The sequence below is a fragment of the Vibrio sp. 10N.261.55.A10 genome, from assembly GCF_041470825.1.
GTDB classification, from domain to species: Bacteria; Pseudomonadota; Gammaproteobacteria; order Enterobacterales; family Vibrionaceae; genus Vibrio; species Vibrio crassostreae_C.
Genome location: NZ_JBFRNC010000050.1, coordinates 115,343 through 173,013, shown reverse-complemented (window position 1 = coordinate 173,013; position 57,671 = coordinate 115,343). Strand labels below are relative to the sequence as shown.

Annotated in this window: 43 protein-coding genes, 1 pseudogene and 1 other annotated feature (2 of these 45 running past the window's edge); of the genes and pseudogenes, 19 read left to right on the top strand and 25 right to left on the bottom strand. The window is 45.5% G+C overall.

Annotation, left to right across the window (positions count from 1 at the left end):
* Positions 1–23, bottom strand: partial view of an RNA pyrophosphohydrolase gene (gene rppH, locus AB4274_RS16085; RefSeq protein WP_017059335.1) — the 5' portion only. Its footprint begins 496 nt before the window's first position; only the first 23 of its 519 coding nucleotides appear in the window; the start codon lies at positions 21–23; its stop codon lies off the left edge, out of view.
* 616 nt (positions 24–639) lie between these two features.
* Between rppH and mutH the strand changes: the two genes are divergently transcribed.
* Entirely contained in the window at positions 640–1,305 is a 666-nt protein-coding gene (gene mutH / locus AB4274_RS16080) for a DNA mismatch repair endonuclease MutH (RefSeq protein WP_032546406.1), read from the top strand.
* An 88-nt stretch (positions 1,306–1,393) separates the two neighbouring features.
* On the opposite strand, the gene AB4274_RS16075 is transcribed toward mutH, so the two are convergent.
* The 8 genes from AB4274_RS16075 to xerD all read right to left on the bottom strand — a co-directional run bounded on the left by AB4274_RS16075 (position 1,394) and on the right by xerD (position 10,825).
* Complete coding sequence (locus AB4274_RS16075; RefSeq protein ID WP_004735016.1) at positions 1,394–1,705, bottom strand: DUF6482 family protein; 312 nt, start codon at positions 1,703–1,705, stop codon at positions 1,394–1,396.
* A gap of 192 nt (positions 1,706–1,897) precedes the next feature.
* The gene (locus AB4274_RS16070) at positions 1,898–2,149 is read right to left on the bottom strand and encodes a hypothetical protein (protein ID WP_004735015.1); all 252 of its coding nucleotides are present in this window, start codon (positions 2,147–2,149) and stop codon (positions 1,898–1,900) included.
* 567 nt (positions 2,150–2,716) lie between these two features.
* Complete coding sequence (gene vpsR, locus AB4274_RS16065; RefSeq protein WP_017062873.1) at positions 2,717–4,051, bottom strand: cyclic-di-GMP-binding transcriptional regulator VpsR; 1,335 nt, start codon at positions 4,049–4,051, stop codon at positions 2,717–2,719.
* Between the two features lie 271 nt (positions 4,052–4,322).
* Positions 4,323–5,855 carry a lysine--tRNA ligase gene (gene lysS / locus AB4274_RS16060; RefSeq protein ID WP_017059330.1) on the bottom strand — a complete coding sequence of 511 codons (1,533 nt, stop codon included), beginning with the start codon at positions 5,853–5,855 and terminating at the stop codon, positions 4,323–4,325.
* A gap of 98 nt (positions 5,856–5,953) precedes the next feature.
* A protein-coding gene (gene prfB, locus AB4274_RS16055; protein WP_100208942.1) for a peptide chain release factor 2 occupies positions 5,954–7,052 on the bottom strand; the annotation gives its coding sequence in 2 pieces (ribosomal slippage) (positions 5,954–6,976 and positions 6,978–7,052; 1,098 coding nt in all).
* Between the two features lie 235 nt (positions 7,053–7,287).
* On the bottom strand, positions 7,288–9,024 hold the full coding sequence (gene recJ, locus AB4274_RS16050; RefSeq protein ID WP_017059329.1) for a single-stranded-DNA-specific exonuclease RecJ: 1,737 nt from the start codon (positions 9,022–9,024) through the stop codon (positions 7,288–7,290).
* 80 nt (positions 9,025–9,104) lie between these two features.
* Positions 9,105–9,884 (bottom strand): thioredoxin fold domain-containing protein, encoded by a 780-nt coding sequence (locus AB4274_RS16045; protein ID WP_017062874.1) that lies wholly within the window; start codon positions 9,882–9,884, stop codon positions 9,105–9,107.
* Between the two features lie 26 nt (positions 9,885–9,910).
* On the bottom strand, positions 9,911–10,825 hold the full coding sequence (gene xerD, locus AB4274_RS16040) for a site-specific tyrosine recombinase XerD (protein ID WP_017059327.1): 915 nt from the start codon (positions 10,823–10,825) through the stop codon (positions 9,911–9,913).
* 150 nt (positions 10,826–10,975) lie between these two features.
* Between xerD and fldB the strand changes: the two genes are divergently transcribed.
* Positions 10,976–11,497, top strand: coding sequence for a flavodoxin FldB (fldB, locus tag AB4274_RS16035; RefSeq protein WP_048606779.1), 522 nt, complete (start codon positions 10,976–10,978; stop codon positions 11,495–11,497).
* 146 nt (positions 11,498–11,643) lie between these two features.
* Here fldB and brnQ read toward each other — a convergent pair whose 3' ends face one another.
* The gene (brnQ, locus tag AB4274_RS16030) at positions 11,644–12,957 is read right to left on the bottom strand and encodes a branched-chain amino acid transport system II carrier protein (RefSeq protein ID WP_017059325.1); all 1,314 of its coding nucleotides are present in this window, start codon (positions 12,955–12,957) and stop codon (positions 11,644–11,646) included.
* A gap of 314 nt (positions 12,958–13,271) precedes the next feature.
* On the opposite strand from brnQ, the gene AB4274_RS16025 reads away from it, so the two are divergent.
* Positions 13,272–14,000 carry a tRNA1(Val) (adenine(37)-N6)-methyltransferase gene (locus tag AB4274_RS16025; protein ID WP_017062876.1) on the top strand — a complete coding sequence of 243 codons (729 nt, stop codon included), beginning with the start codon at positions 13,272–13,274 and terminating at the stop codon, positions 13,998–14,000.
* Between the two features lie 107 nt (positions 14,001–14,107).
* A complete protein-coding gene (gene srmB / locus AB4274_RS16020) occupies positions 14,108–15,373 on the top strand; it encodes an ATP-dependent RNA helicase SrmB (protein WP_017059323.1) in 1,266 nt (421 codons plus the stop codon).
* Positions 15,374–15,506: 133 nt separating this feature from the next.
* On the opposite strand, the gene yaaA is transcribed toward srmB, so the two are convergent.
* Both yaaA and AB4274_RS16010 read right to left on the bottom strand, forming a co-directional pair.
* A complete protein-coding gene (gene yaaA / locus AB4274_RS16015) occupies positions 15,507–16,283 on the bottom strand; it encodes a peroxide stress protein YaaA (protein WP_017059322.1) in 777 nt (258 codons plus the stop codon).
* A gap of 208 nt (positions 16,284–16,491) precedes the next feature.
* Complete coding sequence (locus tag AB4274_RS16010; RefSeq protein ID WP_032545312.1) at positions 16,492–17,919, bottom strand: sodium:alanine symporter family protein; 1,428 nt, start codon at positions 17,917–17,919, stop codon at positions 16,492–16,494.
* A gap of 709 nt (positions 17,920–18,628) precedes the next feature.
* Between AB4274_RS16010 and AB4274_RS16005 the strand changes: the two genes are divergently transcribed.
* Positions 18,629–18,817 carry a DUF3545 family protein gene (locus tag AB4274_RS16005; RefSeq protein WP_372112592.1) on the top strand — a complete coding sequence of 63 codons (189 nt, stop codon included), beginning with the start codon at positions 18,629–18,631 and terminating at the stop codon, positions 18,815–18,817.
* A gap of 151 nt (positions 18,818–18,968) precedes the next feature.
* On the opposite strand, the gene AB4274_RS16000 is transcribed toward AB4274_RS16005, so the two are convergent.
* The 3 genes from AB4274_RS16000 to nfo all read right to left on the bottom strand — a co-directional run bounded on the left by AB4274_RS16000 (position 18,969) and on the right by nfo (position 21,593).
* Positions 18,969–19,520 carry a hemerythrin domain-containing protein gene (locus tag AB4274_RS16000; RefSeq protein ID WP_017070073.1) on the bottom strand — a complete coding sequence of 184 codons (552 nt, stop codon included), beginning with the start codon at positions 19,518–19,520 and terminating at the stop codon, positions 18,969–18,971.
* 86 nt (positions 19,521–19,606) lie between these two features.
* A complete protein-coding gene (gene ung / locus AB4274_RS15995; RefSeq protein WP_017059317.1) occupies positions 19,607–20,287 on the bottom strand; it encodes a uracil-DNA glycosylase in 681 nt (226 codons plus the stop codon).
* Between the two features lie 397 nt (positions 20,288–20,684).
* Entirely contained in the window at positions 20,685–21,593 is a 909-nt protein-coding gene (gene nfo, locus AB4274_RS15990) for a deoxyribonuclease IV (RefSeq protein WP_017062881.1), read from the bottom strand.
* Between the two features lie 326 nt (positions 21,594–21,919).
* Between nfo and grcA the strand changes: the two genes are divergently transcribed.
* Complete coding sequence (gene grcA / locus AB4274_RS15985; protein ID WP_017059315.1) at positions 21,920–22,297, top strand: autonomous glycyl radical cofactor GrcA; 378 nt, start codon at positions 21,920–21,922, stop codon at positions 22,295–22,297.
* Between the two features lie 77 nt (positions 22,298–22,374).
* On the opposite strand, the gene thrC is transcribed toward grcA, so the two are convergent.
* From thrC to thrA, 3 genes are read right to left on the bottom strand one after another with little or no spacing between them, the layout of a single operon-like run.
* A complete protein-coding gene (gene thrC, locus AB4274_RS15980; RefSeq protein ID WP_017059314.1) occupies positions 22,375–23,658 on the bottom strand; it encodes a threonine synthase in 1,284 nt (427 codons plus the stop codon).
* Complete coding sequence (thrB, locus tag AB4274_RS15975) at positions 23,655–24,611, bottom strand: homoserine kinase (RefSeq protein WP_032545653.1); 957 nt, start codon at positions 24,609–24,611, stop codon at positions 23,655–23,657. The genes thrC and thrB overlap by 4 nt, the downstream gene beginning before the upstream one ends.
* 17 nt (positions 24,612–24,628) lie before the next feature.
* The gene (thrA, locus tag AB4274_RS15970; protein WP_017059312.1) at positions 24,629–27,088 is read right to left on the bottom strand and encodes a bifunctional aspartate kinase/homoserine dehydrogenase I; all 2,460 of its coding nucleotides are present in this window, start codon (positions 27,086–27,088) and stop codon (positions 24,629–24,631) included.
* Positions 27,089–27,117: 29 nt separating this feature from the next.
* Positions 27,118–27,236: a sequence feature (Thr leader region), on the bottom strand.
* Between the two features lie 317 nt (positions 27,237–27,553).
* On the opposite strand from thrA, the gene AB4274_RS15965 reads away from it, so the two are divergent.
* Positions 27,554–28,012 (top strand): ribonuclease regulator, encoded by a 459-nt coding sequence (locus AB4274_RS15965; protein ID WP_372112590.1) that lies wholly within the window; start codon positions 27,554–27,556, stop codon positions 28,010–28,012.
* Positions 28,013–28,124: 112 nt separating this feature from the next.
* On the opposite strand, the gene AB4274_RS15960 is transcribed toward AB4274_RS15965, so the two are convergent.
* On the bottom strand, positions 28,125–28,610 hold the full coding sequence (locus AB4274_RS15960) for a putative 4-hydroxy-4-methyl-2-oxoglutarate aldolase (RefSeq protein ID WP_017059310.1): 486 nt from the start codon (positions 28,608–28,610) through the stop codon (positions 28,125–28,127).
* Between the two features lie 47 nt (positions 28,611–28,657).
* On the opposite strand from AB4274_RS15960, the pseudogene AB4274_RS15955 reads away from it, so the two are divergent.
* Together AB4274_RS15955 and arcA are read left to right on the top strand one after the other, a co-directional pair.
* Positions 28,658–28,759: pseudogene (locus AB4274_RS15955) on the top strand (ribonuclease activity regulator protein RraA); the annotation flags it as partial.
* Positions 28,760–29,188: 429 nt separating this feature from the next.
* Complete coding sequence (arcA, locus tag AB4274_RS15950; protein WP_004741534.1) at positions 29,189–29,905, top strand: two-component system response regulator ArcA; 717 nt, start codon at positions 29,189–29,191, stop codon at positions 29,903–29,905.
* A gap of 136 nt (positions 29,906–30,041) precedes the next feature.
* Here the strand turns inward: arcA and AB4274_RS15945 are convergent, their stop codons facing one another.
* From AB4274_RS15945 to AB4274_RS15930, 4 genes are all read right to left on the bottom strand, one after another.
* Positions 30,042–30,485 (bottom strand): hypothetical protein, encoded by a 444-nt coding sequence (locus tag AB4274_RS15945; RefSeq protein WP_017062884.1) that lies wholly within the window; start codon positions 30,483–30,485, stop codon positions 30,042–30,044.
* Positions 30,486–30,492: 7 nt separating this feature from the next.
* Positions 30,493–32,862: an aerobic respiration two-component sensor histidine kinase ArcB gene (gene arcB / locus AB4274_RS15940; RefSeq protein WP_017072313.1), complete on the bottom strand. Its 2,370-nt coding sequence runs from the start codon at positions 32,860–32,862 to the stop codon at positions 30,493–30,495.
* 174 nt (positions 32,863–33,036) lie between these two features.
* Positions 33,037–34,788, bottom strand: coding sequence for a diguanylate cyclase domain-containing protein (locus AB4274_RS15935; RefSeq protein ID WP_017059307.1), 1,752 nt, complete (start codon positions 34,786–34,788; stop codon positions 33,037–33,039).
* A gap of 91 nt (positions 34,789–34,879) precedes the next feature.
* Complete coding sequence (locus AB4274_RS15930; RefSeq protein WP_017059306.1) at positions 34,880–35,833, bottom strand: TIGR01212 family radical SAM protein; 954 nt, start codon at positions 35,831–35,833, stop codon at positions 34,880–34,882.
* A gap of 529 nt (positions 35,834–36,362) precedes the next feature.
* On the opposite strand from AB4274_RS15930, the gene gltB (AB4274_RS15925) reads away from it, so the two are divergent.
* The 10 genes from gltB (AB4274_RS15925) to AB4274_RS15880 all read left to right on the top strand — a co-directional run bounded on the left by gltB (AB4274_RS15925) (position 36,363) and on the right by AB4274_RS15880 (position 53,708).
* On the top strand, positions 36,363–40,910 hold the full coding sequence (gene gltB, locus AB4274_RS15925) for a glutamate synthase large subunit (RefSeq protein ID WP_372083386.1): 4,548 nt from the start codon (positions 36,363–36,365) through the stop codon (positions 40,908–40,910).
* Entirely contained in the window at positions 40,910–42,379 is a 1,470-nt protein-coding gene (locus AB4274_RS15920) for a glutamate synthase subunit beta (RefSeq protein ID WP_017070082.1), read from the top strand. The genes gltB (AB4274_RS15925) and AB4274_RS15920 overlap by 1 nt, the downstream gene beginning before the upstream one ends.
* Positions 42,380–42,807: 428 nt before the next feature.
* Positions 42,808–47,271: a glutamate synthase large subunit gene (gltB, locus tag AB4274_RS15915; protein WP_372112588.1), complete on the top strand. Its 4,464-nt coding sequence runs from the start codon at positions 42,808–42,810 to the stop codon at positions 47,269–47,271.
* Between the two features lie 16 nt (positions 47,272–47,287).
* Positions 47,288–48,700 (top strand): FAD-dependent oxidoreductase, encoded by a 1,413-nt coding sequence (locus AB4274_RS15910; protein WP_171732962.1) that lies wholly within the window; start codon positions 47,288–47,290, stop codon positions 48,698–48,700.
* A gap of 179 nt (positions 48,701–48,879) precedes the next feature.
* Positions 48,880–49,308: a DUF1499 domain-containing protein gene (locus AB4274_RS15905; RefSeq protein ID WP_017070085.1), complete on the top strand. Its 429-nt coding sequence runs from the start codon at positions 48,880–48,882 to the stop codon at positions 49,306–49,308.
* A gap of 127 nt (positions 49,309–49,435) precedes the next feature.
* Positions 49,436–50,131, top strand: a complete 696-nt coding sequence (mtnN, locus tag AB4274_RS15900) for a 5'-methylthioadenosine/S-adenosylhomocysteine nucleosidase (protein ID WP_012603226.1) — start codon at positions 49,436–49,438, stop codon at positions 50,129–50,131.
* A 10-nt stretch (positions 50,132–50,141) separates the two neighbouring features.
* Positions 50,142–51,095: a cobalamin biosynthesis family protein gene (locus AB4274_RS15895; RefSeq protein WP_372102406.1), complete on the top strand. Its 954-nt coding sequence runs from the start codon at positions 50,142–50,144 to the stop codon at positions 51,093–51,095.
* A gap of 1 nt (position 51,096) precedes the next feature.
* Positions 51,097–51,966, top strand: a complete 870-nt coding sequence (btuF, locus tag AB4274_RS15890) for a vitamin B12 ABC transporter substrate-binding protein BtuF (RefSeq protein WP_372102404.1) — start codon at positions 51,097–51,099, stop codon at positions 51,964–51,966.
* Between the two features lie 74 nt (positions 51,967–52,040).
* Positions 52,041–52,658 carry a TRIC cation channel family protein gene (locus AB4274_RS15885; RefSeq protein WP_050649519.1) on the top strand — a complete coding sequence of 206 codons (618 nt, stop codon included), beginning with the start codon at positions 52,041–52,043 and terminating at the stop codon, positions 52,656–52,658.
* 204 nt (positions 52,659–52,862) lie between these two features.
* Positions 52,863–53,708: a LysR family transcriptional regulator gene (locus AB4274_RS15880; protein ID WP_102394343.1), complete on the top strand. Its 846-nt coding sequence runs from the start codon at positions 52,863–52,865 to the stop codon at positions 53,706–53,708.
* On the opposite strand, the gene AB4274_RS15875 is transcribed toward AB4274_RS15880, so the two are convergent.
* Positions 53,659–54,438: a TSUP family transporter gene (locus tag AB4274_RS15875; RefSeq protein ID WP_012603222.1), complete on the bottom strand. Its 780-nt coding sequence runs from the start codon at positions 54,436–54,438 to the stop codon at positions 53,659–53,661. The two genes, AB4274_RS15880 and AB4274_RS15875, sit on opposite strands and share 50 nt — an antisense overlap.
* A 195-nt stretch (positions 54,439–54,633) precedes the next feature.
* A protein-coding gene (carB, locus tag AB4274_RS15870; RefSeq protein ID WP_017059294.1) for a carbamoyl-phosphate synthase large subunit crosses the window boundary here: on the bottom strand, positions 54,634–57,671 show its 3' portion. It continues 193 nt past the right edge of the window; the window shows 3,038 of its 3,231 coding nt (coding positions 194–3,231); its start codon lies off the right edge, out of view — the gene reads right to left on this strand; the stop codon is at positions 54,634–54,636.

Sequence of the window (57,671 nt, the reverse complement as noted above, 5' to 3'; positions counted from 1 at the left end):
CGGTAACCATCGCCATCTATCACTGGCCAACCTCTATCTAAATTTTTAATTACTCTGATTTTTCCACATATCCCCAATCGGAGCAAACTTAGTGACGTGATAAGCGCTATATTTATGAATAATAACTAGGAATATGGATAAGTTTTGCTCAAATTCTAGTTACCCACACAATAGTGAGACATAGACCACATTTATTCACCTTTTCTGTGAATAACTATGTGAAGAATTACCCGCAATCGTTTTTTTTAATCCATAGATTCATCAACACCAAAAACAACAAATCAGTCAAAATAATTTTATTATTATATAAATCAGTAAATTAAAACAACATTCTAGTTTTAAAAAACATTAGAAATGTAAAAGATCTTTCAGAAACCTGACGTGGTTAAAGATCAACCACTCCGATGTTTATCCACACTACTAAGTGAAAGATTCATTTTGAACCCCATTTGGCAAGCATTTTATCCACCATAAACCCCTGTTTATTTATCCACTAAATTAATATTTCAATTAATTACCTTTATGTCCTGTGGATAACCCTGAGTTTGATCCCTTTTCTCGCAAGGAGATCATTTCTTAACCAGTCGTCATATGGTGATAACTTCTGATAAAATCATTTTTTTGATCATGCCTTTTATTATGAAACCAGAACCACAAACACAACAAGAGCTGTTAGAGCGCGCGTATGCCATCGCCGGAATGACCTTTAAAGAGCTCGCTGACGAAGCTGAGATGGTGATGCCAAACGACCTTAAGCGTGATAAAGGCTGGGTTGGGCAGCTATTGGAATGGCACTTGGGTGCACCTGCAGGCAGTAAGCCAGAACAAGATTTTGCCAAGCTCGGTATCGAGCTAAAAAGCATTCCGATTAGCTACTCTGGCAAGCCACTCGAAACCACCTTTGTGTGTGTTGCTCCTTTGATGGGTGTGCAAGGCATAACTTGGGAAACCAGCCACGTTCGAAACAAGCTGTCTAAGGTGTTGTGGATCCCTGTCGAGGGAGAAAGAGAGATCCCGCTAGCAGAGAGGCATGTAGGATCCCCATTATTATGGACACCTAGCCAAGCTGAAGACGAACTCTTGAAGCGAGATTGGGAAGAACTGATGGAGTTGATCGTTTTAGGCAATGTTGAACAGATAACAGCAAGACACGGTGAAGCACTGCATTTACGTCCGAAGGCTGCTAACAGTCGTGTGTTAACGGAAGCTTACGGTGCAAGCGGAAAACCTATCAAAACTAAACCACGTGGTTTCTATCTGCGAACTCAATTCACCCATAAATTACTGACAACACATTACGCATAGATCGTTTAATCGAGCCTCGATAGCCAAAACTATCAGTGCGTTAAAAAACAGTCTGGAATTAGAATCAATATCTCGCTACCAACGCCTCTTAATGAGGTTTGAGCGCCAGTTCAATATCACAGTAGCTTTGGCTTGGCTCATTACCAAACTCATCATAGGCGTTGTGTAAGCGAAGATACGCCTTTTCAAAGCCGAGCCGGAGTAACTCCTCTTTCACTTGATCCAAGGATCCAAAGTGAAGCGGCTCGCCGTCTTGCTTTACCGGTTCTAGCTTGTGTTTATATTCCACTGCTAATAGATATTCCGAGATATCGGAACAGCCAATAACGTATACCTTTGGTGTTTGATACGAGTCTTTGTGCTCTCCATGTAACCACATGTCTAATTGATGCTTTTGCATAACCGTCCTCCCCTGCTCTTTAAAGAGTAGTAGAACTCTTTTCCTTTACTAGGTAACGACTTAAAAAAGCAAAAAAGAGAAGCAAGAGCTTCTCTTTTTTGGCCAGTTCTAATTCAAAAGTTTGCACTTTCGACGCCATAACTATCACTGTGATTTATCCTAGGGGTTGAAAGGTGCTATCAACCCCGCAGATTACGTCGGTATTCGCGCACTTAAGACACGACGAAGGTGACGTACTCGACGTTCAATCGTAACAACTTCGGGTTCAGAAAAACCAATAGGTCGACCATCGGCTTCAAGACCAATATCTCTTAGTAAGTGAGTATTGTTCCATGGTAGATCATATGAACTGCGACGAACTTTTCGTTGCCATTCACGCTCTTCACGACGAAGGTCTGCACGGATAAGGACTGTTGCTAATTTTAAATATACTGAGTGACGCATAATAACTCTCCAGTTGTTGAATAAACTGAGGAAAAATAGCGTGTTAGATCGTATGAGGGTTTCTCACTTAGCTGCTATTTTTCCGCAGCCAAATAAGGATACGGATCTATTAGTTAGGTTTATCTTGGGTGTTTCGATCGGCCATGGCTGATGTTTGTGACATAACAGTCACCATGTCAGAACACGGATCAAACGAAGCGCAAATATGCTGTATAAAATCGAAATGTTTCATTTGCGCCTCCAAGCTAACTAAAAAATCCAAAAAAAATGGGGAAGTAAAAGCAGACAAGTCTTTGTTAAATCGTTGCTTTAACGGTTAAAGTCTAACCAAGTGAGTATATTATTCAACCGCTAATTGATTAACATTTTTAAAACAATGCATTCGCCTGAAATATTAGTTGCATATTCATTTACATATAACATATTCACTATGATTATATAAAATCACAGCATATCTCTCTTAGAGTCTAACTAGAAAACAACGGACTACCCTTCAGAAACAAAAAAGCCACGTAGATACGTGGCCTTTAATTTACGGTGACTGAATAAAGTCATGTAGAGAAGAGTCTAAACAACACCTTCAGAGATTAGGCTGTGTTTATTCAGCAAGCGGTACATCGTCGCTCGTGATACACCGAGCTCCTTAGCCGCCAATGAAACCTGACCACCGTAAGATTCCAATACAATCAGTAACGCATCGCGCTCTGAGCGCTCTCGAATACTCTTCAAGCTTCGGCGTTCATCATTCTGTTTTGGTAAATCCAGTTGGTGATCCTCAATGATCACAGCATCAGACATCAACACAACACGCTTAATCTGATTCATCAGCTCACGCACATTTCCAGGCCAATGGTATCGATTCATCGAACGGATAGCATCGTCTGAGAAGCTCTTCGCTTGAGCATTAAACTCTTTCGAGTACTCACGCAGAAAATGATTCGCCAGTACTGAAATATCGCTCACACGTTCTTTTAAGCTTGGAACATGAATACGCAGAACATTGATATAGTGATAAAGCTCTTCATTGAAGTCGCCCTCGATCAACGCCTTCTCGATATCAGAGGAGTTCGCGGCCAGAATACGCACATCGACAGATTTAGGTCCATTCGCAGTTTCAATCTTACCTTCTTGTAGAAAGCGCAACAGGTTCAGTTGTTGATTGCGTGGCATCGCTAAAACATCATTAAGCAAGATGGTTCCGCCATCGGCTTCTTCCAACATACAAGGCGCAGTCGCTGACTGTGCTGATATGCCAAACACCTCGGCCTCTATTCTCATTTCAGACAAGGCACGACAGTTAACCGTTAAAAATGGTTTCTGTGCTCGCGACGAATTTTGATGAATCGAGCGTGCAATCGTCTCTTTACCAGCCCCACTCTCGCCATAAATCAAGATACTGACATCAGTCGGCCCAATACGCTTTACTTGGTCTCTCAAGCGCTTCACGGCCACAGAATCGCCTAGCAGTCCCATGTTGTTATTGATGCCGTAGTTTGGCCATACCTTCTGCTCAAGCTTAAGCATACCCAGTTGGTGACCAATGGTACTCAGCAATTGAGCATCTGGGATTGGTGCCGTGAAAAAGTCGATACAGAAGTTGACGATAAACTGGCAGATCGTATCAGAGCTTAATTGAGATTCACGGATAAAGGCGAGCCATCTCACCTGCTTGTTATTGCTCACAAGGTTAGCAATACCGTTGAGACTGAACTCATCATGACTAAGATCGACAATACCAATACATGGGCCAATATCAGCAATCAAGGCATCGGCTTTTCGTAAATCTGCACACTGGGTACACTGCCAACCCACTTGTTCTAACACTGATAACCAGGGTTCGTACGCACCACCAACGACGATAAGAGAACCTGGTAAGGAATCCATCTTAAATTGAGTTCCCATCCTTCTTCCTTATTCTATTTTTATTTAAATCAGACTAATACGAGTCACTGCTTCATCGTTCGACAAAATGCCGCGAGAGCGTATTCAGCGCAGAGACGTATAGTAGTGAGACTATCTTAGATTTTATGTCTCAATAGTAAGACTATGTCAGAAATAACGATTTTTCGAATCAAGAGTGCGGTACAGACTAGGTTTTGAAGCCCCAAAACAGAAAAAGCCACCCGAAGGTGGCTTTTTAATTACATAGGCTGTTACGCCCTATAAGCGAGAATTACGCCTGTGGACGCATTGCCGGGAACAAGATCACGTCACGGATTGTGTGCGTGTTTGTAAATAGCATTGCTAGACGGTCGATACCGATACCTTGACCCGCTGTTGGCGGTAGGCCGTGCTCTAGTGCAGTAATGTAGTCTGCATCGTAGTACATCGCTTCGTCATCACCCGCGTCTTTCGCGTTAACTTGCGCTTTGAAACGCTCGTCTTGGTCTTGTGCATCGTTAAGCTCAGAGAAACCATTCGCAACTTCACGGCCACCGATGAAGAACTCAAAACGGTCTGTGAAGAACGGGTTGTCATCGCTACGACGAGCTAGAGGAGAGATGTCCGCTGGGTAGCCAGTGATGAACGTTGGTTGAATTAGCTGAGGCTCAGCCGTTTCACCAAAGATCTCTTCTAGAAGCTGACCACATGTCCAGAACGTTTCTACGTCTACGTGTACAGATTTTGCGATAGCAACCATCTTTTCACGGTCTTGTAGGTCTGCTTCTGTTAGCGCTTGAATCTCAGCGTGCTCAGGGTTGTAGTGTTTGATTGCATCGAACATGCTCATGCGAGCGTAAGTGCCACCGAACTCAACCGTTTCGTCACCGTAAGGCATAGAAGTAGAACCAAGAACGTCCATTGCTGCCGTGCTTAGCATCTCTTCTGTCAGATCCATAAGGTCTTTGTAGTCAGAGTACGCTTGGTAGAATTCCATCATTGTGAATTCTGGGTTGTGACGTGGAGATAGACCTTCGTTACGGAAGTTACGGTTGATCTCGAATACACGGTCAAAACCACCCACCACTAGACGCTTAAGGTAAAGCTCTGGTGCAACACGTAGGTACATGTCGATGTCTAGTGCATTGTGATGAGTGATGAACGGACGTGCAGTTGCGCCACCCGGGATCACGTGCATCATTGGCGTTTCAACTTCTAGGTAGCCTTTCGCGCTCATGAAGTTACGGATTGAAGATACAAGCTTAGAACGCACGATGAATGCATTACGAGAATCTTCGTTCACGATTAGGTCAACGTAACGCTGACGGTAACGCATCTCTTGGTCAGTTAGACCGTGGAACTTCTCTGGTAGAGGACGAAGTGCTTTAGTCAGCAATTCAAACTCTTCCATGTTCACGTAAAGGTCGCCTTTACCTGATTTGTGAAGCGCACCTTTAACACCGATGATGTCACCGATATCTAGGCCTTGGTACTTCTCTTTCAGTACTTTTTGAACGTCTTTCGCTGCGTATGCTTGGATACGACCAGAAGTTTCTTGAATCGCAAGGAATGGACCACGCTTCGCCATAACACGACCAGCGATCGCAACGATGTGGTTAAGCTCTTCTAGCTCTTCCTTAGTCTTCTCACCGAATTCCGCTTGAAGATCGCCAGCTAGGTGCTCACGACGGAAGTCATTTGGGTGACCGTTAGCTTTGCAGTTTTGGCGGATGTGATCCAGCTTGCTGCGGCGCTCAGCGATTAGTTTGTTCTCTTCAGGTGAAGAAGCTTCTTGTGCGTTTTCGTTTTGAACAGCATCAGTCATTAGAGATGTACCCTGCTTTTAAAATTTGGACCGCTATATTTTTGTAAATATAGGCATTTTTACCAATATTATTGGTAAAGCTTAATAGTTGATAAAGCTTACAGACCTGATTTCAGGCTAGCTTCAATAAACTTGTCTAAGTCACCGTCAAGAACCGCTTGAGTATTACGGTTTTCGATGCCGGTGCGTAAATCTTTGATACGAGAATCATCCAGCACGTAAGAGCGGATTTGACTGCCCCAACCGATGTCTGATTTCGTCTCTTCGCTCGCTTGTTTTTCAGCATTTTGTTTTTGAATCTCAAGTTCAAAAAGCTTAGCACGTAGCTGCTTCATCGCTTGATCTTTGTTCTTATGCTGCGAACGGTCATTCTGACACTGAACCACAGTGTTAGTCGGAACGTGAGTAATACGTACCGCTGATTCCGTGGTGTTTACGTGCTGACCACCAGCGCCAGAGGCACGGTATACGTCAATACGTAGGTCAGAAGGATTAATGTCGATCGTAATGTTGTCATCAATCTCAGGATAGATAAACGCAGATGCAAATGAAGTATGACGACGACCACTTGAATCAAATGGTGACTTACGAACTAGACGGTGAACACCAGTCTCTGTGCGTAACCAACCGTAAGCATACTCACCAGAAATACGTACCGTTGCGCCTTTAAGGCCAGCAACATCACCATCCGACACTTCGATAACTTCAGTCTTGAAGCCTTTCGAATCTGCCCAACGTAAGTACATGCGCAACATCATTGAAGTCCAGTCTTGAGCTTCTGTACCGCCCGAACCTGACTGTAAATCGATGTAGCAATCTGATGCATCGTGATCACCAGAGAACATACGACGGAATTCCAGCTTCTCTAGCTTAGCTTCAAGCTCGGCCAGTTCTGGTTCAATTTCATCGAACGTTTCTTGATCTTCTTCTTCAACCGCAAGCTCTAATAGGCCATCAACATCCTCAACACCTTGGTCAAGTTGGTCGATCGTTTCTACTACCGCTTCCAATGCAGAACGTTCTTTACCTAGCGCTTGAGCACGCTCAGGTTCGTTCCATACATCCGGTTGTTCTAATTCTGCGTTTACTTCTTCTAGACGCTCTTTCTTAGCGTCATAGTCAAAGATACCCCCTCAGGATATTTGTGCGCTCAGACACATCCTGCAGACGGTTTTTTATAGGATTGATTTCAAACATTTTAGCTCATCATTTATGAGTAGAATTTAACCGAAGAATTGTACTCAAAAGTGTGACGGAGATACAGAATTTTTTAGAGTGGTGAACCAAGATTCAACAACTTAATGGGATATAAAATTGACAGGCATAAAAAGCACGTAAATTTTGTAAGGGCAGGAAGGAAAACAAGCCCTGTTTTTGAACAGAGCTTGTTGAATTTGGCACTATATGATGAGCATTATTGAGCCCAAAATCACTATTTGGCTTCGATATGATCAATCATCAGCTGCAACGATTGGTTGCCGCGAAATTCGTTGATATCGAGCTTAAATGCAAGATGAACGGTTTTTACTGATGCATCAGGCCAGCGACGTAGGTCGACGTTAAAGGCAATACCGTCAATCATCACATTGGTTGGGTGGCCTTTGTAGAGCGGCTCAAGCATCAGCTTAAGGTGCTTTTCACCCACCAGCTTTTGGTGCAGCACTTTAAACTCACCATCGAAGATTGGCTCAGGGAAAGCTTGTCCCCACGGGCCACCTGAACGCAGCGTTTCAGCGGTGTGCATCGAGAACTCTTCTGGTAACAGCTCACCATCAGACAAGATAATGCCCTTCAGTGCTGTTTCTCCAAGTTCATTCTTCACCACATCATTGAACAGCTTGCTGAAGCGTTCAAAGTCCTTTTCCATGATGGTTAAACCAGCCGCCATTGCGTGGCCACCAAATTTAAGAATCAAGCCAGGGTTTTGAGTATCAATTCGGTCCAATGCATCACGCATGTGCAGACCCGGAATTGAACGACATGAACCTTTGATACTGCCTTCGCCGCCATCTGCAAACGCAATCACTGGGCGGTGGTATTTGTCTTTGATACGCGAAGCCAAAATACCAATCACACCTTGGTGCCAATCACGTTGGAATAGTGCCAAGCCAGAAGGTAGGTCGTCTTTACCAAATTCAAGGCGCTCACAAAAAGCCATCGCTTCTTGCTTCATACCCTCTTCGATCTCTTTACGTGTTTGGTTCAAGCCATCTAACTCACTCGCCATTCGACGAGCCGCATGGATGTTGTTACTCATTAGCAGCTCAACACCAAAAGACATGTCGTCCAATCGACCAGCTGCATTGATACGAGGACCAAGAGCAAAGCCAAAATCAGACGCCACCAAACGCTTAGCGTCTCGCTTAGCGATTTCGATCAAGGCTTGAATACCCGGACGAGCTTTACCCGCACGAATACGTTGCAAACCTTGATGCACTAAAATTCGGTTGTTTTCGTCGAGTGGGACCACGTCGGCAACCGTACCCAGCGCCACAAGGTCAATCAATTCCATCAACTTAGGTTCTGTCATGCCGCGCTCTGCAAACCAACCCAACTTACGCATGTGAACACACAATGCCATCATCAGATAAAAAGCGACACCAACCCCCGCTAGGGCTTTCGAAGGAAAAGCACAACTTTCAAGGTTTGGGTTAACCATAGCATCGACCATTGGCAGTTCATTGCCCGGCAAGTGATGATCGGTAACCAGAACCTCTAGCCCTTTCTCTTTAGCAAAGCGAACACCTTCAATTGAAGATACACCGTTGTCGACCGTCATGATCACTTCAGCACCAAGCTCGATTGCCTGTTCAACAACCTCAGGGCTCAAGCCATAACCATCTTCAAAACGGTTTGGTACCAGATAGTCGACGTTAGAGCTGCCGAGCATACGTAACGCTAAAACAGACAGCGCCGAGCTGGTCGCGCCATCGGCATCAAAGTCACCAACAATGATGATGCGTTTTTGCTGCTGAATAGCTTTGAACAACAGCTCAACCGCAGCATCAATGCCGCCCAGTTTTTGATAAGAGTGCAAGCCTTTCGCTGCTGTCTCTAGTTGGTCGGCACTGTCGATTCCACGACTCACATAAATGCGCTTTAACAAGTCAGGTAAGTGAGCAGGTAAGACTGAAATGTCGACCTCAGGACGGCGTTGGATCTCTATCATATAAAAATGGGCCTGATATTAATCAGGCCACTCCTTAAATCAAAAACATGGGGGATAAATTGGCAATACAGAAAACGAGATTATTGCTCTAAACGTTGAAGAAGTTGTGCTGGCGGTAAGTAACCACTCACCAACTCACCACTTGCTAGCACGATAGCCGGTGTGCCATTGATGCCAAGCTCACGACCCAGTTGGTATTGTTTAGCAATGATCTGCTTTTGCTCTGCTAGGTCTTTACCAGACGCTGGCATTTGACGGTTTACTTTAGCGTCATGCATCGCTGTTTTTGGATCATCTGACGCCCAGATTGCTGCCATTTGATCGGCAACTTGCCCTGTCGCACCTTGGCGTGGGTAAGCCATGTAACGAACGGTGATACCCAAATCGTTGTAGCCTTGCATTTGGCTGTGCAGACGAACACAGTAGCCGCACGTAATGTCAGTAAATACCGTCACAACATACTTTTCGTTATCGGCTTTGTATTCAATAACCGTATCCGACATCGCTGCCACTTTTTCAGCATTCAGCGGAGCTTGACGCTCAGCCAAAACATCACTGAACTTTCCGTTTTCATCCAAAGAGTAAAGTGTACCGGCTAGAAAGTGATCGCCCTCTGGAGAAGAAAATATAATGCCGCTGTTGGTTTGAACTTCTAACAAACCATCGATATCCGAAGGAACAATCTTATCGACCTTAATACCGATTTTTTCAAAACGCTTAGTTAACGCAGCTGTATCAATAGCTTGAGCTGGAGCAGCTTCTACGGCTGTTGATGTTGTTTCTACTTTCGCTTCTGATGCATTACATGCAGTAATCATAAGAGGAAGCGCTAGTAGAGGAAGACGGCGTAATACGCTCATTAAGTTCACCTTAAAAATAAATGGATTTAAGCACGTGGGTGATGCTGCGCATGAATTTGCTTGAGCCTTTCAGTCGCCACGTGAGTATAAATTTGGGTTGTCGATAAGTCACTATGCCCAAGTAACATCTGTACGACCCTGAGATCTGCGCCATAGTTCAGTAAATGCGTCGCAAAAGCGTGTCTCAATACGTGTGGTGACAACAGCTCTGTATCGATCCCAGCGACGACCGAGTAGTGCTTAATACGATACCAGAACGTCTGACGGGTCATTTGCTTGGCGCGTTTACTCGGAAAAACCACATCAGAACTGTTTTCGCCAAGTAGATGTGGACGACCTTGTTCAATAAAAGTCTCTATCCAATCCACCGCATTTTCGCCCATTGGTACTAAGCGCTCTTTGCCACCCTTACCAATAACACGCACCACGCCCTGTCTTAGGCTGATGTTTTCCATCGTCAAGCTAACCAGTTCTGTCACACGCAAACCGGTTGCATAGAGTAACTCAAGCATCGCCTTATCGCGAAGCTCAATCGGATCGTTCGGATCTGGCGCATCGAGCAAAGCATCAACCTGTTCTTCGCTCAAATCTTTCGGCAAGCGTTGCGGCAGCTTCGGGCTGATCAACAAGGCACTTGGATCATCGCCTCTGATTTTCTCGCGGTGCAAATATTGGAACAAGCGACGAATCGCCGACAACATACGGGCACGAGAGGTCTGCTTAAAATCGGCGTCGGCTAACCAGCCTTGATAATCCTGTAAACCTGAAAGGCTAATGAAGTCGAGGCGGTAATTGTTCTTTTCCATCCACGCTAATAACTTGGACAAATCGGTACGGTACGAGACAAGCGTATTCTCCGATAATCCTCGCTCCATCCACATAGCATCTAAAAACTGCTCAACGAGACCGTGGTCTGCGCTCTGCCCTTGAGGCGACTGCATAGTGTTACTCACAATATTGGAAACTGTTTTGAGAGTATGCCAGAGCAAATATGAATGCCATAAAAATTACGACTTGAGCGGATAATCGCTGCAATCGAAGTCGATTTATGGTTAGAATTCGCCATCTGAAATTAAAATCGAACGTTTGCTATGAAAATTGGATTATTTTACGGCTCAACCACCTGCTACACAGAAATGGCAGCAGAGAAAATTCGCGGCATTATTGGTGAAGACCTAGTTGATATCCATAACGTGAAAGAAACCCCTCTTTCATTGATGGCGGACTACGACCTTTTATTGCTGGGCATCTCGACTTGGGACTTCGGTGAAATCCAAGAAGATTGGAATGAACTGTGGGAAGACATCGCAACCACGCCTATGAAAGGCAAGGTTGTGGCTCTGTTTGGTTTGGGTGACCAAGAAGGCTACGGCGAATGGTTCCTAGATGCGATGGGTCTATTGCATGATGAACTGAAAACCGCGGGTGCAGAGTTTGTTGGCTTCTGGCCAAACGATGACAGCTACGAGTTCGAAGCGTCTAAAGCGTTAACCGAAGACAAATCTCAATTCGTTGGTTTGGCGCTTGATGAAGATTCACAATACGAGCTAAGCGACGACCGTATCGCAAGCTGGGTTGAGCAAGTACTGGTTGAGTACAGCGAAAAGCTATAACCAAACAGAAGTACTCCCGGCTAAGTAGCTAACCAAGTAACTAGCTGGATATAAAAAGACCACAGAATACAAAAAGGCCTCATTACTGCGAAGTAATGAGGCCTTTTCTATTTCATCTCGAAGGACAATCTAATCTCAACGGAAGATTAAACAGTCTCTTCAGCCATCTCTTGTTCTGTTGACTTGCCAACAAAGAACATACAGATGATTGCAGCCGTTGTTGGAAGCAACCAACCCATACCGATCTCAAACAGTGGCAGCATCTTAAGTGCAGACACGTCTACACCCGCTACTTTAGCGCCATCAATAAGAGCAAACAGCAGTGACACTAATACCACTACGCGGTAAGCCGCTTTTGGATTAGGGAAACGGCTACGTAAGAATGTCAGAGCAACCAACGCGATAGCGACTGGGTACAGTGCAAACAGTACTGGAACAGACAGAGAAATCAGTTGAGAAAGACCAACGTTCGCAACGGTTGCACAAGCTACACCATTGATGATTACCCAAGTCTTGTAAGACAGAGGCGTTAGCGAGCTGAAGTAATCAGAACATGCTGACACAAGGCCAATCGCCGTAGTTAGACATGCTAATAGTACGATCACAGAAAGCACTAGCTGACCAGAAGGACCAAACAACGATTGAACGTATAGGCTTAAAATAGCACCGCCATTGTCTGCCCCAGCTGCGACTGTTGCACTTGTTGCGCCTAGGAAAAATAGAGAGATGTAAACAAACGCCAGACCCGCTGCGGCAATACAACCCGCGCTAATTAGGTACTTAGTCGTCGCTGCACGGTCAGTAATGCCCTTGCTACGAATCGCATCAACAATCAGCATACCAAACATCAAAGAAGCAAAAGTATCCATGGTGTTGTAGCCTTCAAGGAAACCTTTGGTTAGTGGTTGAGTGATGTACTCACCGTGAGCCGCAAGAATATCGCCTTGAGGGTTAACGAATACAGCAATCGCCAGCACAACCAAACCAACGAACAGTGCAGGTGTTAGCACCTTACCAATGACGTCAATAAGCTTACCTTGCGACCATGAGAAGAACATCGCTACTGCAAAAAATGCAATCGAAAAGAGAGTTAGGTGAGCTTGAGAGGCATCGATGAAGAACGGTTTCACCGCCATCTCATAGGCAACAAGGCCAGTACGCGGTGCAGCAAATGCAGGACCGATAATGATAAAGATCAGTACAGCCATGATGGTTGCTGCTTTCTTAGGAAGATCTTTAGTTAAGTGACCCCAAGAGCCACCAGCCACTGCGACCGCGACGATAGTGATTAACGGCAGACCAACGGCAGTCAGCAGAAAACCAGACATCGCTGGAAGGAAGTGATCACCGGCTAATTGGCCAGCTAGAGGTGGGAAGATGATGTTACCCGCACCCAAGAAAAACGCAAAAAGCATAAAGCCCAATGCCATTATATCTGTTAGTTTTAGACTCTGTTTCACAGATAATCCTTAATTATATTTATGAATTTATGTTGTGCTTACATGAATGTTACAGCTCAAAGCTGCCAATCAATCTATAAAATAGTCGCGCATAATGACGAAACAACTGGCTAGCTGCAAGTCACCACACAAAAACACCATATAAATTTGCATATGAGAACAAAAAGCAGTGGATTCCACTAGCTATAGAAAAATAGCCACAATTATAAACTAACCATAATGCACAACAATATTCTTCCAAGCAGAACATTGATTCATACAAGCGGTTAACATTAGAGCTAATCACTTAAAATATCTCGATACTCAGAACATTAATGAAAGACAAAACAGTGCAAACTAAAAGCTTCAATTTTAAGCAATTCTCAATTTACGGCGGGAAAAGCGGTATGCCAGTCAGTACCGATGGCGTATTACTTGGCGCTTGGGTAAGCCTGCCACAAAGATCATGTGTACTCGATATTGGAACCGGGACAGGTCTGCTGGCTTTGATGGCTGCGCAGCGTTTTGAAGATGCTTCAATCTCTGCGATAGATATTGATCAACACGCTATTGATGCTGCCACTGTCAATATTGAGCAGTCGCCTTGGCAAAATCGTATCTCCCTTGATCACGGCAGCGTGTTAACAACCGACTTTCCACAAAGGTTTGATGCGATCATCTGTAACCCGCCCTACTTCAACTCTGGAGAACAGGCGCAGCAAAGCCAAAGAGCCACCGCCAGGCACACCGACAGCTTGGATCATTTAGCGCTTGCCCAGCGTTGTTTCGAGATAACAACCGACGCCGCGACTGCCAGTTTCATCCTACCGACGCCTGAGGGGGAAGGTTTTATCAAGCTTGCCGAGCAATGTGGTTGGTATCTAGCAAAACGCCTTGATGTGAAAACAACAGACAAGAAACCGGCTAGCCGAATTCTATTTGAGTTATCTAAAGATCCTGCTTGCGAGCAAGATTTGCAGCGCGAATCGCTTACAATTCACCATCAAGGTGGTTATAGCGAAGCATTTATTGCGCTCACTAAAGATTTTTATCTCAAGATGTAGCAAATACCATGTGATCCTAATCACTAATGCTTCTATAATGTCCGACTACTCTTTTTTATCGTCTGCTTTTTGAGGCAGAAACATTTATTGCTTGTGGAGAAACAACAGTGATCAGAACCTTTGCAGAACTCGATCTAAACCAAGAGCTGCTTAAAGCAATTGACGAAATGGGCTACGAACGTCCAACACAGATACAAGCTGAAGCGATCCCACAAGCGTTAGATGGAAGAGACGTTTTGGCTTCTGCGCCAACAGGTACTGGTAAAACAGCATCATTTGTATTGCCAGCACTGCAATACCTACTGGATTTTCCACGTAAAAAATCTGGCCCTGCACGTATGCTTATCCTGACGCCAACGCGTGAGCTAGCAATGCAGATCACCGAACAAGCACGTGAGCTTGCTAAATACACCAGCCTAAATATCTTCACGATCACGGGCGGTGTGATGTACCAAGAGCACGCAGATATCTTAAGTACCACTCAAGATATCGTAGTAGCAACACCTGGCCGTTTGATGGAATACATTGAAGGCGAGCGTTTTGACTGTCGTGCGATTGAATGGCTGGTTCTAGATGAAGCCGACCGCATGCTAGACATGGGCTTTGGTCCTGTTGTTGACCGTCTGTCTGCAGAGTGTCGCTGGCGTAAACAAACTTTACTGTTCTCAGCAACGCTAGAAGGTAAAGGCATTGAAGGCTTCACTGAAGATCTACTGAAAAACCCAGCGGAGATCGATGCGAAATCATCACTTCGTGAGCGTAAGAAGATCACTCAGTGGTACCACCGTGCAGACACAGCAGAGCACAAGCTGAACATCCTAAAGCACGTCATCACAGAGCAAGCTGAGCGCAGCATCGTATTCTTGAAGACGCGTGATCGTCTAGGTGATCTACGAGCTCAACTTGAAAGCGCGCAAATTCCATGTGCGTGGATCCAAGGTGAAATGCCTCAAGATCGTCGTAACAACGCGATTGCTCGTTTCCGTGACGGCTCTGTAAACGTACTACTAGCGACTGACGTTGCTGCTCGTGGTATCGACCTTCCAGACGTAAGCCACGTAATCAACTACGACATGCCACGTACTGCTGACGTATACCTACACCGTATTGGCCGTACTGCTCGTGCTGGTAAAAAAGGTAACGCGGTTTCTATCATTGAAGCGCACGATCAACTAATGATTGAGCGTGTGGCTCGTTACACAGACGAACCAATCAAAGAACGCTTTATTGAAGGCATGCGCCCTACGCATAAGAAAGCGGCCGTGACTAAGAAGAAGAAGCCGAAGAAAGAAGATAAGAAAGCGGTAGAGAAACAAAAAATCGCGAAGAAGAAAAAAATCGCGAAGAAAAAGAAAGCAGCAAAGAAGAAGTAATCTACCAGCTTCAACGATTCAATAAAAAAGCCCCATGCAGTTCGCTGCATGGGGCTTTTCTCTATCTGGCCTGTCTCGGTCTCTAATATTAACTACAGGCTAAAACCGAGAGCTACTCGTTAGCCAAGGACTACTAGTTTTGCTCTTCGCGCTTAAAGACAAGCTCTTTCGCGTTCGACTCTTCTTCAACGAAGTAGTAGCCCGCCGTATCAAACTGGGTCAGCGCCTCAACCGAGTCGATCTTGTTCTCGATGATGTAGCGAGCCATCATGCCACGCGCTTTCTTCGCGTAGAAACTGATCACCTTGTACTGACCGTTCTTGCAGTCTTTGAATACAGGGGTAATCACTTGGCCATCCAAGTTCTTCGGCTTCACGGCTTTAAAGTATTCGTTCGACGCTAGATTGATCAACACATTGTCGCCTTGAGCATTCAACGCTTCATTGAGCTTGTCTGTGATGATGTTGCCCCAGAACTGGTACAAGTTAGTACCACGAGCATTGGCTAAGCGTGTACCCATCTCTAGGCGGTATGGCTGCATCAAATCTAATGGCTTAAGCAAGCCATATAACCCAGAAAGCATGCGCAGGTGGTCTTGTGCGTAGTCAAAATCTTCATCCGATAGCGTTTCAGCGTCTAGGCCAGTGTATACATCGCCTTTAAAGGCTAGGATTGCTTGGCGTGCGTTGTCTTGGGTAAAGGTCTCGCTCCACTGCTCAAAGCGCGCTACGTTCAACCCTGCGATTTTATCGCTGACTTTCATCAGTGCAGAAATATCTACTGGCGTCAGTTTGCGGCACTCTTCAATCAGCTCAGCAGAGTGTTCAACAAACTCAGGCTGACTAAAGCGTTCCGTCGCTAATGGTGATTCGTAATCAAGTGTTTTGGCTGGAGAAACGACAACTAACATAACTTTACCCTAATCGGTTATCTAACTGGATGCTGCTAGAGTATAGAAAAAACATCAACTTGTCTTTATGACTGTTCCTATTACTTCGATAGGGAGAATGAGCTTCGATAGACAGAATGAGACAAATGACAGGCAAACAAAAAGGCTAAGGTCGAAACCTTAGCCTTTCTAATCACTTTAGGATGAGCCGTTTATCGCTCCAACAAGATTACTTCTTGTTGTTGTCCCAAATACCGTCTTCCAGCTGAGACTTAAGCTCTGGGAAGTCATTCGAATCGAATGTTGGTACTTTACCCGCGTCTAGTTGGCGGTTGTAGTCTTTCGCTAGCTTAATCACGATACCTGATAGCAGGATAATCGCCACCAAGTTAACAATCGCCATTAGGCCCATCGATACGTCAGCCAGTGCCCATACCGTTGGTAACGTCGCTAGAGAACCGAACATAACCATACCCAGAACAACGATACGGAACAGCACTAGGCCCTTCTTGTTGTTGTGCTCAAGGAAGATAAGGTTCGTTTCAGCGTACGAGTAGTTTGCAATGATTGAAGTGAAAGCGAAGAAGAAAATCGCTACCGCTACAAAAATGCCGCCCCATTCGCCCACTTGTGCTGTTAGTGCACGTTGCGTTAGTTCGATACCCGTTACTTCACCGTGTGGTACATACTCACCAGACATCAGGATGATTGCGACTGTTGCTGAACAGATAACAATGGTATCCATGAACACGCCTAGCATTTGCACGTAACCTTGTGATGCTGGGTGCGGTGGGTAAGGCGTAGCAGAAGCTGCTGCGTTTGGCGCAGAACCCATACCCGCTTCGTTCGAGAACAAACCACGTTTGATGCCGTTAATCATCGCTTGTGCGATTGCGTAACCTAGGCCACCCGCTGCTGCTTCTTGCAGACCGAATGCACTCTTGAAGATAAGAGCCAGTACTTCAGGCACTTTCTCGATGTTCGCGAACATCACGTACATAGCGATCGCTAGGTAAGCCAATGCCATGATTGGAACGATGATTTCTGCTGTGCGTGCAATCTTACGGATACCACCGAAGATAACGAACGCAGAGATGATTACGATACCAACACCAACGTAGCTACGCTCAAGGTCGAATGCCGTATTCATTGCGCTTGCAATCGCGTTCGCTTGAACCGCGTTGAATACAAGACCAAATGCAATGATGAGGAAGATAGAGAATAGAACCCCCATCCAACGCATGCCTAGGCCTTTCTCCATGTAGTATGCAGGGCCGCCGCGGTAGTTACCGTCGTTATCACGCGTTTTGTATAGCTGTGCCAGTGTGCTTTCTGCAAACGATGTTGCCATACCTAGCATTGCGATTAGCCACATCCAGAAGATAGCACCAGGGCCACCGGCGGTTAGTGCTACAGCAACACCTGCCATGTTACCCGTACCTACACGAGCAGCGAGACTAGTACAAAGAGCTTGGAAAGAAGAGATACCAGCACTGTCTGCTTTACGGCTGTTTCTAAGAACAGAGAACATGTGGCCGAAATGGCGGAATTGAATGAAGCCTAGTCGTACAGTGAAGTAGATACCCACACCAACCAGTAAGTAAACTAAGATAGATCCCCAAAGGAGATCGTTCATCAAATTGATTAAGTCTGTCACGTGAACCTCGTAATTGAGTTTAAGCACCGATCATGCTTCCTAGCCTTCCTCTTAATCGCCTATGCCTCTGTCAATGTTGTGTCGGCACTCTTGTTATATTCTTGCGGCGATTGAGACTGTAAATGTCGCTTCATGCATCCATTTTACGTATCAGTGTATTTTTTGACGGGCGGATAATGCAGCGAGACGGCCTAAAAATCAATATGCAAATACACTTATATTAAAATGACATTTCACTAATAACACACCTTTTGTTAACACAACTTTCAACAATGCAGCCCAATAAAAGTCACATTATCGGGACATAATATCAACAACAGCCACGGCACTACCCCAACAAGAACACCATCCTATAAAAATGACGTCAGCCTAGGTTTTACAAGGTATAGTGAAGATCTTCGTTTTTTTCTAGGCCAATGAGATCCCTATACCGCACGGTACCATGTGCACTTCAATGCATTGTAGTCAAAACGCTATTCCATTCGTACAATGAATTAACATTCAATAACCCCCAATTTAATCGTTTACTTAGGTTTGTTTGCCTGTTTTTTATACATAATAATTCTCACAATGTGTGAGCATGCATAAGAAAATAGAACAAAAGCTTCATGGATTTGAAACAAATGAGAAACAAATCAAAGTTATTGTGAACCTAAATATGATATTTATTGGTTCGTAAGAACTAGTCCCACGGAAGGAGATATGGCTTATGGATAGCTTTCAATTCGATGAAGTATCAGAACTAGAAATGCCTCGTGTAACTCAAAAATCACGCTCGAAACCACTCAAGCGTAAGTGGCGTGAAATCGAAGCCATCAACGATCGTAGGAAGCTTGAGAAAGAGCTGAGAGAGATGAACCTAGGTCTTGATTTTAGCCTTGACGATATAAAACTTTAATCAGCACGATAAGAAATCAGATAGCAAAAGGCACCTATATAGGTGCCTTTTTTATTTTTTGAGGTAGTTAATCCGCTCAAAGCGCCATTTGGAAACCAACCCTCTAATATAGAGGACACCTAAAATAGGTGCACCTCAACATTACAACGGGCTAAACACACTCTTGTTCATTTTGTCGAACCCGAGCCGCGAGTTGGCGATATTGATCGGCGATGGTCTCTCCAAAAACAGGGTCATCTTCCGGTTGAAGCCATTGAGACTCCACTTCTTGCCAATCTTTCACCGTGAACGCCTCAACAATCATGGGTAGCACATGCTTCTCTTCATATTCCATGTGCTTTCGCTGAGCCTTAACAAACGCTTCAAGCTGCTCAATAAAGACTTGCTGAGGAACCACCGCATCTTGAAGGATCATATCGACCAAACCTAAAAAGTCCGCCGTTTTCTCAGAAAGCAATTGATGCTCTAACTCCAAGTCTTCAATCGCTTGCTCGCTGCCATATTGCTTAAGATAGTAGCGATAAATGACGTCTTCTTTAGGGTGATGCACTTTGTCTGAATGGTTCATAAGGTAATGAACCACCTCTGCGATCAGGCTATAGTTTATTTCTCGCTCCTGTTTCAGAAACTCTAACTTACTGTTGAGTATCGCGAGTAAACGAGCCATATAGCCATGCTCTCGTCTTATCCTTTCAATCATCATAGTATTGCACTCCATTACACCTACTATTTACAAGTGTATACGAATATGCTGATTTATGATTTGACCCTGCTCAGAAAACCACCAACCTACACTTCTGTTGGTAAACGCCAGTCAATAGGTTGTTGATCCATAGAAGAAAGCAGCTTGTTGGTTGTAGAGAAATGCTGACAACCGAAGAATCCACGGCGTGCCGATAATGGCGATGGGTGAGGTGCAACCAACACATGATGCTTGTCGTCATCAATCGCTTGACCTTTCTTCTGGGCGTGTGCGCCCCACAACAAAAAGATGATCGGTTCAGAGCGCTGATTGAGCTCAGCAATAATGGCATCGGTAAAGGTTTCCCAGCCACACTTAGCATGTGAGTGTGCTTTTGCCTCTTCGACTGTAAGGACTGTGTTCAACATCAACACCCCTTGCGATGCCCAAGAATCGAGATAACCATGACTAGGAATCTCAAAGCCCTCTATATCTTGTGCAAGCTCTTTGTACATATTGCGTAGAGAAGGTGGGATTTTCACACCAGGAAGCACTGAGAATGCTAAGCCGTGAGCTTGGTTAGCACCGTGATAAGGATCTTGCCCTAAGATAACCACTCGCACGGATTCGAAAGGCGTCATATCAAAGGCACTGAACACCTGTTCTTGTGGCGGGTAGACGGTTTTGCCACTATTACGTTGCTGTTCAACAAACGCGAGGACACTCTGAAAGTACTCTTTATCACGTTCATCATTAATAATGGATTCCCAAGTCTTTGGTGCGGTCATCGTTTTACTTCCCAATCATCAAGGTTTCTAGCGGCTTTCGCCAGACAAAAAAATAGCTGTATCGGCTAACTGTCCTAAATAAGGCTCTAGTTATACCTCATACAGCTATCAATAAACATGATGTGTAGGGTTCACTTGTTGATGAATCATAATAATCAGTTCAAGTTGTGCTTATCTCGATTAACCACTTTTCTGCTGTGTACGATGGTGGCCGTGGTTATGCACGTGACGGTTTGGTGTAGGTAAACGGCGTGCGACAGCAATAGTTGAAGTTTGGGTGATTGAATACATAAAGGCACCTCCTCTAAGACATCGTGAACTACATATTCACTTTAATACTATGAAAGAAAGGTGCCAATTTTTAGAAATAGACGGAAATAAATTTCCCCCTCTATTATTACGCTTGTTCGCTCGCTAGCGTTGCTGAGCGATGAAACATTCTAAGTTGTTGAATTTCCTCTTTCCAGATCGTCGAATCAATGGTTTCCAAGATAAGAGGGATACCATTAAAGCGAGAATCAGAGGCAATATACTCAAAACAATCCCAGCCAATTTCGCCTTTTCCTAAAGAATGGTGTCGATCGACTCGGCTCGCGAACTCAGCTTTTGAATCATTGATGTGCATTGCTCTTAGATAGTGCATACCCACGATGCGGTCGAACTCAGCAAAAGTATGCTCACAAGCCTCTTTTGTACGTAAGTCATAGCCAGCAGTAAACGTATGGCAGGTGTCTAAGCACACACCAACACGTGACTTATCTTCTACCTGTTCGATGATCTCTGCTAGATGTTCAAACTTCCAACCCAGATTAGTGCCCTGCCCAGACGTATTCTCGATCACTGCGATTACGTCAGGTACCGCTTGATGAGCTAGGTTGATCGATTCAGCGATCTTCGCCAAACATTCGCTTTCTGAGATTTTCTTTAAATGACTCCCAGGATGAAAATTCAAAAGCGTTAATCCAAGTTGATTACAACGCTCCATTTCATCAATAAAAGCCGCGCGTGATTTCTCTAGCTTCTCTTCTTCTGGTGCTCCTAGGTTAATAAGGTAGGAGTCATGAGGAAGAATGTGCTCAGCACCGAAGCCCAACATTTTGCAATTAGCTTTAAAGGCACTAATGGTTTTCGCTTCTAGCGGTTTTGCCGCCCACTGTCTCTGGTTCTTGGTAAACAGTGCAAACGCATTGGCGCCAATTTCACGTGCACGCATAGGCGCCTGATCAACTCCACCAGCAGCCGAGACATGAGCGCCAATAAACTTAATATTTGTTTCCGGTTTTGAGGATGAATTATTGTTTGTCATTAAATCACTTTACACTTTCAGAATGCTTAATAAATAAAGGGTCGTATCGGTTGTAGTTCAATAAAAACACAACAAATGTAGTAAACTTACAACAAATATGACTGTTAAATATTTTTTATACTTTAAAATATTTTGTAATTACTTTGTTTTCAAAGGTTTTATTGATTTACCTCAATATAATCACCTTTGTAAAAATATGGTTTTTGGTTGTTTTTTGACTTAAATCAATGTTAACCTTACTAATATTAGGTATATATTACCCGGCTCAATAAAAATCGAAAGTTAACACCATAATCAAACCACATTCAGTGGACTAGGAGATAGTTATGATCCAAGGTATTCAAATTACTAAAGCAGCAAACGATGACCTACTAAACTCAATCTGGCTACTAGATAGCGAGAAGAATGAAGCTCGTTGTGTTGTTGCTACTGCAGGTTTCGAAGCTGACCAAGTTATCTCAGCTGCAGACCTAGGCGAGTACGAAAGCCGTGAAGTTGCAATCGAAGCAGCACCACGCATCGAAGGTGGTCAACACCTAAACGTTAACGTTCTTAAGCGTGAAACGCTAGAAGACGCAGTTGCTCACCCAGAGAACTACCCACAGCTAACTATCCGTGTATCGGGTTACGCTGTACGTTTCAACTCTCTAACAACTGAACAGCAACGTGACGTTATCGCACGTACGTTCACTGAGTCTCTATAATTTTTAGAGCTTAAATTAGAATACAAAAACGGCGCTCATTGAGCGCCGTTTTTATTTGTTCGAAAAACAAATGGACGTTACGGTTGAACTCGACGAAGCACAGCTTTTAGCGCTTCAAAATCGTTATCAAGATCTTCAGACAACAATTCCATCGCCGCGTGTTTTGCTAGCGGGCCAGGCAGTTCGATATCAGAACCTAGGATGTCATCAACCACTTCTTTGAATTTCGCTGGGTGTGCTGTACACAGGAACAAGCCAGTTTCGTTCTCTTGCAGTTGCTCTTCCAGTAGACGGTAAGCAATCGCACCATGTGGTTCACATAGGTAACCTTGTGCTTTTAGGTCGCGAACTGACTCAGCGCTCTGCTCGTCAGATACTTTACCTTTGCCTAGTGTATCTAAGCCCCAACCTTTCAGTTGGCAAAGCTCTTCGATACGAGGCCAGTTGTTTGGTTGGCTTACGTCCATCGCGTTCGATGTTGTCGCAACAGTCGGTTTTGGATCCCATTGACCTGTTTCTAGGTAACGAGGAACAGTGTCATTTTCGTTAGTTGCTGCGATAAAACGCTTAACAGGTAGACCTAGCGCTTTAGCCAATAGACCAGCCGTTAGGTTACCAAAGTTACCACTTGGTACAGAGATAACGAGGTTTTCACGTTGCTCTTTAGTCAGCTGAGAAGCCGCCTCAAAGTAGTAACAGATCTGAGCCATTAAACGGCTGATGTTGATCGAGTTTGCCGAATTAAGACCGATCTCTTTACGCAGTTCAGCGTCATCAAATGAGTCTTTAACTAGAGCCTGACACGCATCAAAGTCACCATCAATCGCCACAGTGTGGATGTTCTTGCCAAGCGTACAGAACAGCTTCTCTTGCAGTGGGCTGATCTTGCCTTTCGGGTAAAGAATCACAACATTGATGTCTTCCATGCCGTAGAAAGCATGCGCAACCGCCGCACCAGTATCACCTGATGTTGCCGTTAAGATAGTGATTTGACCACCATCAGAAACAGCTGCTAAAGATTGAGCCATAAAGCGGCCACCGAAATCTTTAAACGCCAGTGTTGGACCGTGGAAAAGCTCAAGCGCGTAAACGCCGTCTTTTACTTGGTTGATTGGTGCAGGGAATTGGAACGCTGCATCCACCATTTGGTCGATCTGTTCTTTTGGTAATTCATCACCAATCAATGCCGACAGAATCTTTGAGCTACGAGGGACAAAGTCCTCTGCTAGCAGCGCATCGATATCATCAAACTTTGGCAGTTCAGATGGGAAAAATAGACCTTGATTACGGCCTAAGCCTTGACGAACGGCTTGGCCAAAAGAGACTTGTTCATCATTTTCTTTGATGTTGTACAGTTTCATAACTCACTTCCTGTAACGATCGAACCCTGCTTATCTAGGCGACAAACGTGAACGAATCCTTCTTCATTTTGTACGTAATTTTGTTCTAACCAGCGTGCAACACGCTCGGCGACATCTTGTTCTTTGCAAATGCTAAATAGAGTTGGACCACTACCAGAAATACCAGTAGCCAGTGCCCCAGCTGACAGCGCGTATTTACGAGCATCAGCAAACCCTGGAAGCAGTTTCTCACGATATGGTTCAGCGATCACGTCTTTGATCATCTTCGCCGCCAGTTCAGGTTGACCTGAATGACACGCGTGGATAAAGCCCGCTAAGTGACGACCATGAGCAATAATATCCTGACGACGATATTGAGATGGTAGGATCTCTCTCGCTTCAGCCGTTGAAACCTTAATACCCGGATAAGCCATTACCCAGTACCAGTCGTCAAAACACGGTACTTCTTGGCTGATGATGCCTAGCTCTTCAAGCATGAGCTGCACACCACCAAGGTAACATGGCGCAACGTTATCGTAGTGGATACCACCTGAAATCTTGCCTTCCATTTCACCCATCAGAGCAAGCAGTTCAGTTTCATTCAGGGGCTGACCGTGAAAACGGTTTAGCGCATCCAGTGCCGCGACGATTGAACATGCACTAGAACCCAAACCTGAACCGATAGGCATGTTCTTTTCTAGTGTCATTTCTAAAGGCTTTAGCGTAACGCCTTTTTTATCAAGCTCTCTCGAGAACACCACCCAGCAGTCGTAAACGATGTTTTCTTTTGCTTCAGTTGGCAGCTTAGAAACAAAGCTGCCTGCAGTTTTAAGTGAGAATGGTTCATCACCGGCTTTAACCATAACTCGGTCACCTAGCAGCGTGCCATCCACTGGAGACACAGCGGCCCCCAGCACATCAAACCCTACACTGACATTACCGATTGATGCAGGAGCATAAACGACAACATCCATATCACTTGAACTCATTCTTAAACTCCTAATTTCCAACCAAGAGTACGCATCACATCAGAGAATACGCCAGCAGCTGTTACTTCAGTACCCGCGCCGTAGCCACGCAGTACTAGAGGGATTGGTTGGTAGTAACGGCTGTAGAATGCTAATGCGTTCTCGCCATCTTTAATCTTGAACATTGGGTCGTCGCCATCAACAGCAGCGATACGAACCTTACACTTACCTTCAGCGATTTCACCCACATAACGAAGTACTTTACCTTCTTCTGCTGCGATAGCTGACTGCTCTTTGAAGTAAGCATCCGCTTCTGGTAGGCGAGCCATGAACTCTTCAACCGTACCTGAATCATCAAAACCCGGTGGCAGAGCTTGGTCTACTTCAACATCTTCAAGTTCAAGCGCCATGCCTGCTTCACGAGCAAGAATAAGCAACTTACGCGCCACATCCATACCAGATAGATCATCTCGAGGATCCGGTTCAGTGAAGCCGTTATCTTTTGCAATATTGGTTGCCTGGCTCAGTGTCATACCTTCATCAAGCTTGCCGAAGATGTAAGACAGTGAACCTGAAAGAATGCCGTTGAACTTCTCAAGTTCATCACCTGCAGAGATAAGGTTCTGTAGGTTTTCGATGACCGGTAGACCTGCACCTACTGTTGTCTCGTACATCAGCTTACGACGTGAGTTGCGTGCAACTTCACGAAGCTGATGGTAGTAAGCCATGCTTGCTGTGTTTGCTTTCTTGTTTGGTGTTACTACGTGGAAACCAGCCGCTAGGAAATCAGCGTACTGCGCCGCAATACCTTCGCTAGACGTACAATCAACCAATACTGGGTTGATGATGTGGTTACGTTGAACCAAAGCCGCTAAACGCGCTAGGCTGAACTCTTCAGTCGCACTCGACATGCGGTCACGCCACTGCTCTAACGGTAGACCATCGCTGTCTAGCAACAAACCTTTACTGTTTGCTAAACCACATACGCGAATCACGATGCCTTTTTCAGCCAGTTTGCCTTGCTGACGTTGGATCTGGTCAACAAGCTCGCCACCAACACCGCCGACACCCACAACGAATACATCTAGGAAGTGCTTAGAGTTAAATAGGTTCTCGTGACACGCTTTGATTGCTTCAGAGATTTTGTCTTCAGGGATAACCGCTGAAATAGCGCGCTCTGAAGAACCTTGAGCAATAGCAACAATGTTGACGTTCACTTCAGCTAAAGAAGAGAAGAACTGAGATGCTACGCCACGTGAAGTGCGCATACCGTCACCCACCAGCGTTACAATCGCAACGTCATCCATGAACTCAACCGGCTCTAACAGGCCATCTTTAAGTTCAAGTTCAAACGCGTCTGACAACACTTGTTTCGCTTTCACCTTATCAGCCGATTCAATACAGAAGCTGATGCTGTACTCAGAAGAAGATTGAGTAATAAGGACAATAGAAACGCCAGCAGAAGACATCGCGCCGAATACACGACTCGCCATACCTACCATGCCCTTCATGCCTGGGCCTGATACGTTAACCATGGTTAGGTCACTTAGCGTCGTAATACCTTTGATTGCTAGGTTATCTTCGCCAGTGTCTTGGCCAATCAAAGTACCTGCGCCTTGTGGGTTGAAGCTGTTTTTGATCAGACAAGGAATGTGGAATTGCGCAATAGGAGCAATGGTTTTCGGGTGTAGAACCGAAGCACCAAAGTAAGAAAGCTCCATCGCCTCTTGGTAGCTAAGAGACTTGAGCAGACGAGCATCATCAACTAAGCGTGGGTCACAGTTGTAAACGCCATCGACATCAGTCCAGATTTCACAGCAATCAGCACGTAGACACGCCGCTAACACAGCCGCTGAGTAGTCAGAACCATTACGACCTAGTGTGACTAGCTCACCTTTTTCATTACCCGCAGTAAAGCCAGGCATGATGTTAACGTGACCTTTAGGAAGTGGAGATTGTTGGAAGTTCTGAGTAGAGACATCCACATCGACCATAGCTTCAAGGTGATCGCCTTTAGCGTATAGGTATTGGACAGGGTCAATCAGGCTTGCTGGTTGGCCTTTCGCTTCCAGTACCGCTTTCATTAACTGGATAGAGATTCGCTCACCTTTACTGATGATGCGAGCATTAACGTGGTTCGGGCACATACCAAGTAGGTTGATGCCATTCACGAACTGCTTTAGCTGAGCAAGAGAGGTATCCACCTGCTCTTGAAACGCGGCACCATCGATAGAAGGCACGACCGCTTTGATCTCTGCAAACAGTGTGTTAAATGAAGATTCGATCTCTGTAATCTGTGCGTCAGCTTCACCATTTTTCAGTGCAGCTTCAATAACAGCGACCAACTTATTGGTTGTTTTTCCTGGAGCCGATAGTACAACGGCTAGCTCTTCTTGCTGGGCATTATTAGCGATGATATCAGCCGCTCGTAAAAAACGATCTGCATCAGCTAATGATGAACCTCCAAACTTTAAAACGCGCATCCCTTTCTCCATAAGTCATAAAAATGGTACAAAAAAAGGCCTGTATCTTGTTGGATACAGGCCTTTTTTTTAAAATCCGTTACTTAGCAGCCTGCCCCAACAATGTTAATGTCGGTAATAATAATGGTTGTGGTCATTACTAGGTGGCTTACGTGCTGCATATCAAATTCTCTGCTTGTGCTTTACTCTACGTGTATCAATTTTTACCACTGGACGTCAATGAAAAGTTGCGTTTTTTTTACATTCGCACCGTTTTTCAGAGCAAACCGTCATTTAAGGGATAAAACACCCTGTATAAACCTTCACTTAAGATACTGGATTTACTCATTGAACAGGCAAGAGTGATCAATCGCATACATAGTCATAACAAAATGCTATATCGATTGTGCAGCGAACGTACAAGTTCTGTGCTTTAATTGAACGATAACGTTCGAAGAACAATAATAATGACATCAGGAGTGGGAAATGAAGAGATTACTTATTCTTTTGGCTTTTGCTATGCCTGTTGTTTGTTCAGCGAATAGCTTGCCTCTACTACCCAGCCAGATCGATAGTTCTTCTCATAAATTCTTTATCTCCACACAAAACGCGTCGAGTGAAAGCTTCGATACTTGGAAGATAGACAGTGGCTACTCTTATAGCTTGTTTTCAGATGTAGATCTTTACGTCGGTACACGTATCAATAGTGCGGCACTGAAACAGGAAAGTGGATTCTTGAGTGGTGTCAGTTATCAGTTCTCAGAAAGAGTCTCTTTTAACAGTTTTCTACACACCTATAAAGACGAGACCGAAGACAATGAGAAATCGGTAGCCGCAGAGGTTTCCAGCCGAGTGCAACTAACAGATAACCTAGATTTGCATGCCACCCTTGATTATGAAGAGTGGCAGCAAGGTGTTGAGGTGGGACTAGGGTTTCGCTTTTAGTCTCTTTAGCTTGTTCTTTATTAACAGATTAGTGCGGATTGAGATCCAAACTTTTAGTGCATCACAAACCATTCCCCGTTCTAATCTATCAACGGCATTCAATTTGAGTCAGTTACGATTCAATTAACAGCTCAGATGAAATTAACACGCCATTCCAATCGGCATAAATGTAGTCACCAGGCTGAATCAGTTGATTATGTATAGAGAGTGTCACATTCACTTGGCCGACACCGCGTTTCTCTGTTTTGAATGGCGATGCACCTAACGCCTGAACGCCAAGGTCCATTTGCGACATCATGCCTACATCACGCACCGCACCGTTTACAATCACGCCTTCCCAACCGTTTTCTATCGCGAGAATAGCGAGTTGATCGCCAAGCAGCGCCTTCTGGCATGAGCCATTTCCGTCAACGACAAGCACTTTGCCACAGCCGTCGGTCTCTAAAACCTCGCGAACCTTGGAATTATCGTGATAACAACGAACTGTTACAATTTTTCCAAAGAACGCACCACGTTGGCCGAAGTTCTGCAATGGCATGTTCAGTAGGGTGACTTCGCTTTCAAACTCATCACACAAGTCGGGTGTTATATCGTGCATATATCCTCCGTGAGTAAGGCGTTACCGGTTATGTCAGGCTAGCCTCTATGCTTTTATATGTTATTAAAATTAATCCTTTGTTTTCATTGTTCTATGCTCAATTTATTACTCAATAAAAGTTGATTGAGCATATTTATCTACTAGACTCTTAGGACAGCTTTCAGCTTCCTTGGTTCATAATCCGGTCTTTAGCAGGCAAGATGTGCGAAGCATCTCGAATAATCATTCTTGTTTTGGTGCTAAATAGTCACCATAACATTGGTTAAGTTGTAGCCATACTATTAAAGTTTGTTGCGATACAGCAATTGATGTAAATCAACAAAGTGAATGGAATTAACATTCTCGCGTTGTTAGCATGCTGTTAACATTATAGAATCCACTCCAATCACTAAAAGAATGATTGAAAGGCGTACTGGATCTACGTTATTGGGCAATACTTCAAGGAAGGCAGATAGCTGGAAGTAAGTGTTTTTTTGAAAACTTTAAGTTATCATCAAAAATACATTACCTGTATGTTATGTTTTTGCCTAGAATTTATTCTATTAGCACAGTTTCGTCACAAATTTAGGTACCGCCAAATGCAAACCCCGCAGATTCTTATCGTTGAAGATGAGCAAGTAACTCGTAACACTCTAAAGAGTATTTTTGAAGCAGAGGGATATGCTGTTTTTGAGGCTAGCGACGGTGAAGAGATGCACCAAGTGCTATCTGACAACCAAGTTAACCTTGTAATTATGGACATCAACCTTCCAGGTAAGAATGGCCTACTACTTGCGCGTGAACTACGTGAGCAAGCAAACGTAGCGCTTATGTTCTTAACTGGTCGTGATAATGAAGTTGATAAGATCCTTGGCCTAGAGATCGGCGCTGATGACTACATCACTAAGCCTTTCAACCCTCGTGAACTGACTATCCGTGCACGCAACCTTCTGAACCGTTCAATGAGCACAAGCTCTGTTCAAGAAGAGAAGCGTAGCGTTGAGAAGTATGAGTTCAACGGTTGGGTACTAGATATCAACAGTCGTTCTCTGGTTAGCCCAGATGGCGAAGGCTACAAGCTACCTCGTTCAGAGTTCCGTGCTCTACTTCACTTCTGTGAGAACCCAGGTAAGATCCAAACACGTGCTGACCTTCTTAAGAAGATGACTGGCCGTGAGCTTAAGCCACACGATCGTACTGTAGACGTAACAATCCGTCGTATTCGTAAGCACTTTGAATCTGTTTCTGGTACGCCAGAAATCATCGCAACGATTCACGGTGAAGGCTACCGCTTTTGTGGTGACCTAGAAGACTAATTCGATTCGCGCCTCTTACCATTTAGCACTACTCACCAGTAAGTGTTTTGAACACTAGAAGCGTCATCAATAGTTATTAAAAAGGGAGAATGCCAACGCATTCTCCCTTTTTTATTGTTCTTAATTGGATAAGGTTTTAGTAAACCGTATCCACCTTAACGTCTTTCTCTACTAACCACTTCACGGTTTCGCCATCTTTAAGTTCCACCGCTACATCAACAGGCTTGTCGCTGTCGATCTCTAGCTGCCATACAAACGCGACTTCCCATTGAGTTTCACTGTGTGTTCTTAAATCAAGATCGTCAGCCGTTACCAACAAGGTGTCTGCACCCTGTTTAACCGTAACACTCTCAACCGCAAGCGTTGCTGGCAGTTGTGAATCTGACTCTAGGTAGATAGCACCATGTAGGGTCTTATCTTGAGTCTCGCCAATCGTTGGCATCTTGTTGTGCCAAAGGTTGCTTTTCATGGTAACTGTTGCTGCAGATACTTCGACTTGATTATCTTGCTGCCATTCTACTTGTGGCGCAGAACAACCCGCTAATGCCACTACACATGCGGCGAATGCTAATTTTTTCATTATTCTTCTACCTTTGATTTAACCAACTCTTTAAAACTTCAATGTCATTCTGGTATTCGTTATTTATCTCATCAACCCAATCTGAAATGTTCTCCCACCACGCAGGCAAATCTGGAGATTGAGCTTTCTGGGCAACTTGTTGGATGCGTTTCAGACCAATAGAACCTGCAGCACCTTTAATCTTATGTGCCTCAGAAACGATACTGGCTTTATCTTTCGCGACCATGTTGGAGTTCAATATTTCCATATACTCCGGCATCATATCTTCGAACATCGCGATGCTATCCAAAACCGGTTTCGATCCAACAATATCAACATAAGACTCTAGCATATCAATATCAAGCAAAGTGGTATCAATTTCTGAAAGAAAAGGCTTACTCGCGTCGACTTTATCAATGCTCTCAACCTTATCGGTGCCCGCTACCTTCTCAATTACCTCTGGTGCATCTTCGATAAGTTCACTGATGACATCTTGGATAGCTCGAACCGACAAAGGTTTACTGATCGCTTCGTCCATGCCTTTCTGGAAGTACTCTTGCTTGTTGTTTAATACGTTCGCAGTTAACGCCACCAAAGGCGGTAGCTGGCTGTATTTCTCGCGGTAGTATTGAGCAATATCGAAACCCGTCATATCTGGCAGTTGGATATCCAACAACACCAAATCATAGTCTTCAGGATTGAAAGCAATTTGCGCCTCTTTACCCGTCATCACGACTGTCACTTCATGGCCAAGGCTTTCAAGTAGAGAGCGAGCCACTGTGATATTGAGTTCAATGTCTTCGACCATAAAGATCTTAAGATTCGACTGTTTTCTTGGCGTTTTGATCAGAGCCTGAGTATCGTGATTCACTGGAACTCGAATCGAAACCGTAAAGGTACTGCCAAAGCCCTCTTCACTGATGACTTCAATGTGGCCATCCATCATATTAATTAGCTGTTGAGAGACAGCGAGACCAATACCCGTGCCGACAGCGTGCAAGTTGTCCGTGCCCGATTTCACCTGATAGTACATCGCGAAGATCTTCTCGATTTCACTTTCAGGGATACCAATACCAGTATCTTCCACTTCCATCGTAATGTTGGCAAAGTCACCATCAATGTCGGCGCTGACTGTCATCACCACTCCACCATCTTTGGTGAACTTCATCGCGTTACTAACAAGGTTCCACAGTACCTGTCTAAGACGAGTACCATCCACCTCAACAGCAGCTGGAAGATCAGACAATCTTTCTAGATCGAACCTTAACCCTTTCTGCTCAGCCATCAACGCAGAGATACTTTCGATCTCGACAACGAAATCTTCAAAGTTAATAGGCGTAGGGAAGAGTTCAAGCTTACGGCGGTCGAACTTATCCATATCAATAATATCGTTGAAGATATTACCCAGTGTCACCGCGCTCACCTTGATGGTTTGCATCTGCTTGCGCTGTTCGGTGGTCAGTTGGCTATCAAGCAGCATGCGGCTCAAGCCAATGATGCCGTTGAGCGGCGTTCTTAACTCGTGGCTAATAGTTGAGATAAAGGTGGTCTTATCGCGGCTGGCTTTTTCTAACGACTCTTGATGCTCTTTACGTTCAGTAATATCGCGGCCAAAACCAACCAAGCCCAAGTGACGACCATCTTTGCTGTAGAAAGGCACTTTACGCAGTTCGAAGTAACTCTTGCGGCCATCTGGGTATTCAAGCCATTGGTCATAAGTCAGTGCTTGGTTGTCAGCAAATACTTTCTTATCGGTTTCAACAACTTGCTGAGCGACCTCTTTACTGTAAACATCCCAAGGAGTTAAACCAACTAGCTCTTTTTCTGTTTTACCAGTGAGCTCTTCAACCGCACGGTTACAACCAGAGAACACACCATCTTCATTACGGTAGTAAATAAGGTCAGGCGAGGCATCGATAAACGAGCGTAACAGTGCAGTACGTTCTGCGAGTTCAAGCTGAGTACGCTCGCGCTGGAACACCTCGTTTTCGAGATCTTGCATTGCTTCTGCGCGCGCTTCTTCCGCTTTTTCACGCTCTTCAATTTCTTGATTAAGCTTCTCGATATTGAGCTGCATTTTATTGTTGAGTTCTTGGTCTCGCTCACGCATGTCGCCAAGTTTAGAGACCAATTTCGCTAACCTTTGACGTGATTCTTCCAACTGGTCCACGACCACTGACAGAAAATAAACCGCCCAAGGCGTGATCACTAAACCGAAGAAAACTGAACGGACAATGTCGATGTCATCAACATTGCCTTTGAGTGCAAGGGTGATACCGACTTGCACAACAACAGCGAGGGCAACAAGCGCTAGGGCGAGTAAGATAGAAAAGCGGACAATCCCCAGTTTTACGAGTAGATCCACGTAATACTGGGCAAGATTTTTCATGGGTTTCATTTAGCGCTCCATGCGATAAGACTAGCAACATTCTACCCTGTTTGAAGATGGGAGGTAAGCTAGCTACATCACACGCAGCAAGTGTTCAGCGGTAATTTCGAAGGTTAATTAACCAATACAAATACTAACTAAGCAAAAATAGCCGGGGATAATCAAATTGCCAATTTTATAGCGTTAGCGAATTGAGTATGGATGCACCATTGAACGGTTGCGACCGTCTGATTTCGCTTGATACAACGCACTATCAGCCAAGGCAACAGCCGATTCCATTTCATCATCAGGTGTAGGAATGTAAGAGATAATACCAATACTCACCGTGATGAATTCAGAGACTGTCGACTTCTCATGCGCAAGTTCCAATTTTAGGACTTCATCATGAATACGCTGCGCCACCAGCTGAGCACCTTCGGTCGTTGTATTTGGCAGAATAAAGCCGAACTCTTCACCACCATAACGAGCCACACAATCAGATGAACGATTCAACACCTGCTTAAATGCCTGAGAAACCTGAATCAAAGCATCATCGCCTTGTTGGTGTCCGTAAAAGTCGTTGTAGCCTTTAAAGAAGTCGATATCACATAGCATGATCGTCAGTGGCAGCTTCTCACGCACATGATAATGCCACAGTGTAGAGAGCTGTTCATCGAAACGACGTCGGTTAGACACTTTAGTCAGGCTATCCATAAAGCTGAGGCGTTCAAGTTCAAGGTTGGCTTCTTCAAGCTTTTGTTCTGCTAGATAACGCTCTGTAATATCACGCGCCATGATCAACACACCATTAGTGCTCGATGCTGGATCTCTAAACGGTGATTTGACTACATCATACCAAGTAAATGTTCCATCACTTGAGACCACTTTGTCGATATAACGCAGTGATTTACTTTGATGAAGCACTTGATGATCGGTTTCTGATATTCGCGTATAGATGCTATGTGGCACCACATCTTGTAAACGTTTACCGATCAAGTCACTGACTTCAGAGATACCCAGCGCAGCCACAAATGGTTTATTACACGCTTGATAAACCATGTTTTCATTAAAGATACCAATCGAGTCTGGGCTGGCCTCCAGGAGGTTTTGCAAGATGGTGTCACGCTGCGCAAGTGCCACTTCGGTATCTTTTCGCTTCTCCATCTCGCCACGCAGTTTCTGCTGCATGTCATGCCAATCGGTCACATCATGACTAATAGAGAGCGTGCCGATGGTTTCTCCATCTTGGGAAAGCAGCACACTTTGGTAGGTTTCAAGCAAGCAGCTTTTTCCATCTTGATCTGTAGTCCAAGAGCGTTCACTTACACGACCTTTTAATACTCCACCAGAAACACTCAGGGTGCCCTCTTCAGCACGACCATGCCAAAACTTTTTAAACGAGCGATTACTCGTCACTAACTGACCTTTCTGATCTTTCACGTAGATCAGCTCAGACAAAGAATCCAAAGCGGTACGAGCAACATTCAGTTCTCGAACTTCTTGGGACAGTTCTTCGTTAGTGTTTTTATAAGGTGAGGCGTGAATCATCCAAGCCTGCTTATTTCTAAAATGGATCTTACGACCGATCAAGTTGATCTTGAACGACTCAAATTCAGAAAGCGCCCACAGGGAGACCTGCTCGAAGGCTCGAGAGTTGATGTGGTTGGTTAAGTAGTGACGAAAGCTGTTCTCGCTTTCCACAGTAGGAAAGCGAAAATTAACACCGATTTGGCGGATACCAAGCAACTGCATGGCTTGGCGATTGGCATAGAGTATTTCGCCACTTCGAACATCAACAAAGTAGAGTGGCGACGGGGTAGCAAGTAGAAGCGTTTCGATATGCGACTGATAACGAGAATAGAGATGCCAGCAGATGAGAGCAATCAGCAATACAACAACGATATAAATACCGTAGCCATACGCCCTGTCCCACAACCAAGTCATTACCAGTTCCATTTACTCTCAATCTATACCATAAAATCTGCTAGGGAAATGTTACCACTATTTATTGGTTTTATCTGCTGTTACCTACAGTCACCCATTTCTATTAATTGGCCGCGTTTAAAACAGGCAACGTGTACTCGAATGCAGAGCCCGTTTTGATGCCCTGAGCACCGGTTTTATCCAACGAACGACCTATTTCAGTCATCGCTAACCAGCGGTTCTCACACCATAAAGGAGAAAGTAAGGTTGGGCGTCTCGCCGCTGAAGAAACACGGTGATAAACCACGTCCGCAGGCGTGCGTTGAATGATCTCACTCGCGATATCGATGTACTCTTCAAGGCTTGGGGCTTCTAGCTTTCCGGCCTTCCACGCCTTAGCCATGGTACTGCCCTCTACTATATGAAGGCCGTGCAGCTTAATACCATCGGTGCCAACGGCTAATACCTTGTCTAAGGTTTCAAGGTTATCCGCTTTGGTTTCTTTTGGTAGGCCAACAATCAGATGAGTACACACCTTGATACCTAAAGCGCGTGCGCGTTGGGTGATCGTTTCATACACCGCAAAATCGTGGCCGCGGTTAATTCGCTTGAGGGTTTTATCATTGGCGGTTTGCAGGCCAAGCTCGAGCCAAATCTCATAGCCTTGTTTAACGTAGCCCGCTAACAGATCCAACACCGCATCAGGCACACAGTCTGGTCGCGTACCAACACAAAGGCCGACGATCTCTGCACCGGGTGCTTTTAGCGCCTCTTCATACATATTCTTGAGCACTTGCACCTCAGCATAAGTGCTGGTGTACGCCTGAAAGTAAGCCAGGTACTTCTTGGCACGAGCAATCTCACCCGCACGATCTTTTAGCTGGTCAGCAATACTTTGAATTTGAGTTTGTTCATCGGCAAAGGAAGCCACGTTACAAAACGTACAACCTCCACGGCCAATTGTCCCGTCTCGGTTTGGGCAGCTGAAACCACCATGAAGCGTCAGCTTGTGAACCTTCTCGCCATAACGGCGTTGAAGGTCTTGGCCGATAGTATTGACCAACTCGTGTAATTGCATATTTTCAAAGCACTCAAGTAAATAAGAATGAATATCAGTCTTTTTTGAAAAAAAATTACATCCCTGCAAAATTCGACCAATTAGTTTACTCAAGGCTTTTTGCGAGCAACCTAACAAATATCAATAAACATGCAAAAAATCGGCTCTATTTGCCTAATGTTGCACATTTGTTAGGCATTAAATTCAAAATAAAACGAAAAAAATGGTCTACATGGGTCAACTTTCATTGCAATTCGCCTAGACAAAATTGTAGGATACTTACACATATTGGCTATTTTTGAGTATTTACTTACAACGAAAACTTGCTAATAAGTCGGTGATATCTAACTCCCACCTATATAAACCACTAGTTTGTGGTTAAAAATAAACAGGTATCACTAAGGATTGTTTTTCTCGCAATACTTTTTCTGCGAGATACGGAAAGGATTCAAACCGCCAGCATAGGCAGGTTTAGACCCATAAATATAAAAGGACAAGGCTGACTTTATACAAATAAGTTGCGCCTAGATTTAACTGGAAGGATGTATCTATGGTAGATCAAGAGCAGAACTCACAGGGTCTGTATACTCCTGAATTGGAGCATGACGCTTGTGGTATCGGTTTTGTTGCGCATCTAAAGAATCGCAAATCTCATGATGTAGTAACTCAAGCACTCGATATGCTTGCACGTATGGAACACCGTGGCGGCCAAGGCTGCGATCCGTGTTCTGGTGATGGTGCAGGTATCCTGCTACAGAAGCCGCACGAATTCTTACTAGAAGAAGCCGTAAAGCTTGGAATTAAGCTGCCATCTTTTGAAAAATATGGTGTTGGTGTTGTACTTTTCCCTAAAGATGAACACAAACGTGCACAGTGTCGTGACATTCTAGAACGCAATGCACAACGCCTTGAGTTAGAAGTTATCGGTTACCGTGAACTTCCAACGGACAATTCAATGATTGGTGCTGACCCACTAAGCACTGAACCTCAATTTGAACACGTATTTATTTCTGGCGGCCCTGGTATCACACCAGAAGAGCTTGAGCGTAAACTGTATGTTCTACGTAACTACACGGTTCGTGTATGCCTAGAAAGCGTTTCAAATATCGGTGATGACTTCTACATCAACTCTATGTCTTACAAGACATTGGTGTACAAAGGTCAGCTAACAACTGAACAAGTTCCTCAGTACTTCCTAGATCTGCAAAACCCAACCATGGTGACAGCTCTAGCACTAGTACACTCTCGCTTCTCTACCAATACATTCCCACGTTGGCGTCTAGCTCAGCCTTTCCGTTACATCGCGCACAATGGCGAAATCAATACGGTTCGCGGCAACCTGAACTGGATGAAAGCACGTGAAGCAATCCTAGAATCGGATCTGTTTACACAAGCTGAAATCGACATGCTGCTTCCTATCTGTCAGGAAGGTAGTTCGGATTCATCAAACTTCGATATGGCACTTGAGCTACTTGTTCTTTCAGGTCGTACTCTGCCACACGCGTTGATGATGATGATCCCGGAAGCATGGCAAGAAAACAAAAACATGGATCCAACTCGTCGTGCGTTCTACCAGTACCACGCGAACGTAATGGAACCATGGGATGGCCCAGCATCAGTATGTTTCACCGATGGTGTTCAAGTAGGTGCAACACTTGACCGTAACGGTCTGCGTCCTTCTCGCTACACAGTAACTAAAGACGACTTCCTAGTAATGGCGTCTGAGTCTGGTGTTGTTGAGATTGCACCTGAAAACGTTGAGTACCGTGGTCGTCTACAACCAGGTCGTATCTTCGTTGCTGACCTTGAGCAAGGCCGCATCATTTCTGATGAAGAAGTGAAAGACAGCATTGCTAAAGCACAACCTTACGAAAAGTGGGTTGAAGAGAACCTTCTGAGCCTGAAAAAGCTACCGGATGCGAGCAACGAATTTAGCCAACCTTCTCCAGAGAAACTACTACACAAACAACAATCGTTTGGCGTGAGTTCTGAAGAAGTAAACGAAATCATTCTACCTCTTGCGAAAACAGGCTACGAGCCACTTTCTGCAATGGGTGCTGACTGGCCGCTAGCGATTCTTTCTCACCAATCGCAGCACCTTTCAAACTACTTCAAACAGTTGTTTGCACAAGTAACTAACCCGCCGATCGACCCGATTCGTGAGCGCATGGTTATGTCTCTGAACACTTACCTAGGTAAAGACCAGAACTTACTTGCTGAAACACCTGAGCACTGTCAAAAAGTAGAACTTGAGTCTCCAGTACTGTCTAACTCTGAGTTAGAAAAACTGCGTGCAATCGATAACGAGCACCTTCAGGCGAAGACGCTGGATATCGTATTCCAAGCAAATGGCGACCAAGGTAAGTTAGAGCGCGCACTTAAGCGTATCTGCCAATACGCAGAAGACGCAGTGATTGATGGCTACTCTATCATCCTACTGACAGACCGTGCGGTTAACTCTAACCATGCCGCTATTCCAGCAATGCTGGCGGTTGGCGCGGTTCACCACCACCTAATCCGTAAAGGTCTACGTGCTAAGTGTGACATCGTTGTTGAAACGGGCGACGCTCGTGAGACACACCACTTTGCAACGCTTATCGGTTATGGTGCAAACGCAGTTAACCCATACCTAGTTATTGAAACGATTGTTGAACTGCAACGTACTAAGAAGCTAGATCCAAACGTACACCCACGTGAGTTATTCGATAACTACCGTAAAGGTGTTAACGGCGGTCTACTTAAGATCTTCTCTAAGATGGGGATCTCTACGCTGCAGTCTTACCACGGTGCACAAATCTTTGAAGCACTTGGTGTTAGCAAATCAGTGGTTGAAAAATACTTCACAGGTACTGTTTCTCGTATCCAAGGTCTAACGATCGACGATATCGCGCGAGAAGTATTGGTTCGTCACCGTGTTGGTTACCCAGCTCGTGAAATTCCAGCTCAGATCCTTGATGTTGGTGGTGTTTACCAGTGGAAACAACGTGGTGAGAAACACTTATTCAACCCAGAAACGATTTCTCTACTTCAAGAATCGACGCGTAACAAAGATTACGGTCAGTTCAAGAAGTACGCAAAAGCAGTTGATGACCAAGGCGACAACGCAGCAACGCTACGTAGCCAACTGGACTTCATCAAGAACCCTGCAGGCTCTATTCCTCTAGCAGAAGTAGAACCAATCGAGAACATTCTTAAGCGTTTCGCAACCGGCGCAATGAGCTTTGGTTCAATCTCGCATGAGGCTCACTCAACACTGGCTGTTGCGATGAACCGCATTGGCGCGAAATCAAACTCAGGTGAAGGTGGTGAAGATCCAGCACGTTTCGAACGTAAAGAAAACGGCGACTGGGAACGTTCAGCAATCAAACAGGTGGCTTCTGGTCGCTTTGGTGTAACGTCTTACTACCTATCTAACGCTGATGAGCTACAAATCAAGATGGCTCAAGGTGCGAAACCGGGCGAAGGTGGTCAACTACCTGGTGATAAGGTTGATGACTGGATCGGCGCAACGCGTCACTCGACTCCGGGCGTAGGTCTTATCTCGCCACCGCCACACCACGATATCTACTCAATCGAAGATTTGGCTCAGCTGATCTACGATCTGAAAAACGCGAACCGTAACGGTCGTGTCAACGTGAAGCTAGTATCAGAAGCTGGCGTAGGTACGATTGCATCGGGTGTAGCGAAAGCGAAAGCTGACGTGGTACTTATCGCAGGTTTTGATGGTGGTACGGGTGCATCTCCGATGTCTTCTATCCGTCACACAGGTCTGCCTTGGGAACTAGGTCTAGCAGAAACGCACCAAACACTACTGAAAAACGGCCTACGTAACCGTATCGTTGTTCAGTCTGATGGTCAGATGAAAACACCACGTGACCTTGCAGTAGCAACGTTACTTGGCGCGGAAGAATGGGGCGTAGCAACAGCAGCATTGGTTGTTGAAGGCTGTATCATGATGCGTAAGTGTCACAAGAATACCTGTCCTGTTGGTATCGCAACACAAAACAAAACTCTGCGTGAGCGTTTCGACGGCCGCGTAGAAGACGTAGTGACTTTCTTCCAATACATGGCTGAAGGTCTGCGTGAAGTAATGGCTGAACTTGGCTTCCGCTCTATCGATGAGATGGTAGGTCAATCGCACAAACTTAAAGTTCGTGACGACATCGGCCACTGGAAGTACAAGAACCTAGATCTAACACCTGTACTGCACATTGAGCAGGCTCGTGAAGAAGATGGTATCTACAACCAGACACAACAAAACCACAACCTAGAAGACGTTCTAGACCGCAAGTTGATTCAAGCGGCAATTCCAGCGCTTGAGAAAGGTGAAACCGTGAATGCGACCTTCCCTATCATCAACACAGACCGCTCTGCTGGTACCATGCTGTCGAACGAAATCTCGAAGGTTTACAAAGACCAAGGTTTACCACAACCAATGAACGTTAAGTTCCACGGTAGTGCTGGCCAATCTTTCGGTGCGTTCCTTGCGAAAGGCGTTAAGTTCGAAGTAGAAGGCGACGCGAACGATTACTGGGGTAAAGGTCTGTCTGGCGGTACTTTGGTACTGTACCCAGATGCGAAATCTTCTATCGTTGCTGAAGATAACATCGTGGTTGGTAACGTATGTTTCTACGGTGCAACCTCAGGTGAATCTTTCATTCGCGGTATGGCTGGTGAACGTTTCTGTGTTCGTAACTCAGGTGCGAAGGTTGTTGTTGAGGGCGTTGGTGACCACGGTTGTGAATACATGACTGGCGGTGTTGCCGTTATCCTTGGCTCAACAGGTCGTAACTTTGCTGCGGGTATGAGTGGCGGTGTCGCTTATGTTTGGGACAAAGCTGGTGACTTCGAAACCAAGCTTAACCCAGAACTTGTAGACCTAGATCCAATTGAACAAGAAGATAAAGATCTTCTACTAGATATGCTAACCAAGCACGTTGAATTCACAGGAAGTGAAGTTGCTCAGTCTTTCCTAGACAACTTTGAAGCAAGTATTGCATCACTGATTAAAGTTATGCCACGCGACTACAAAGCAGTTCTTGAGAAGCGTAAAGCTGAAGCACAACAGGCACAAACGGAAGAAGTGGAGGCAGTATAATGGGTAAGCCTACTGGATTTTTAGAACACGGTCGCGAGCTTCCAAAGAAGCTCGACCCATCGGTTCGTATCGAAGACAACAAAGAGTTCGTACTTAACGAAGAGTTTGGTGACAAGATCAATACTCAAGCATCTCGTTGTATGGACTGTGGCGTACCTTTCTGTCACAGCGGTTGTCCGATTGGTAACATCATCCCAGAATTCAATGATGCGGTTTACCGTGACAGCTGGGAAGAGGCTTGGAACATCCTAAGCTCTACCAACAACTTCCCTGAGTTTACCGGTCGTGTTTGTCCTGCTCCTTGTGAAAGTGCCTGTGTTCTTGGTATCAACCAAGACCCAATCACTATCTGTAATATCGAGAAAACGATTGTCGAAACTGCGTACCGTGAAGGGTACGCAAAACCTAAAACACCACGCTCTCGCACAGGTAAAACTGTCGCAGTTATCGGTTCAGGTCCTGCTGGCCTAGCCGCAGCTGAGCAGCTAAACAGCGCTGGTCACTCGGTAACGGTATTTGAACGTGACGAGAAAGTCGGTGGTCTACTTCGCTTCGGTATCCCAGATTTCAAACTGGGTATGGACGTGATTGATCGTAAGATCAACTTAATGGCTGAAGCTGGCGTTGAGTTTAAAGTTAACCAACACATCGGTGTTGATGTTAATGCTCAACAGTTACGCCAAGAGTTTGATGTGGTATTGCTAACGGGTGGTTCTACGGTTCCACGCGACTTGCCAATCCCTGGTCGTGAGTTGAAAGGCGTTCACTTTGCCATGGAATTCCTTGGTCAAAACAACCGCCGTGCTAACAACCTAGATCTTAAAACAGAAGAGATTCACGCTAAAGATAAGCACGTTGTGGTTATCGGTGGTGGTGATACTGGTTCTGACTGTGTGGGCACATCAAACCGTCATAAGGCAGCGAGCATTACTCAGGTTGAGATCATGCCGATCCCACCAGAGAAGCGCCCTGCAAACATGCCTTGGCCTCAATACCCAATGATCATGAAAACCACCACTTCTCACGAAGAAGGTTGTGAACGTCACTGGAACATCTTAACCAAAGAGTTCATCGGTAACGAGCAAGGTCAAGTGACGGGTCTACGTATTGCTGACATCGTTTGGCAAGATGCGAAACCAGGTGAGCGTCCAGGCTTTGATGAAGTCGCGAACTCTGAACGTGTTATTCCTTGTGACATGGCATTCCTAGCAATGGGCTTCTTACACCCGGAGCCAACCGGCGTGCTTGCTCAACTAGACATTAAACTGGACGAGCGCGGTAACGTCGCTTCTGAAGGTTTTGCAACGAACCAGAAAGGCGTTTTCGCTGCTGGTGATATGCGTACTGGTCAATCTCTAGTTGTACGTTGTATTAATGAAGGTCGTGAATGTGCAATTGCGATTGATGACTTCTTAATGGGTAACTCAAACTTAGAAGCGAAAGCTGATTCACTCATGCTTTCCGCATAATATTTCTCGGGCTAACGTCAATGACGTTAGCCTAGAGGAAAATCAATACCCTTCCTAACTTTTATATTTGGCTAGCACTCGATGCTAGCCTTTTTTCTATCTGGCCTTTGGCGTTTTCAAAATCATCCTGTTGTATATGTTAAATCTCGTTAACATTCACCTTATATATCTCATTGATATCCATCGACTATTTTAGATTATTAAGTGGCTAATCGCGTTTATGCATGATAATTAACCATGAACTTGACCTTAAACACAATTAGCTATACGTTGTAAAGCTGATGAAAATAAAATCAATCGGTTTTGTTAACACAACCAATAACGTTTTAACTGGCTAAAGCAAACTATCAGTTTATAAAAAACAACAAGTATATGAATAGTTAGTCATTTACTGTCTGGATGACAGAGAAGCAAAAGGGAGAATTGCAATGGCTCTATATGATCCTAGTCTTGAAAAAGACAACTGTGGATTTGGTTTAATAGCGCAAATGGAAGGCCAACCTAGTCATAAGTTGGTAAGAACTGCTATTTCAGCCCTAGATCGCATGACACACCGTGGTGGTATCGCCGCGGATGGTAAAACCGGAGATGGCTGTGGCTTATTACTACAGAAGCCAGACTCTTACCTCAGAATTATCGCAGAAGAGAATAACTTCAACCTCGGCAAGCAATACGCTGTCGGCATGATTTTCTTCAGCCAAGACCCAATCAAAGCGCAATCTGCGCAAGACATCGTCAATAAAGAGCTCGCTCAAGAGACACTCACCGTCGCAGGTTGGCGTGTCGTGCCGACTAACACCGACGTTTTGGGGCCAATCGCAAAAGATTCTGTTCCAAACATTCAACAAGTCTTTATCTCAGCACCTGCAGGCTGGCGTGAGCGTGACATCGAACGCCGCCTATATATTGCTCGTCGCAGAATTGAAAAGCAGATCACCGAAGACAAAGATTTCTATATTTGTAGCCTTTCGACACAAGTAATGGTCTACAAAGGTCTGTGTATGCCAGCCGATCTTCCGCGATTTTACCTCGATCTTGCAGACTTACGTATGGAATCTGCAATATGTCTGTTCCACCAGCGTTTCTCAACCAATACTCAACCACGCTGGCCACTGGCTCAACCATTCCGCTATTTGGCGCACAATGGTGAGATCAATACCATAGAAGGTAACCGACAGTGGGCTAAGGCTCGTGCCTATAAATTCTCTTCACCACTGCTGCCCGATTTGCAAACCGCAGCGCCCTTTGTGAATGAGACAGGATCTGACTCTTCAAGCTTAGATAACATGCTCGACCTGTTCCTTGCCGGTGGTATGGATGTGTTCCGAGCGATGCGCATGCTTGTGCCGCCCGCTTGGCAAAACCACCCAGATATGGACCCAGATCTACGTGCATTCTACGACTTCAACTCAAAGCACATGGAACCGTGGGATGGCCCTGCAGGTATCGTACTTTCTGATGGTCGTTACGCTGCGTGTAACCTAGATAGAAACGGCCTGCGTCCTGCGCGTTATGTGATTACCAAAGACAATCTAATCACGCTCGCATCAGAAGTCGGTATCTGGAACTACGCACCGGATGAAGTCGCAGAGAAAGGGCGTGTCGGCCCAGGTGAATTGCTCGTCATAGATACGCGCCGCGGTAAATTGTGGCAATCTAACGAGATCGACAATGACCTTAAAGGTCGCCATCCTTATAAAGAGTGGATGGAAAAGAACGTTCACAAACTCACACCGTTTTCCGATCTGCCCGATGAGCAAGTCGGTAAGCGCAGCTTTGACGATGACACGCTCAAGACCTACCAAAAACAGTTTGCGATGAGCAACGAAGAGTCCGACCAAGTGCTGCGTGTGCTTGGTGATATGGGACAGGAAGCGGTAGGCTCAATGGGCGATGATACGCCGATGGCTGTGCTCTCTTCAAAAGAGCGTCTGGTTACTGATTACTTCCGCCAGAAATTTGCACAGGTCACCAACCCACCGATTGATCCACTGCGTGAAAAACACGTGATGTCTTTGGCGACCAGTATTGGTAAAGAGATGAACGTGTTCTGTGAAACAGATGGTCACGCCTATCGTGTCACGTTTGATTCACCAGTACTGCTTTACTCAGACATGCAGCAGCTTCTGCAGTTGAGTCAAAAACATTATCGTCATGTCATTCTCAGCATGCACTACGACCCGAATAACCAAGATCTAGAACAAGCAATCAAAGCAGTATGTGATAGTGCCGAACAAGAAGTCAGCGAAGGTGCGGTTTTAGTTGTGCTGTCGGACAAAGGTTTAGAGAAAGGAAAACTACCGATCCCTGCAGCCATGTTGGTTGGTGCGGTGCAAACAAGGCTTGCTGATACCAACCTGCGTTGTGATGCCAACATCGTTGTTGAGACAGCAACTGCGCGCGACCCACACCAATTTGCTGTGCTGCTTGGCTTCGGTGCAACCGCGGTTTACCCATACCTCGCTTATGAAGCGTTAGGTAAAATGTTGGATGATGGCTCTTTAGATAAAGATTATCGTGCCGCAATGCAAAATTACCAAAACGGCATCAACAAAGGTCTGTACAAGATCATGTCGAAGATGGGAATTTCAACCATTGCCTCTTATCGCTGTTCACAGCTTTTCGAAGCCATTGGCCTTCATTCCGATGTTGTTGAGCTCTGTTTCCGCGGAGTTACCACTCGAATCCAAGGCGCAAGCTTTAGCGATTTCCAGCAAGATATCTATAACTTATCTCGTAAAGCCTGGACTAAGCGTAAGCCAATCGAGCACGGTGGTTTACTCAAATACGTACACGGCGGCGAATATCACGCCTATAACCCTGATGTGGTTGGCACTCTGCAAACTGCAGTAAAAACAGGTGAGACATCGGATTATCTCTCTTTTGCTAAGCAAGTAAATGCTCGTCCAGCTGCGATGTTACGCGACTTAATGAGCCTCAAAAAAGCCGATCAGCCTCTACCACTAGAGCAAGTCGAGCCTAACAGCGATCTGTTTAAACGCTTCGACTCTGCGGCAATGTCGATCGGTGCTTTGAGCCCAGAAGCGCATGAAGCATTAGCAATGGCGATGAACCGCTTGGGTGGTTACTCAAACTCTGGTGAAGGTGGTGAAGACCCTCGACGCTTTGGTACTGACCGTAACTCTCGTATCAAGCAGATAGCTTCCGGTCGTTTTGGTGTGACGCCACATTACTTAACCAATGCGGATGTTTTGCAGATCAAGGTCGCGCAAGGTGCGAAGCCTGGAGAAGGTGGTCAACTGCCCGGCCATAAAGTTACCGCAGAAATCGCTAAGCTGAGATATTCAGTTCAAGGGGTGACACTGATCTCCCCTCCTCCACATCACGATATTTATTCTATCGAGGATCTAGCGCAGCTGATTTTCGACCTTAAACAAGTGAACCCTAAAGCCTTGGTTTCAGTAAAGTTAGTATCGGAACCGGGTGTAGGCACGATTGCAACTGGTGTAGCGAAAGCCTATGCCGATCTGATCACCATTTCTGGCTACGATGGCGGTACCGCGGCAAGCCCTCTAACCTCGGTAAAATACGCAGGTTGCCCTTGGGAGCTAGGCTTAGCAGAAACTCAACAAGCACTGGTTGCTAACGGGCTTCGTCATAAGATCCGCCTGCAAGTCGATGGTGGTTTAAAAACTGGCCTTGATGTGATTAAAGGTGCGATTCTCGGTGCAGAAAGCTTTGGTTTTGGTACCGCGCCAATGGTCGCAATGGGTTGTAAGTTCTTACGAATTTGTCACCTAAACAACTGTGCGACGGGTGTTGCGACTCAAGATGAAACACTACGCCGCGAATACTTCAAAGGCCTGCCAGACATGGTGGTGAACTACTTTACAGGCCTAGCCGATGAAGTTCGCCAATACCTTGCAGAACTCGGCGTAGAAAAACTCACGGACCTGATTGGTCGTACTGACTTACTTGAAGCCGTTCAAGGCCTCACCGCGAAACAGAACAAGCTCGATCTCTCTTCAATACTCGAAGCTCCGGTATCTCCAGAAGGTCACCCACTGTTTTGGACCGAGCCAAACGCACCATTTGATAAAGCTCAGCTCAACCAGCAGATTCTGGATGATGCACTCGATGCAATTGAGAAACGTCAATCCACCAGCCTTTACTACAACGTGATCAACACAGACCGCTCGATTGGTGCTCGTATCTCTGGTGAAATTGCTAAGCGATACGGCAACCAAGGGATGGCAGGTTCACCAATCAAGTTATATCTCGACGGTACAGCAGGCCAATCTTTTGCGGTTTGGAACGCAGGCGGCGTTGAGCTTTACCTAACAGGCGATGCCAATGACTATGTTGGCAAAGGCATGGCTGGCGGCAAAGTGGTTATCAAGCCTCACCAAGGCACCGCATTTACTTGTAACGAAGCGACCATCATAGGCAACACCTGTCTGTATGGCGCAACTGGAGGCAAGCTGTTTGCAGCTGGTACGGCTGGCGAACGATTTGGCGTACGTAACTCAGGTACGGTTGCTGTGATTGAAGGCGCTGGTGACAACGCCTGTGAATACATGACCGGCGGTATTGTTGCCATTCTTGGCGCAACTGGCGTCAACTTCGGTGCGGGTATGACAGGTGGCTTCGCTTATGTCATGGATAAGAACGAAGACTTCCAAGGTCGAGTAAATAACGAGTCGGTCGAGGCACTTTCTCTGTCTGACTTATTTATCCACCAAGAACATCTGCGTGGCTTAATTGCAGAGCACTTAGAAGAGACTGGCTCAGTACACGCTGAAGCTATTCTGGCGAACTTTGATGAATGGATTCCAAAGTTCTACCTAGTGAAGCCAAAGACGGCGGATCTGAACACCTTGCTCGGCCACCAAAGCCGCAGCTCAGCTGAACTTCGTGTTCAAGCGCAATAATTGGAAGGAGCCAATAATGAGCCAGAATGTATACCAATTTATTGATGTGAATCGCGTAGACCCAGCGAAGAAACCAATCAAGATACGTAAGATTGAGTTTGTAGAGATCTACGAACCTTTCACTAAACAGCAAGCGAAAGCGCAAGCAGACCGTTGTTTAGACTGTGGTAACCCATACTGTGAATGGAAATGTCCTGTTCACAACTACATCCCTCAGTGGCTTAAGCTTGCCAATGAAGGGCGCATTATCGAAGCCGCTGAACTGTCTCACCAAACCAACAGCCTGCCTGAGGTTTGCGGTCGAGTTTGCCCTCAAGACCGCTTGTGTGAGGGCTCTTGTACCCTCAATGACGATTTCGGTGCCGTAACCATTGGCAATATTGAAAAGTACATTACCGACAAAGCCTTTGAGATGGGTTGGAAGCCTGACATGTCTCACGTTGAGTGGACTGATAAAAAGGTCGCGATCATCGGTGCGGGGCCAGCAGGTCTAGCGGCGGCTGACATCCTAGTTCGTAATGGCGTAAAAGCCGTTGTGTTTGACCGCTATCCGGAGATCGGTGGCCTACTGACGTTTGGTATTCCATCGTTCAAGCTTGAGAAAGGCATCATGGAAAATCGTCGCCGTATCTTTAGCGAGATGGGCGTCGAGTTCCAAATGAATACCGAAGTCGGCAAAGATGTACAACTTCAGCAACTCGTCGATGACTACGACGCTGTTTTCCTTGGTGTCGGCACCTATAAAAACATGCGTGCGGGTTTAGACAACGAAGATGCACCGGGCGTTTATGATGCTCTGCCATTCTTGATTTCTAATACCTACAAGGTCATGGAACTGGAAAACCCAACCCCATTTATCGATATGCAAGGTAAGAAAGTCGTCGTGCTTGGTGGTGGTGATACGGCGATGGACTGCGTTCGAACCTCTATTCGTCAGAATGCGGCAGATGTGGTGTGTGCTTACCGCCGAGATGAAGCCAACATGCCAGGTTCTCGCCGTGAGGTAAAAAATGCACGTGAAGAGGGGGTGAAGTTCAAGTTCAACCTACAACCTATCGGCTTAGAGCTTAACAGCGCTGGTCATGTGGTTGGTGTGAAATTCGTGAAAACCGCTTTGGGTGAGCCTGATGAAGCAGGCCGTCGTCGTCCAGAACCTGTCGAAGGCAGTGAGCATGTTCTTGAGGCTGATGCCGTAATTATGGCATTTGGTTTCCAACCTCATACGATGGAATGGCTAGAACCTTTCGGTGTGGAGCTCGATCAGTGGGGTCGTATCAAGGCTCCCGGTAAACAAGAGTTTCAATACCAAACCACCAACAGCAAGATCTTTGCAGGTGGCGATGCGGTTCGAGGATCTGACTTGGTAGTAACCGCTATCGATGAGGGCCGTAAAGCCGCAGAAGGGATCTTGGATTACCTAGAAGTGTGACTAATCTAAAGTTTCCTCTATTAATCAATCCATTACTATAAAAAGAGGATCCGCATATGGATCCTTTTTTAAGTTCGATACGTTTTACCAACGGCATAACAAAGAATACGTAAAACAATCGTAAATTAACAAATACCGAGAACTACAATTAAAATTAAAACAACGCCATAGGAAACACTATGAAAAAAGCCGCTCTCCTCTCTCTATCTCTTTTGACTTTAACCGCTTGCAGCCAAGGAATCACGGACATGAAAGACAGAACTTCATCACCTTGTGGAGACAAACCAAACTGCGTATCAACTCAAGATGACCGTGAGCAGCACGCATTGGCCGCGTTTGAGTTGTCAGATTCAGCGAACTTGGATGCGATTGAGCAGGTTGCACTAACCTTACCGGGATCGAAAACCGCGAGTAAAACAGAAGATTATCTGCGTGTTGAATGTACCTCTCGCATCATGCGTTTTGTCGATGACTTAGAACTTAAAATCACGGATGGCAAACTGATCGTGCGTTCAGAGTCTCGTACTGGCCATTCTGATTTTGGCGTAAACCGAAAACGAGCTGAACAACTTCGTGCTAGCTTGAAAAGCGAAGGCCTAATCAAATAGATAAAAGAATACGCAGATAAATCGCTACTATTCGGATGAGAAGTGCCTCTGGGCAGTCGCTCGACACTTCTTATCCATGCTACAATTTCGCTCTACTGTTTAAATATTATTTATTAAGAGACTACACATGAAAATCGGCATCATTGGCGCAATGGAGCAAGAAGTTGCGATCCTAAAAGCAGCAATTTCAGACATTACTGAAGTTAATAAAGGCGGTTGTACCTTTTTCTCTGGTCAGCTAAATGGTGTTGACGTTGTTTTGCTTCAATCTGGCATTGGTAAAGTAGCAGCGGCTGTTGGTACTTCAATCCTACTAAGCGAATACCAACCAGATGTCGTTCTTAACACGGGCTCTGCTGGCGGTTTTGATTCAACACTGAACCTTGGCGATGTGGTTATCTCAACTGAAGTTCGTCACCACGATGCAGACGTTACAGCTTTCGGTTACGAAATCGGCCAAATGGCAGGTCAGCCTGCAGCGTTCAAAGCTGACGACAAACTGATGGCTGTTGCTGAACAAGCTCTAGCACAAATGGAAGATAAGCATGCCGTTCGCGGTCTTATCTGTACTGGCGACGCATTTGTTTGCACAGCAGAACGCCAAGAGTTCATCCGCAAGCACTTCCCATCTGTTGTTGCTGTAGAGATGGAAGCATCGGCTATCGCTCAAGCTTGTCACCAATTCCAAGTACCATTCGTGGTTGTTCGTGCAATCTCTGATGTTGCAGACAAAGAATCACCAATGAGCTTCGAAGAGTTCCTGCCACTAGCAGCGCAAAGCTCTTCTGAAATGGTTATCAAGATGGTTGCCCTACTAAAGTAAGCGACTAGACATGCAAACACTGTTTGATCAGGTATTTGCAAATGGCGTGCTCCTTGTGATGTGGGGAGCACTGCTTTTTCATTTAATTTTACCTATCCCCCATGCCGCACACCCCACGACCTTATGGCATAAGTTTGCTGAGCTTTTAGCAAGCAAGGTTAATAACAACCACAACTATTCCCAAAGTTTAATCTCAGGCACATTAGCCTGGGGGTTAATGGTACTGCCAACTCTGGTTATTCTATTGGCACTGCAACCATTGGTTTGGCAATCTCAACTGTTTGAATTGGCACTGTTATTACTCGCGATTGATTGGCGCAATAATGAAAAGCTGGCTAACCAACTGATCAAAGTACTTGGCCGAGAAGATAAAGCGGCCGCTCGTCAGTTACTGGCTCCGATTATCAATCGTCAGACCGAATCACTTTCGCCACTTGGCCTCGGCAAAGCCGCCACAGAAACCATAATCATGGGTTACGCTCGTAATGTGGTTTGTGTTTTATTCTGGTACGCCATTGGTGGTGGAATCGCCGCTTTAATGTATCGCCTGATTGTCGAATTAGCGCGAGCGTGGTCACCAAGCCGTAAGCAGTTCTCTCCATTTGGATCAACGGCAATCAAGATAGTCGCGATTCTAGAATTTATACCAATGCGATTGTTTGCCTTGATGATTGTATGTGGTGATAAAGCGTCTCACACGTTCAAGATGATGTTAGTCCAAAGTCGCTCTTGGCCACTGCCCGGCCCTGCCTGGTTGATCACGGCCGTTGGCAACAAGCTGGAGTTATCATTAGGTGGCCCTGCGATTTACGACAACACCAAAGCCATTCGCGCGAAATTAGGCGGAAGAATCGCACCGTCAGCTCTGCATCTATCTCAGGTTCAGAAACTACTCTTTGGTCGCATCGCTATCTGGATCTTTTTACAAAGCCTAGCCTTACTATTTATTCACCAAGGGATTTAGAGTGAAACCTTCAGCACTTGTTACAAGCCTTACTATTTTGTCTTCCAGCTTATGGCTGCCTTTATCATTTGCAGAAGAAGCACCACTGACTCAAGAACAAGTACAGCCGGCTCAACGCGTGGTCAGCCTTGCTCCTCATGCCACTGAACTCGCGTACAGCGCAGGTTTAGGTAACAACCTTGTCGCCGTAAGTGAACGAAGTGATTACCCACCACAAGCCGATAAGCTTGAAAAAGTAGCAAACTATCAAGGTATCAAGGTTGAGAAGATCATCGCACTTCAGCCTGATTTGATTCTTGCGTGGCCAGCGGGAAACCCGCCCAGAGAGCTCGCGAAACTAGAGCAATTTGGTTTTAATATTTACTACTCCAAGACCAAAAGCCTAGACAGTATCGCAACCAATATTGAACAACTGAGCGAATACGCTAGCGATCCAAGCATTGGCGAAAATAACGCTCAGCAATACAGAGAGCAGCTCAACGCGTTGAGACTAGAATACAAAGATGCCGAGCCAGTAAACTACTTCTACCAGCTCAGTGAAAAGCCGATCATCACTGTTGCTCAAGGACACTGGCCAAGTGAGGTGTTTGAGTTTTGTGGTGGACACAATATTTTTGAAGACAGCGCCTCGCCATATCCGCAAGTTGGTATTGAACAAGTTGTATTAAGAAAACCGCAAGTGATTTTCACTTCTCAGCACGCGATTGAGAATGGAACCATGTGGCAAACATGGGAAGATGAAATCCCAGCAGTCGCTCAAAATCAGATTTGGTCCCTCAATTCAGACTGGATTAATCGCCCGACAACGAGAACTTTGAAAGCGATCCAACAAGTGTGCGATTTCTTCGATAGAGCTAGGCAAAATCACTAACTATTTGCTGCGTTTTTTCGTACAATTCGCCACCGACCTGTCCCTACAATTTTAACTATAAGAGCACCAGTATCATGGACTCCATGCTGCTTTATATTATCGATTTATTTGGCACTGCCATCTTTGCCGTCTCAGGCGTATTTGTCGCTGGCCGTCTTAAGATGGATCCCTTTGGCGTCGCCGTTCTAGGCAGTGTAACCGCGATTGGCGGCGGCACAATTCGTGACATGGCATTGGGTGCAACTCCCGTGTTTTGGATCACCGATACCACCTACCTTTGGGTCATCATCATCACCTGTTTGCTGACCATGATTATTGTAAGACGCCCGAAACGTCTGGCTTGGTGGATATTGCCGGTATGTGATGCGATTGGCCTAGCGGTGTTTGTTGGCATTGGCGTGGAAAAAGCGCTTATCTATCAAGATTCAGCACTAGTGGCCATCATCATGGGTGTCATCACCGGTTGCGGTGGCGGTATTATCCGCGACGTGCTTGCCCGTGAAGTGCCTATGATTCTAAGAAGTGAAGTCTACGCGACCGCTTGTATCATTGGTGGTGCTTTCCATACCATGGCGATCAGCATGGGGCACGATTCAGAAACTGCATTTCTGGCCGGCGTGTTCTCAACACTATTGATAAGGCTTGGCGCTATTCGTTGGCATTTATCATTGCCGACCTTCGCTATCAAATAAGCTATCGTTACAAAGTGAAAGGCTCCGTAAAGGAGCCTTTCTTAATTTGAGCTCCCCAACACAATTATTATGCTCTCGCGCTACACGTGCGAGCATAGCTAAAAATACCTAACTTGGTTCAAAGCTTTAGTTTCAAGACTAGAGAATGAATGTTGTTTGAGGTAAGTTGAAACAATCATTCCCAAATTTCATGAATATAACCCAATGCTACTCGAAGGAATCGAAACTCTACTGGTATTGAGTAAAGCAAAGACCATGAGCCGCACAGGCAGTTTGCTTTATATCAGCCAATCAGCGGTCAGCAAACGGATTGCGAATTTAGAAAAGAAGCTAGGTAAAAAGCTCATTGAACCGAGTGGCCGACAGATAAAACTCACGCCAGATGCGATAGCATTAATCGAGAGTATTGGCCCGACATTCAATGAACTTCGTGGGCTTATTTATGAACAGCAAGAGTTGGAAGATACCACTCTCATCACCCTAGACAGCAATAAGTCTCTGATAGCCGGTTATTTAGGTGAGATGATGGGCCAGTTCATCCAGCAAGATAAGTACATCACCATTACCACCAACCACACGCCGAGAATTATCGAACGGGTGCAGTCCGGCAAGGCGACCTTGGGGTTGTGTGCTGGCTTACTGCCACCACATCATGGGTTGATGACCTTCCATCTTTTTGATGAACCGTTTTACATAGTGAGTAAGTCGCCGCTAACGGATCTCCCTCCAATGGTCATCACTAACGACATGACCAATCCAGCCAATTCTTATCAACTTTCTGTATTAGAAAAATTTGGTATCAAACCCTTGATGGAGATGGATGCCTACACCGCAGCGGCGCAACTTGCATTGGGCGGGACTGGGCCAGCGTTGATCCCGCTCTCTATCGTAAAAACACTCAATATTGAGCCTCAATATCTGTATAGCTTCACCGAATTAGCAGGCTTGATTCGGCCGATTCATATCTGTGTCAGACCAAATAGTTACCAGTCTCCACGAGTTAAAACACTGATAGAATCCATTGTTGATGCTGTTCCCAAAGCAGTTTAGACGCCATTAGCATCGACATCACGATCACAAGGGGGCGAATCCATTTCTGCCCTTTTGTCACCACCACTTTAGCGCCAAGCTGAGCGCCCATAAATCCACCGACCGCCATCACTAATCCCAACTCCCAAATAGGCAAACCAGCCAAAATAAAGAAAATTAAGGCAGCGATATTCGAGGTAAAGTTAAGTACTTTAGTACGCGCCGTAGCATCGACTAACGAGAAGTGACCAATAGCAACAAAGCAGACGGTGAAGATAGAACCTGTTCCTGGGCCAAAAAAGCCATCATAGAAACCCACGCCGCCACCAATACACAGAGCAAACATCGCCTCAGAGATCTTCTGTTTTCCTTCAGACGCTCTAGTTTGGGGTGCCAACAGGAAATAGAGAGAGATAGCGATAAGCAGCAGTGGGATAACACTGGTCAGTAGGCTCGCATCAATGTGCTGGACTAACTCAGCGCCAATTGCAGAGCCAATAAAGGTACAAAAGATAGCAAGGCGCATCTCTTTGATGCTGACGATACCGTTGCGCACGAAATACCAACTCGCGGAGAAGCTGCCAAATGAGCTTTGGAGTTTGTTGGTTGCCAGTGCCTGCGTGGGTGGAACTCCAGCCGCTAGCAATGCAGGTAGAGTCAGTAACCCACCGCCGCCAGCCATTGCATCAATAAAGCCTGCTGCCGTTGCAACAACAAACAAGATAGCCAATATTTCTAGAGTAATTTCCATATACCCAACGCCTTAAAATCCTGTGTAGCGACAAGTTACCACTCACAGCAGACGAGCAATAACGAAACACAAGATTCTAACCTATTCCAAATATTCATCATTAAGCTACCGCGGAATAACAGACATAAAAAAGCCCACTCCGAGGAGTGGGCTTTGAGCATTTATATCCGCATATCAGCGATACACTTTAGGCGATTAAGCTTGAGAAGCTTTAACCTGAGCGTGTAGCTCTTGAACTGAAGTTACTGACGTTTTCGCGTCTGCAGTGTGCGCCATACAAGTCGCGAATGCAGCATTTAGCGTAGTCGTGTAGTTAACTTTCTCAGCAAGTGCACCACGACGAAGAACTTTAGAATCTTCAATCGCTTGACGGCCAGCTGCAGTGTTCACGATGTACGTATACTCGTTGTTCTTGATACGGTCAAGAATGTGAGGACGACCTTCGTGTACCTTGTTTACTAGACGTGGGTTGATGCCCGCTTCGCCAAGGATAACCGCAGTACCGTGAGTTGCGTCTAGCTGGTAACCAAGCTTAGATAGTTTAGATGCTAGGTCAACAACACGCTCTTTGTCGCCTTCGCGAACAGAAAGAAGTGCACGACCGCCTTCTGGGTAGATGTTACCACAACCCAATTCAGCTTTAGAGTATGCTTCTGCGAACGTCGCACCAACACCCATAACTTCACCAGTAGAGCGCATTTCTGGGCCTAACAGTGGGTCAACACCAGGGAACTTGTTGAATGGAAGTACAACTTCTTTCACTGAGTAGTAAGGTGGGATGATTTCTTTGGTAAAGCCTTGAGACTCTAGAGATTGACCCGCCATTACACGAGCGGCAATCTTAGCGATTGGCGCACCAGTTGCTTTAGATACGAATGGAACCGTACGTGCTGCACGAGGGTTAACCTCGATTAGGTACACTTCATTGTTCTTAACAGCAAACTGCGTGTTCATCAGACCACGAACACCCAACTCGAACGCTAGCTTTTCAACTTGCTCGCGCATTACGTCTTGGATTTCTTGGCTTAGCGTGTATGCAGGAAGAGAACATGCTGAGTCACCAGAGTGAACACCCGCTTGCTCGATGTGCTCCATAATACCGCCGATTACAACGCGCTCACCGTCACAAATCGCATCTACGTCTACTTCAACAGCGTCATCTAGGAAGCTATCAAGTAGTACTGGAGATTCGTTTGATACGCTAACTGCTTCGTTGAAGTAGCGACGTAGGTCTTGCTCGTCGTATACGATTTCCATCGCACGACCACCAAGTACGTAAGAAGGACGTACAACAAGTGGGAAGCCGATTTCACGAGATTTCTCTACCGCTTGCTCCATTGTTGTTACTGTCGCGTTTTCTGGTTGAAGTAGGCCTAGACGGTCTACAGCAACTTGGAAACGCTCACGGTCTTCTGCACGGTCGATTGCGTCTGGGCTAGTACCGATGATTGGTACGCCAGCAGCTTCAAGAGCACGTGCCAGTTTAAGTGGCGTTTGACCACCGTACTGAACGATAACGCCTTTTGGCTTCTCAACACGAGCGATTGCTAGTACGTCTTCCAGAGTTACTGGTTCGAAGTACAGACGGTCAGACGTATCGTAGTCTGTAGAAACTGTCTCAGGGTTACAGTTAACCATGATAGTTTCGTAGCCATCTTCACGTAGCGCTAGTGATGCGTGTACACAACAGTAGTCAAATTCAATGCCTTGGCCGATACGGTTTGGACCGCCGCCTAGAATCATGATTTTTTCTTTGTCTGTTGGGTTTGCTTCACACTCGTCATCGTAAGATGAGTACATGTAAGCCGTATCTGAAGAGAACTCAGCTGCACACGTATCTACACGCTTGTATACCGGGTGGATATCGTATTGGTCACGTAGACGACGGATTTCGCTTTCCGCTACACCTAGAATCTTAGATAGGCGCGCATCAGCAAAACCTTTACGCTTAAGCTTGTTTAGCTCGTCTTTATTTAGACCAGCAAAGCCTTTCGCTTTAAGTTCTTGCTCTAGCTTAACGATGTCTTCGATTTGAACTAGGAACCAACGGTCGATTTGCGTTAGGTTGAATACACCATCTACCGACATACCAGCACGGAATGCGTCAGCGATGTACCAAATACGCTCTGCGCCAGCTTCTTTAAGTTCGTGACGGATAGTCGTTAGAGCATCTGGTGCGTCTAGGTCTACCATTTCGTCAAAACCAGTCGCGCCAACTTCTAGGCCGCGAAGTGCTTTTTGTAGAGATTCTTGTTGGTTACGGCCGATAGCCATAACTTCACCAACCGACTTCATTTGCGTCGTTAGGCGGTCGTTAGCACCTGCAAACTTCTCGAAGTTAAAACGAGGAATCTTAGTTACTACGTAGTCGATTGTTGGTTCGAATGATGCTGGAGTTGCGCCGCCAGTGATGTCATTCATTAGCTCGTCTAGCGTGAAGCCAACAGCCAGTTTCGCTGCAATCTTAGCGATTGGGAAACCTGTTGCTTTAGATGCTAGTGCAGAAGAGCGAGATACACGTGGGTTCATTTCGATGATAACCATACGGCCATCTTTCGGGTTGATACCAAACTGTACGTTTGAACCACCTGTTTCAACACCAATCTCACGCAGTACTGCTAGAGATGCGTTACGCATTAGTTGGTATTCTTTATCTGTCAGCGTTTGAGCTGGAGCCACAGTGATTGAGTCACCTGTGTGAATACCCATAGGGTCGAAGTTTTCAATCGCACATACGATGATGCAGTTGTCGTTTTTGTCACGAACCACTTCCATCTCGTACTCTTTCCAACCGATAAGTGATTCATCGATAAGAAGTTCGTTAGTTGGAGATAAATCCAAACCACGACGACAGATTTCTTCAAATTCTTCTTTGTTGTAAGCGATACCGCCACCAGTACCACCCATCGTGAACGATGGACGAATGATACAAGGGAAGCCAACCATGTCTAAAACTTTGTAAGCTTCTTCCATCGTTTTCGCTGTATCAGCAGTTGGACACTCAAGGCCAATTGCTTTCATTGCTTTATCGAAGCGTGAACGGTCTTCTGCTTTATCGATAGCGTCAGCCGTTGCACCAATCATTTCAACACCGAACTCTTCAAGAACGCCGTGCTTTTCTAGGTCTAGAGCACAGTTCAATGCAGTTTGGCCACCCATAGTAGGTAGAACTGCATCAGGCTTCTCTTTAGCGATGATGTTACGCACAACTTCCCATTGGATAGGCTCGATGT

Excerpts from the sequence above, each read along its gene's own strand:
- AB4274_RS15960 (WP_017059310.1), bottom strand. The coding sequence starts at position 28,610 with ATGCACGATATAACACCCGACTTGTGTGATGAGTTTGAAAGCGAAGTC.
- AB4274_RS16045 (WP_017062874.1), bottom strand. The coding sequence starts at position 9,884 with ATGAGCGTATTACGCCGTCTTCCTCTACTAGCGCTTCCTCTTATGATT.
- thrA (WP_017059312.1), bottom strand. The coding sequence starts at position 27,088 with ATGCGCGTTTTAAAGTTTGGAGGTTCATCATTAGCTGATGCAGATCGT.
- AB4274_RS16070 (WP_004735015.1), bottom strand. The coding sequence starts at position 2,149 with ATGCGTCACTCAGTATATTTAAAATTAGCAACAGTCCTTATCCGTGCA.
- AB4274_RS15905 (WP_017070085.1), top strand. The coding sequence starts at position 48,880 with ATGAAAAAAGCCGCTCTCCTCTCTCTATCTCTTTTGACTTTAACCGCT.
- lysS (WP_017059330.1), bottom strand. The coding sequence starts at position 5,855 with ATGACTGATGCTGTTCAAAACGAAAACGCACAAGAAGCTTCTTCACCT.
- AB4274_RS16075 (WP_004735016.1), bottom strand. The coding sequence starts at position 1,705 with ATGCAAAAGCATCAATTAGACATGTGGTTACATGGAGAGCACAAAGAC.
- AB4274_RS16000 (WP_017070073.1), bottom strand. The coding sequence starts at position 19,520 with ATGATGATTGAAAGGATAAGACGAGAGCATGGCTATATGGCTCGTTTA.
- yaaA (WP_017059322.1), bottom strand. The coding sequence starts at position 16,283 with ATGTTAGTTGTCGTTTCTCCAGCCAAAACACTTGATTACGAATCACCA.
- nfo (WP_017062881.1), bottom strand. The coding sequence starts at position 21,593 with ATGACAAACAATAATTCATCCTCAAAACCGGAAACAAATATTAAGTTT.
- vpsR (WP_017062873.1), bottom strand. The coding sequence starts at position 4,051 with ATGGGAACTCAATTTAAGATGGATTCCTTACCAGGTTCTCTTATCGTC.
- AB4274_RS15895 (WP_372102406.1), top strand. The coding sequence starts at position 50,142 with ATGCAAACACTGTTTGATCAGGTATTTGCAAATGGCGTGCTCCTTGTG.
- AB4274_RS16005 (WP_372112592.1), top strand. The coding sequence starts at position 18,629 with ATGGATAGCTTTCAATTCGATGAAGTATCAGAACTAGAAATGCCTCGT.
- AB4274_RS15945 (WP_017062884.1), bottom strand. The coding sequence starts at position 30,485 with ATGAAAAAATTAGCATTCGCCGCATGTGTAGTGGCATTAGCGGGTTGT.
- mtnN (WP_012603226.1), top strand. The coding sequence starts at position 49,436 with ATGAAAATCGGCATCATTGGCGCAATGGAGCAAGAAGTTGCGATCCTA.
- recJ (WP_017059329.1), bottom strand. The coding sequence starts at position 9,024 with ATGATAGAGATCCAACGCCGTCCTGAGGTCGACATTTCAGTCTTACCT.
- AB4274_RS15965 (WP_372112590.1), top strand. The coding sequence starts at position 27,554 with ATGAAGAGATTACTTATTCTTTTGGCTTTTGCTATGCCTGTTGTTTGT.
- thrB (WP_032545653.1), bottom strand. The coding sequence starts at position 24,611 with ATGGATGTTGTCGTTTATGCTCCTGCATCAATCGGTAATGTCAGTGTA.
- fldB (WP_048606779.1), top strand. The coding sequence starts at position 10,976 with ATGAAAATTGGATTATTTTACGGCTCAACCACCTGCTACACAGAAATG.
- AB4274_RS15920 (WP_017070082.1), top strand. The coding sequence starts at position 40,910 with ATGGGTAAGCCTACTGGATTTTTAGAACACGGTCGCGAGCTTCCAAAG.
- arcB (WP_017072313.1), bottom strand. The coding sequence starts at position 32,862 with ATGAAACCCATGAAAAATCTTGCCCAGTATTACGTGGATCTACTCGTA.
- AB4274_RS16025 (WP_017062876.1), top strand. The coding sequence starts at position 13,272 with ATGAAAGACAAAACAGTGCAAACTAAAAGCTTCAATTTTAAGCAATTC.
- thrC (WP_017059314.1), bottom strand. The coding sequence starts at position 23,658 with ATGAAACTGTACAACATCAAAGAAAATGATGAACAAGTCTCTTTTGGC.
- AB4274_RS15880 (WP_102394343.1), top strand. The coding sequence starts at position 52,863 with ATGCTACTCGAAGGAATCGAAACTCTACTGGTATTGAGTAAAGCAAAG.
- xerD (WP_017059327.1), bottom strand. The coding sequence starts at position 10,825 with ATGCAGTCGCCTCAAGGGCAGAGCGCAGACCACGGTCTCGTTGAGCAG.
- gltB (WP_372083386.1), top strand. The coding sequence starts at position 36,363 with ATGGTAGATCAAGAGCAGAACTCACAGGGTCTGTATACTCCTGAATTG.
- grcA (WP_017059315.1), top strand. The coding sequence starts at position 21,920 with ATGATCCAAGGTATTCAAATTACTAAAGCAGCAAACGATGACCTACTA.
- AB4274_RS15885 (WP_050649519.1), top strand. The coding sequence starts at position 52,041 with ATGGACTCCATGCTGCTTTATATTATCGATTTATTTGGCACTGCCATC.
- gltB (WP_372112588.1), top strand. The coding sequence starts at position 42,808 with ATGGCTCTATATGATCCTAGTCTTGAAAAAGACAACTGTGGATTTGGT.
- ung (WP_017059317.1), bottom strand. The coding sequence starts at position 20,287 with ATGACCGCACCAAAGACTTGGGAATCCATTATTAATGATGAACGTGAT.
- AB4274_RS15930 (WP_017059306.1), bottom strand. The coding sequence starts at position 35,833 with ATGCAATTACACGAGTTGGTCAATACTATCGGCCAAGACCTTCAACGC.
- AB4274_RS15935 (WP_017059307.1), bottom strand. The coding sequence starts at position 34,788 with ATGGAACTGGTAATGACTTGGTTGTGGGACAGGGCGTATGGCTACGGT.
- AB4274_RS15875 (WP_012603222.1), bottom strand. The coding sequence starts at position 54,438 with ATGGAAATTACTCTAGAAATATTGGCTATCTTGTTTGTTGTTGCAACG.
- arcA (WP_004741534.1), top strand. The coding sequence starts at position 29,189 with ATGCAAACCCCGCAGATTCTTATCGTTGAAGATGAGCAAGTAACTCGT.
- mutH (WP_032546406.1), top strand. The coding sequence starts at position 640 with ATGAAACCAGAACCACAAACACAACAAGAGCTGTTAGAGCGCGCGTAT.
- AB4274_RS15910 (WP_171732962.1), top strand. The coding sequence starts at position 47,288 with ATGAGCCAGAATGTATACCAATTTATTGATGTGAATCGCGTAGACCCA.